The sequence below is a fragment of the Micromonospora inaquosa genome (assembly GCF_003857055.1).
In the GTDB taxonomy this organism is placed as follows: domain Bacteria; phylum Actinomycetota; class Actinomycetes; order Mycobacteriales; family Micromonosporaceae; genus Micromonospora; species Micromonospora inaquosa.
The window spans coordinates 56558-114228 of record NZ_QGSZ01000203.1 but is presented as its reverse complement, the minus strand read 5'-3'; the positions used below and the strand labels follow the sequence as shown (position 1 = coordinate 114228).

Below are 57671 nucleotides of genomic sequence, written 5' to 3'. Positions count from 1 at the left end.
CGCCTCGGAGAGGTGCTTCGGCTCGGAGAGGAGAGCTGAGATGACCGCTACCGCCCAGACTCCACTGGTGCCTGACCTGGCCGTCCTGCAACAGCGGGCAGCGCTTCGCGCCGCCGAGCGGGCCGGCGGGCAGGACCGCCTACGCGGACACATCGTCTGCGACGGCCTGGTGCGTATCTTCAAGACCGAGGGGGTGGAAGTTGTCGCCCTGCAGGGGCTCGATCTGGTCATCGACCGGGGTGAGCTGGTGGCGATCGTCGGTGCCTCCGGTTCGGGCAAGTCCACCCTGCTCAACATCCTCTCCGGCCTGGACACACCGACCGCCGGCATCGCCCGGGTGGCCGACTACGACCTGCTCTCCCTGTCCGCCAAGCGGCGGCTGAGCTACCGGCGGCAGCTGGTCGGGTTCGTCTGGCAGCAGACCGGCCGCAACCTGCTGCCGTACCTCAACGCGCTGGAGAACGTCGAGCTGCCGATGCAGTTGGCCGGCAAGCGCAGCGCCAAGGCCCGCCGGGCGCGGGCCCGGGAACTGCTCGACCTGGTCGGCGTGGGCTACTGCGCCAACCGGCGGCCGGGCCAGCTCAGCGGCGGCGAGCAGCAGCGGGTCGCGGTGGCGGTGGCGGTGGCCAACGACCCGGAGGTGCTCTTCGCCGACGAGCCGACCGGTGAGCTGGACGAGGCGACCGGCGCGGACGTCTTCGCGGCGCTGCGCACCATCAACGCGGAACTGGGTGTGACCATCGTGGTCGTCACCCACGACCACGCCGTGGCCACGCAGGTCCGCCGGACCGTCGCGATCCGTGACGGCCGAACCGCCTCCGAGGTACGCCGGACCGCTCGAATCGACGCGGACGGCAACACCGAGCTGGTCAGCGAGGAGTACGCGGTGCTGGACCGCAACGGTCGGATGCAGCTGCCGGCGGCGTTCGTCGACGCGCTCTCGCTGAAGGAGCGGGTCCGGCTCGACCTGGAGCCGGACCATGTGCAGGTACGGCCCGGCGACCGGGCCTCGGACGAGCGGGGGGCGCGGGCATGAGCGGGCAGAACACGGTGGTGACCGGCGCGACCGGGTTCGGTGGTGCGCCCGCTGCGCACCCCGGCGAGGTGGTCCGGGTCAGTGGGGTCAGCCGGACCTTCGGCCGAGGTGAGCAGGCCGTGCACGCCGTGCGGGACGTGTCCTTCACGGCCCTGCGGGGCGAGTTGGTCGCCATTCGAGGTCGCTCCGGGGCCGGTAAGACCACGCTGCTGAACCTGATCGGCGGGCTGGACCGACCGGACAGCGGTCAGGTGGTGGTGGCCGGGCACGAGGTGACCTCGGCCGGGGAGGCGGAGCTGCTGCGGCTGCGCCGGGGCACCGTCGGCTTCGTGTTCCAGACCTTCGGGCTGGTGCCGATCCTCTCCGCCGCCGAGAACGTGGGCGTGCCGTTGCGGCTGGCGCAGGTGCCGGCCGCGGAGCGGGAAGAGCGCGTCGCGGTGCTGCTGGAGCTGGTCGGCCTGGGCGGGCACGCCGCGCAGCGCCCGTACGAGCTTTCCGGTGGCCAGCAGCAGCGGGTCGCGGTGGCCCGCGCGTTGGCCAACGAGCCGGACCTGCTCATCGCCGACGAGCCCACCGGTCAGCTCGACTCGGAGACCGGACGGTCCATCATGGACCTGCTGCGCGCGGTGGTGCACGCCCGCGGCATGACGGCCCTGGTGGCCACGCACGACCCGGCCCTGATCGACCTCGCCGACCGGGTGCTCACCCTGCGCGACGGCCGCCTGGTAGACGGCTGACCCTGCCGGACAACGGCCCGCGCGCTCGCTGTGGAGCTGATGTTGTAAACGAATCGCCAGAGGCGACTCGTTTGCGACATCAGCTCCACAGCGTCGGTACGGACGAGGCGCGACGTCGGGTCAGAGCGCGAGCTTCATGCCCTCGTGGCTGGCGACGAAGCCGAGGCCCAGGTAGAAGCGGTGCGCGTCCTCGCGGGTCTTGTCGGTGGTGAGCTGTACCAGCGCGCAGCCACGCTCCCGGGCCTGGTCGATCGCCCAGGTCATCAGGTCCCGGCCCAGCCCCTGCCCACGCCGGTCGGAGCGGACCCGGACCGACTCGATCAAGGAACGCTCGCTGCCGTGCCGGCCGAGGCCGGGGATGTAGGTGATCTGCAGGCAGCCGACCAGTTCGCCATTTTGCTCGGCGACGATCAGTTGGTTGCGCGGGTCCGCGTCGATGGCGGCGAACGCCCTCTCGTATGCCTCGTCGACCTCGGTGAAGTCGCGGGCCTTGCCCAGGACGTCGTCGGCGAGCAGGGCGATGACGGCGGGCAGGTCGGCCCGGACCGCCTCCCGGTAGATCATGTCGGTCACCCGGGCAGAATCTCATAGTGACGGGAATGCGAATGGGTCAGTAGGGGCCGCCCAATTTCTGTCGATTCGCCACCCTTCGATCCACCGCATCGCACGCATTTTACCGTTGTGGGGTGGCTTGCGACGCATGCCGGTGGCCATACGGTGAAGCTCATTGAAGGTATTGATCGTTCTGGCCCATGGCGTCGTGGCCGAACCCTCTGTAGCGTGTGCCGCACATTCGTTGATCACTTTGCCTCGCGGGGGTTTGGCAATGCCGTCGACTCGTTCTCCGTGGCTTTTGTCCATTGTGGCCGGTGCCCTGTTGGCGTCCGCGCTTCAGGTGGCCTGGCCGCCCGATCGTGCCGCGGGCGAGCAGGCGAAATCCTGTGCGGCCGGGTTGTCGCAGACGGCCGAGTCGGAGAGCGCCGCTCAAGCGTTGGCAGAGTCGTGTGACACGCCCGTCGAGGTGCTCGCGGCGGCAACGGAGACGACCAGGGTCTTCGCCCAGCCATCCGGTGATTTCACCTTGGAGTCGTGGGCCGAGCCACGTTGGACCAAGCGGAACGGGTCCTGGCGGCAGATTGACACGATGCTGGCGGTGGGGGCCGACGGCCTCGTGCGCCCGGTCGCCTCGACGGCCGACGTGGTGTTCTCGCCCGGCGGGGCGGGCGCGTTCGCTACCATGACCGGTGCCGGCGCCACCTTCTCACTTGGCTGGCCGAGTGCGCTTCCGTTGGGCGTCATCAACCGGGACACGATTACCTACCCCAATGTCCTGCCTGATGTCGATCTGGTGGTCCGGGCCGAGAAGTCGGGGTTCTCTCACCTGCTCGTAGTCAAGACCGCGGCCGCAGCCAGGAACCCGGCAGTCCGCGAGACGCGGTACGTCGTGGGCGGATCCGCTGACGTGGCGGCCGGGAGCGGGGGAGTCGTCATCTCCGGCCCCGGCGGCGTGCTCGCCGGTGCTCCGCCGGCGTTGGCTTGGGACTCGGCGCCGCCGCCCGTGCCGTCGGGGGATCGGCGTTCAGGGCTCCTTCCGTCGAACGGTGATCATGCGCCTGACGCGCGGTCCAGCGTCCGTGGGCCGACGGAGACTGCGGCAATCGCTCCGGTCTCAGTCCGCGTCGCACACGATGCGATGACGGTGGCCGCAGCTCCAGAAGTGCTCGACAGTGATCACTTCCCGATCTTCATCGATCCCACCTACGACAAAAAGTGGAATCTGTGGGCGCCGGTGAACGACTCCAACCCGGACGTGCCGTGGACCTCAGGCACGTCATGGCCCCGTGAGGTGGCCCGGGTGGGGTCGAACTATGACAACCACGGGGACATCTGGCGGTCACACTTCTACTTCGACACTGCGGTACTGGCGGGACGGAGGCTGACGGGCACGACCAGTGTGGACGCCTACCTGGTGCACACAGGGGCGTGCGGGGGCGAGTCGATCGGCATCTGGCAGACGAACTCACTGGCGAGCAACACCGCCACCTGGAACGGCATGAGCGGGAAGTGGCTGCACGGCGGAGCGTTGCAGACCAAGGTTGGCAAGGCCAACTCCAGCTGCGGCGACTCTGCCACCTGGATGAGCTTCAATGGTTCCGGCATCGGTGACCAAGTCCAGCGGCATGCGGACAACAACTACACGTCGATCACCTTCGGGCTCCGAATGGGGAGCGAGAGCGGCGGTCACTGGGCGAAGTTCGACCCCGCCAACGTCAAGTTGAAGGCGACGTACCAGCACAAGCCGACGTCCCCGGTTGCTATCCGTACGGCTCCGGGCGGCAACTGCAGCACGACATCGCCGGGTCCGTGGGTCAACGTCGCCACCCCGACGTTGTACGGGAAGGCCAGCGATGGCGACGGCTCCGTAAAGGTCGTTTTCGACGTGAACGGGCCGACGAGCCCCGCAGAACAACTCTCCGCATGGACCAACTCGGGCCTGGAGCGCGGCTGGACGACCCCCACGCTTGCCGAGGGCAACTACAACTGGCGGGTACGCGGCACGGACGGGACCGACAGCACCGGCTGGACCGGGCTCTGTTACCTCCGCGTGGACCGTACTGGCCCCACGACACCGGTCATCGCGCGTACCTCGGGGACACCGACCGTCGGCCAACCAGTAACGCTCAGCTTCACCTCCTCCGACGCGCGGTCCGGCATGAAGCAGTTCGCCTACGGCATCGGTGTCGACGCCAAGCAGACATTCAAGGCCTCTACGGGCACGACGTCCGTCACGTTCACCCCGGAAACTGGCCGCACCATCGTTTATGTGTGGGCACAGGACAACGCTGGCAACTACTCGGCAAGGGCTGCCTTCAACTTCTTCACGGGCCGGATCACTGAGGCGCAGTCCCAGGGTGCCTGGCGGCTCGATGGAGACGGACTCGATGATTCCGGCCAGGGCGGTGACCTGACGTTCGGTACCGGGATCGGCTACGGACCAGACCGGAAGGGGAACACAAACGCGGCGATGACCTTCAACGGAACCGGCTGCGCAGAGACGTCCCCGGCGGTCCGGACGGATTCCGAGTACACCATCGCAGGCTGGGCGAAGCTCACTGACAAGTCCGGTACGCGGTCCCTTGTCACACAGGCTGGATCGGCTAGACCATCGGTCTACCTTCAGTACCATGGCGGGAACGACCGCTGGGAGTTGGCGCTGACGAGCGGCGACGTTGATACACCTTCCTTTGCGATTGTCCAAGCCTCCGCGTCGACCCCACTCGGTCAATGGCAGCACGTCGCGGGAACTGTGGACCCGGTTGCCAAGGTGATGAGGCTCTACCTCGACGGTCGACTGTCCGCGGAGGGCGCTATCCCCTTCCCGCTCTGGAACGCTCAGCGCAGGCTTCTCGTGGGATGCGCAGGCGGCGCCACCACGTCCTGGTTCCCGTTCCAGGGATCCGTTGACCACGTCGGCATTTGGCAGGGCCTCCTATCGGATAACCAGATTGCACGAGCCGCCACGGAGCTACCCGCCGGTCTGGTGGGTGACTGGAAGATGCGGGGCAGTGGCGTCGAGGCCACCGGCCGCTCGTCAGACATCTCTGTCCCTGAGGACGCCCACTGGGCCGATGACCAGTACGGGCGGGTCGAGTCGGCGATGGAGTTCGATGGCTCCCAGTGCGTCACCACGGCCGGTCCGGTGATCCGGACCGATGAATCTTTCAGCCTTGCAGCCTGGGTGAAGGTGGCAGCTGTCAGCACTAGAAACCAGACCTTTTTGGGGCAGGATGGCAACCGTGTGAGCGGTTGGTACCTGGGTGTACGTCACTCCGCCGGCGTCCCCTACTGGGCCCTGAATGATGAAGGCCGCCGACGACGAGAATTCGACGTCGCAATGGACCGGTAACGGCACGGCGATGACCAACGACGTAGGCCGATGGACGCACCTGACTGCTGTGTACGACGCCGTGGCGAGCCGGATGAGTCTCTACGTCAACGGGAAGCCGGTCTCGTCCATCACGAGGACCGGAACGCCCTGGCAAGCCAACGGGCCGATGACTGTGGGGTGCGCACTGTACGCCGGTGCGCTCGGCGACCACCTCACGGGCTCTGTTTCCGGAATTCGTGTCTGGCGGGGCGCCCTCGCCGCCAGCGAGGTAGCGGCGGTGCACGGCGGTAACCCGGCAGTGAAGCTGGAGGGGATGTGGCCCCTGGACGGTCCGGCCAGCGACACGCCCACCTACCTGACCGACTGGTCCGGCAACGGCCGGGACCTGACCATCACCGGCCCGTACGCGTGGACGCGCGATCGGGGTTTTGGCCGGGACGGAGCGCTCGGGCTCGAACTGTCCGAGGGTTCCTGCGCGGAAACGTCCGGACCGGCGGTTCGCACCGACGCCTCGTTCACGGTTTCGGCATGGGTTGTGCTGGACCAGACGACCGGCCACCACTCGGTGGTCACGCAGATCGCCACCGGCGCTCCCGGCTTCTTCTTCGGATACAACCCAGGGCCCGACCGGTGGCACTTCGGGATGCCCTCCGCGTCCGGTGGGACTCCTACCTGGCACATCGCCGAATCGCAGCAGGCCCCGGAGCTCGGCAAGTGGACCCACCTGGCCGGCGTCTACGACCTGGCGAAGGGCAAGGTCCGCCTGTACGTCGACGGGGTTCTGCAGGACGAACAGGATGGTCCTTCCTCGCCCTGGATGGCGAGCGGCCCGACCCTCGTCGGATGTAACGGAAATGTGGGCGGGACGCGGAACTCCCGGCTGGGCGGCGTCGTCGACGATGTCCGGCTCTGGACCTCCACCGTCGATCCGGACCGGATCGCCGATCTCGCTGCTGGCTGACCGTCTCCGGTGAGGGTGTGGCCGGACGCCGCAGGCCTCGCCGCACCTGCCGACCTCCCTTTCCTCCTCTCGCCCGTCAGGAAGAGGCCATGTCGAGTTCCCCCGCTCTCCTTTCCCGCCCCCGACGGTTGATCGCCCTGAGCAGCATCGCGGTGCTGGTGGCGTCGACTCTCACCGTGCCCCAAGCCGCCCAGGCATCCCAGGTGCCGTCCGGTGACCGTCCCGTCAACGCGACCAAGGCGGAATCCGTCCGCCGGGTGCCGGTCGACCGGACCCCGCTTCCCGACGACGGCGGCAGGTGGGCGGGGCCGAAGCAGGCGGCCTGGCCGAAGGCGGGTGGGGCCACGCTGGCGGTCGCCGAGACGCGGCGGGAGCGGCAGCTCGATGGCGATCGGCAGTCGGCGTCGGCGGTGCGAGGGCTCGCCGGCGGCTTGCCGGTGACGGCCTCGGCCGTCACCGGCAAGCGTGTCCCTAACCAGGCGCGCGTGGAACTCCTGGACGAGCAGCACTCCCGCCGACTCGGGGTCAGCGGTCCGGTGGTCGTGGTGAACGGCGACGCAGGGACGGTCGACGCGGCCTTTGACTACGCCGAGATCCGGCAGCTCTACGGCGCGGGTTGGGGTGAGCGGCTGACCCTCAAACGGCTACCGGCCTGCGCGGCGACGACCCCGCAGCGGTCGGAGTGCCAGGAGACCGACCCCGTCAAAACGACCAACGACCCGGCCACCAGCACGTTGTCGACCAGGGTCGACCTCTCCGGCGCGGCGCCGATGGTCTTCGCCATCACCGCCGACGAGTCCTCCGAGGAGGGCGACTACAAGGCCACCGACCTGAAGGCGTCGGGATCCTGGACTGCGGGAGACAGCTCCGGAGCGTTCTCCTACTCGAACCCGCTGCGCCTGCCGCCGGCAGAGGGTCCGCTGCCGGAGATGTCGCTGGACTACTCGTCACAGGTGGTCGACGGACGGATGGCCGGCGCCAACAATCAGGCGTCGTGGGTCGGCGACGGGTGGGAGTATGCGCCGGGCTTCATCGAGCGTACCTATGCCACCTGCACGGATGACCGCGACGCTGTCGCCGGCACGGATCCGAACAACAAGGACAAGAAGACCAACGACCAGTGCTGGAAGGGTGACTCACCGAACGTCACGGTCTCGCTCAACGGCACCAACACGTCCCTGATCAAGGATGACGCCACGGGCGTCTGGCGGGCCCAGAGCGACAGCAACTGGCGGATCCAGTTGGAGGGCAGTCCGGCGACGTCGGGCAACGCCACGACCGAGCGGTGGACTGTCACCACGCCCGACGGCACCCGCTACTTCTTCGCCGGCGAGGCCGCCGCGACCGACTCGCGGTGGACGATCCCCGTCTTCGGCAACCACTCCGGCGAGAAGTGCCACGCCACCGCCTTCAAGGACTCGTCCTGCAAGCAGGCATGGCGATGGATGCTCGACAAGACCGTGGACGTGCACGGCAACACGGTCCGCTACTACTACCAGGGCGAGACCGGTCACTACGGCGCGGCTGACGACAAGGACAACCGGCAGTCGTTCACCCGGGGCGGATACCTGACGCGGATCGACTACGGGCTGCACGCCAACCATTCGAGCGTCGCGGCCACCGGGCGGGTGGTGTTCAGCGTCGCCGACCGGTGCCTGGCGACCGAGTGCCACAAGGACGGCAAGCCGGTCAAGGCGAACTGGCCGGACGTGCCGTGGGACAAGGAATGCGACGCGGTGCCCTGCACCGACAAGCTGGCGCCGGTGTTCTTCAGCACCAAGCGACTCACGAAGATCACCACCCAGGTACGCGACGGCAGCGCCTTCCCCGACGTCGAGTCGTGGAGCCTGAGCCACGAGTTCAAAGCGCCGAAGGTGGCCGGCTCGGCGTCGCTGTGGCTCAAGGAGATCGTGCACGCCGGGCACGTCGGTGGCACGGTCACCGACCCGCCGGTGCAGTTCACCGGGGTGGAGTTGGCCAACCGCGCCAATGTCCTGGCGGGAGCGCCCCTGTTCTCTCGGTGGCGGATCCAGAACATCCGCACCGAGTCGGGTGCCGACATCCACGTCACCTACTCCGATGCTGACTGTGACCTGAACGACCTGCCGGGCTCACCGGAGACCAACTCGCGGCTCTGTTACCCCGTGTACTGGACTCCGGACGGGTACACCGATCCGAAGCGTGACTGGTTCCACAAGTACGTGGTCACGGAGATCTCCGAGATCGACCGAACCGCCGATCAGCCGGCGATCACGACTCGGTACGAGTACAGCACCGACGGCGGTGGCACGTCGGTGCTGTGGGGCTACGACGATGGTGAGTTCACCAAGAAGAAGCACCGCACGTACGGGCAGTGGCGTGGTTACTCCCAGGTGGTCACCCAGGTCGGCGAGCCGGGACGGGGCGTACCGCTGACCACCCGCAAGCGGTTCTACCGGGGCCTGCACGACCAGCCGCTGCCAGGCGGTGGCCGGCGCAACGTACAGGTGTCCGACTCCGAGACCAACACGTTCTCGGACCAGGCGGCGCTGGCCGGTTCCCCACTCGAGGAGGCGAGCCTCGACGGGTCGACCATCGTCGAGGCGTCCACCACGCAGTACTGGACCCGCCAGACAGCCGCGCGCAGCCACTCCGGGGGCACCGACCGGGCGTACCTCACCGGCCCGTCCGTGGAGAAGACCCGCAAGTTGCTCGCGCCGAACAAGTGGGCGCGGACCGAAACCCGCACCACCTATGACTCGGACGGCCAACCGGAGACGGTGTCCGATCTGGGGGACACCGCCCGTACCGGCGACGAGACCTGCAGCACCACCACGTACGTCAAGAACGGCACCGCGTGGATCCGGGCGGCCGTGTCCCGGGTGGAGACGGTCGCCAAGGCATGTGGCGAGACGGTGACCCGCCCGGCGGACGTCATCTCCGACGTCCGGACCTACCACGACGGCTCGGACACTCACGGCTCCGCTCCCAGCAAGGGCATGGTGACCCGCGAGGACACCCTCGACACCTGGAACGGCGGACCCGTCTACGCCACCACCTCCCGGAGCAGCTACGACGCGCTCGGGCGGATCGAGAGCGCGACGGACGCCCGCGGTGGGGTCACCACCACCACGTACACACCTGCGGGCCCGGGCCCGGTCACCCAGACGGTCACCGTCAACCCACTCCAGCACAAGACGACCACCACCCAACAACCGGCCTGGGCCGAGCCGACCTCGGTGGTGGACGCCAACAACAAGCGCACCGACCTGGCACACGACCCGTTGGGGCGGCTCACCAAGGTGTGGCTGCCGGGCCGGGCCAAGGCGACCAAGACCCCGAACCTGGAGTTCGGCTACCGGGTACGTGCCGACGGACCGCTCGCCGTCACCACCAAGCGACTCGGACCCAACGAGACCTACATCACCGAGATCGGGCTCTTCGACTCGCTGTACCGGCCTGTCCAGACCCAGGAGGCCTCCCTCGGTGGGCAGCGCCTGGTCGAGTCGACCGGTTACAACGACCGGGGCCTGGAGGCGCACCGGGCAGGTCCGGCGTACATCACCGGCGCACCGGCCAACGAGCTGCTGCAACTGAATCCGGGCGAGGACCGCGTACGCACGGTCCTGAGTCACGACGCCCTCGGACGAGTCGTCAACGAGGGGACATGGTCGGGCGACAGCCAGTTGTGGGCCACGGTCACCGGCTACGGCGGCAACCCGGACGGCTGGCAGGTGGCGGTCACCCCGCCGCGGGGCGGCACGGCCACCGCGACCATCAGCGACGTCCACGACCGGACCACCGAGCTCCGGCAGTTCCATGGGCTCACCCCGAGCGGCGGGTACGACGCCACCAAGTACACGTACACCCCGCGCGGAGACCTGGCGACCGTGACCGGCCCGACCGGCAAGGTGTGGCAGTACGGGTACGACCTGCGCGGCCGGGAGGTGCGCACGCTCGACCCGGACAAGGGCGAGACGACCGTCACCTACGACAACAACGACGACGTGACCTCGTCGAAGAACGCACTCGACGACGTGGTCTCCACCGAGTACGACGTCCTCGGACGGCAGAAGAAGCGTCTGGTCAACGGTCAGCTCGCCGCCGAGTGGACGTACGACACTGTGGCGAAGGGGCACCTGTCCAAGCAGGTGTCGACCGTCGACGGACACCAGTTCGTCCGCGAGGTCTTCGCGTACAGCGACGCCTACCAGGTCGCCGACGAGGAGGCGCGCATCCCGGCGATGCCGGGCCTGGGGACGGCGGCCGGGACGTACGTCTCGACGTACACCTTCAAGGCCGACGGATCGCCCGACCGGATGAGCGTTCCCAAGGCCGGTGCCCTGGAGCGGGAGGTGATCGCCCACACATACGACGACCTGGGCAACGTCACCCGGCTCGTGGGCACGTCGTACCCGTCGGGAACGAACACCGTCTACGTCGACGCCGCAACCTACTCGCCCTACGGCGAGGTGCTGAAGCGCACCCTCGGGGTCAACAACAAGCCGCAGGCGTACCAGACCTACGTCTACGACGACCCGACCCGTCGGCTCAAGGAGTTCTATTTCGACCGGGACGCGACAGTCAACAACGTCGCCGCCCTCTCCTACGACTACGACCACGAGGGCAACGTCCTGTCGATGGCGAACACGCCGCTCGACAACGACGACAAGCCTCGACCTGGCGACAGTGACGTCCAGTGCTTCCAGTACGACCAGTTGAGGCGGCTCACCCAGGCGTGGACGCAGGCGACCACTACCTGTGCCGCGGATCCGACCGCGGGCGGCATCGGCGGTAAGTCGCCGTACTGGAAGGCGTACGCCTACCACGCTGACGGCTCCCGCAAGTCCGTCACCGACCGTCGTACCGGTTCCGCCTCCGATTACGGGTACGCCGCAGCCAACGCTGCCCAGCCACACGCGGTTCGGACCGTGACCACCGGCAGCCGGGTGGACCACTACGACTGGGATGCCACGGGCAACCTCACCTACCGCAAGGTCGACGGTGTCACCGAGAACCTGGAGTGGAACCCCCAGGGCAAACTCCAGAAAATCACCGGACCGGGCGGCGCGACCCGGATGGTCTACGACGCCGATGGCAACCGGATCGCCCGAATCGACCCGAACGGTCAGGCCACCGTCTTCGTCGCCGGGCAGGAACTGGTCGTTCAGGGTCAGGACACCACGGCCACCCGGTACTACGAGCACGCCGGCGACATTGTCGCGTCCCGGGCCGCGTCCACCGCGACCGGCCCCAAGGACCTGACCTGGCTCGCCGCCGATCAGCACGACTCGGCGCACTGGGCGGTCAACTCGGTCACCCGGGTGGACACGGTCCGATTCTCGGACCCGTTCGGGAACGCCCGATCGGGCGGCACCGGCGGCACCTGGCCCTCCGGCCAGCGGGGCTTCGTGGGCGGCATCAGCGACCCGACCGGCCTGTCGCTGCTGGGTGCCCGCTTCTACGACGCGGCGCTGGGCGCGTTCATCTCCGTCGATCCGGAGACCGACGAGTACGAGCCGCAGCGGATGCACCCGTTCGCCTACGCGAACAACAACCCGGTCACCTTCGCCGACCCGGACGGCCTCTTCTTCGGAAAGATCAAGAATGCGGCCAGCCGAGCCGCCAACGCGGTGGCCAACACCGCCAAGTCGGCGGTTAAGACTGTGGTCAACAACGCGGGCACCATCTCCGCGGTCGCGGGCGGGATAGCCATGGTGGCGGCGGTGCTGCCGCCCCCGGCCCAGGTGGTGGCGGTTGCCGCCGGTGCCGTTGCGGCGGTCGCCGGCGCGATCGACACGGCGAAGACCTGCGCGGGTGGAAACGCTGCGGGCTGCGCCATGGGTGTCGCATCGATGGTTCCGGGAGTCCGGCAGGCCAAGACGGCTGCTCGTGGTGCCGGCGCGGTCAAGAACGCCGTCAAAAACAAGCCCACCACCTGCAAAACGCCGAATAGTTTCCTGCCGGGGACTGCGGTGCTGATGGCCGACGGCAGCTACAAGGCAATCGAACAGATCGAAGTCGACGATGTTGTCTGGGCGACGGACCCGGAAGCTGGCGAAGAGGGTGCCCGTCCAGTTACTGCTCTGATCACGGGCGACGGAATAAAGCAGCTCGTCGACATCAGCATCGACTCAAATCGTGACGGAGAGACTGACGGTGTCGTTACTGCCACGGACCAGCACCCGTTCTGGGTCGACGGGCAGCGCCAATGGCTCGACGCGCAGCACTTGCGTCCCGGTGATCAACTACTGACTCCGGACGGCGCTCGTGTCGCCGTCCTTGCTGTCCTCGCCTACGGTGCTGTCGCCACAGTCCACAACCTGACTGTCAGTGACATCCACACGTTCTACGTGCGAGCGGGCGGCACCCCGGTACTGGTGCACAACTGTGGCATTGACGACGGCGCCGAAGGGCGGCTTGGTGAGCTCGTTGATGACATAACCGCCGGCGCTGTGAAGAATGAGCGGCCTGGTACGGTCAGTGAGAGTGTAGGTGTTCTGCCATCTGGCTTATTGGTCGCAGTGCATACTACGTCGGCTACCTCGGGTCGGAAGCCTTGGAAGCTTCTCTCGGCCCTCACTGCATGCAGTCATCCTCATGGTGGTTGCAGTGAAGTGCACGGCATAGGCAGGCTGATGAATCTTGGTGCAAAACCGATTTCAGTGACAACGATGGGTATTCTTTCGAAGCGAATCGGAAGGCAGTGGCATAGACGATTGATGGATCCATGCCGTGGCTGTAAGCGCTTGCTTCCTATGTTGAAGATCAGTTCCCGAGGAGCCTCCAAGTCGCCAGCGACGAATACGGTACCGCAGTATGTGCCGGGACGTGTCGGAGGTATCTGATTCGTGCGACCGTATTGGAGGTGCTCTGATGGTTGGCTACGTCGCTGAGGATCCAGGAAGGCTGACCCAGCGCGCCCAGGATTTTCTCCATAGGTGTTCGCGCCGTGAAGACTTTGATCGAGGTCTTGTTGGCGCCGATCTTGACCAAGAGATTCGTGCCGTTTACGTCCAGTCGAACGGTAGGATCGTGTCAATGCTGGAGTTTGTTCAGGAGCGCTATGGAGGCCTCACCTACACGAGTGGCTTTTTCGACTCCGACGTCTTCTTCACGCCGGTCTGCGAGCCGGAGGATCCGACGGAGGAGCTTGAGATCCTGTATGCGGTGCAGACCGGATCACCTGCGGGTGCCTGTCTCTCAGCCGACGGAGTAGTGATCGTTGGCGTGGATTACCACGAGGTGCCAGAGTTTGCATCGCTCGACTCGTTAATTGAATGCGACTCCATGTTCGAACTCGCCGAGCAGCAGCCGGCGACCGGCACTATGCACCTTGCAGGGCTGGACCGTCTTCGAGGCGCTGTCGAGCTGATCGAGGCGAGCCCGTTTCGGCTTCGGCGAGTGCCGGAGGCGGGCGGTGCGCACACGTACTGGTTCAGCGGGCAATCGGCCTATGTGTTCCTGTCTGGGGCCTGGAGCGCCATAGGTTTCATGCCCCCATCCATCCGTGTCTGGGCGGGAAATCAGCAGGAGGTTAATCGGATCCTCGCGACGTTCGCCTGATGATTCCGGTCGGCTGACCGGTCCGCGAATCGCTAACGGGCCGGGCAGCGCTGCCCCTCCGGTGGCACGGTCAGGTCGATCAGGTAGGCGTCGACCGCGTTGGTGATGCAGGAGGTCTGCGGGTAGGCGGTGTGCCCCTCGCCCTCCCAGGTCAGCACCCGGCCGACGCCCAGCATCGACGCGAGGCGGGGAGTCTGCTCGTACGGTGTCGCCGGGTCGCCGGTGGTGCCGACCACCACGATCGGCGGCGCGCCGTTCGCCTTCCCGGTCGGGTACGGGTCGCGCCCGCCCGGCCACTCGACGCAGCTCAGCATGCCGACCGCGAGCGCCGGCCCGAACAGCGGGTACTTCGTGCGCCACTGCGACTGCAACTGGCGGATCTGCTCCCTGCTCGGCTTCTCCGTCTCGTCGGCGCAGTTGATGGCCAGGTTGGCGTCGAACAGGTTCGAGTAGTGCCCGTTGTCCTCCCGGCCGGCGTACGCGTCGGCGAGCCGGAACACGTCCTTCGGGTCGCCCTCGGCCAGTTTGTCGATCGCCTGGGCCAGCTCCTGCCAACCCGACTCGGTGTAGAGCGAGGAGATGACGGCGTAGAACACCCAGCCGGCGGTGGCCTCCCGCCCGTCGACCCCGCGTACCGGTGAGACCTTCGCCTTGTCGATGGCCGAGGTGACAGCCGCGCGGGCGTCCGGAGCGATCGGGCAGCGGCCGGCGTTCGCCGCGCACCAGTTGGTGAAGTTGGTGAAGGCCCGCTCGAAGCCGCGGGCCTGGCTCTCCGAGCCCTCGACCAGCCGCTGCTGCGGATCGACAGCGCCGTCGAGCACCAGCGCGCGCACCCGCTGCGGGTACAGCTGCGCGTACGTGGCACCGAGCAGGGTGCCGTACGAGTAGCCCAGGTAGGTGAGCTTGTCGTCGCCCACGGCGGCGCGTACCGCGTCCATGTCACGGGCGGCCTGCTCGGTGCCGTACAGCGGCAACTGGTCGCCGTAGCGGTCGCCGCAGCCGCGCCCGATCCGCTGGCTCAGGCCGACGAAGCCGTCGAACGCCGACTGGCTCGCCGGGTCCGGGTCGTAACCGAAGCTGGCGTCCAGGTCGGCGTCGGAGATGCACTTCACCGGGCTGGACCGGGAGACCCCACGCGGGTCGAAGCCGACGATGTCGAAGCGCTCGGTTATCGACGCGGGCAGCCCGCCGAACTGGGAGCCGAAGGAGAGGTAGACGGCGGTGTCGACACCGGAGCCGCCCGGACCGCCCGGGTTGACGACCAGTGAGCCGATCCGGTCGCGCTGCTTGGTGGACCGGGCCCTCAGCAGGGCGATCTCGAAGGTCTGCCCGACGCCCGGCCCGGCGGTCGCTCCGGTGCCGTTGCCCCAGTCGCGGGGCACCGCGATCCGGGTGCACTCGTAGCGCATGTTCGGTGCGCCACGCCCGACCAGCTCGTCGGGCACCTCCGGGCAGGGCCGCCAGGTCGGCGTGCTCCCGGTCGGCGCGGCGACACCCTCCGCCTCCGTGCGCGGCGCGAACGCCGGCAGCGTGCAACCGGCGGTGAGCAGCGCGGCCACGACGAAGCCAGCGAGAGTGCGACGGGCCCGACGGCTGCTCGCCATCCGAGGCTGGTCGGCGGTGCGGGTCACGTGGTCCTCCGGGATCGGGTCGACGGCCAGGCTACGCCGAGCCGGTGGCGGCTCGGTCCACGGTGGCCGTCGGGTCGCCGCGCAGCACCTGGTCCACGTCGAAGCGGATCGGCCGGTCGAGCTGGTCGTAGCGGCAGGACCGAGGATCGCGGTCCGGACGCCAACGGACGAACTGGGCGGTGTGCCGGAAGCGTTCGCCCTCCATCGCGTCGTAGCCCACCTCGACCACCAGCTCCGGGCGCACCGGCTCCCACTCCAGGTTTTTCGTGCCGGTCCACCGGCTCACCCCACCCGGGATGCGTTGCCCGCGCTCGTGGTCACCGTGCACCCACGGGTGCTCGCCGCCGATGTCCCGATAGGGCGCCAGCTCGTCGAGCAACTCGGCGCGGCGGGCCATGCTGAACGACGCGCTCACGCCCACGTGGTGCAGGACCCCGGCGTCGTCGTACAGGCCGAGCAGCAGCGAGCCCACCACCGGCCCGGACTTGTGCCAGCGGAAGCCGGCGACCACCGCGTCCGCGGTGCGGGCGTGCTTGACCTTGAACATCAGTCGCTTGCCCGGCGCGTACGGCAGGTCGGCCGGCTTGACGATCAGACCGTCCAGCCCGGCGCCCTCGAAGACGTCGAACCAGCGACGCGCGGTGTCCGGATCGGTGGTGACCTGGGTGACGTGCACGGGCGGGCGCACCCCGGCCAACGCCTGAACCAGCCGCTCACGGCGGCGCGGGTAGGGCTGGTCGAGCAACGCCTCGTCGCCGATGGCCAGCAGGTCGAAGGCGACGAAGTCGGCGGGGGTGGTCTCGGCCAGCATCTTCACCCGGGACGCCGCCGGATGGACGCGCTGGGCCAGCAGCTCGAAATCCAGCCGGGGTTGGCCGCTCGGCCCGTCGCGCCGGATCACGATCAACTCCCCGTCGACCGCGCACCGCTCGGGCAACTGCCGGCGGGCCTGCTCGACCACCTCGGGGAAGTAACGGGTCATCGACTTGCCGCCCCGGCTGGCCAGCTCGACCTCGTCGCCGTCGCGGAACACGATGCACCGGAACCCGTCCCACTTGGGCTCATAGGTCACCCCGGGCGTGGTGGGCAGCTTGGGGACGCTCTTGGCCAGCATCGGCTCGACCGGCGGGTTGATCGGCAGGTCCACGCCGCCCAGTCAATCAGACGGTGCCGACAGTTATGAGGCAGATCACCGTGGGTGCCGGGGTGGCGTGTCCGCGTACGCGCCGCTCGTCCTGACCGGGCGAATCGAATAACCCCAGGTCAGAGCTAATTTCGCGAGGTGTCCGAGTGGGTCTGTGACTGCTGCGGGCGGTGGCGGGTGAGCGTCGAGCTGATCCGGGGCCGCTACCGCTTCCGGCTGACCCGCCGCTATCCGGAGAGGTTCGGCGGCGGCCGGAACGTGCTCGGCGAGGTCGGTTCGGTGCCGGAGCTGGAGGAGCTGCTGCGTCGGCGTACCCCACTCACCCTGGCCGACCTGCACGAGGCCGCCTGACCCGGCGGCCGTCGGCGAACCGGGCGACCCGACCGCGCCGGCCGTACCCTGGCCGGTGTCCGGTCGAGGTCGAGGGGGGACGGTGCCCGAGCTGACGTACCCGGAGGTGGGGTCGACCCGGCACGGGCCGCTGCCCGGCGGGTACCACCACCTGCGCCACCGGTATCCGTTGCCCGCCGGTTGCTTCGAGACCGCCGCCGACGCGGTGTTGACCTGGCGGCTGCACCGCGCCGCTGGGGTCCGGATGCGCACCGACGCGACGCGGGCCACCGACGGTGTGCTGGTGACCGCCGGCCTCGGTGTCGGTCCGGCCCGCCTCTGGGGGCCGTGCCAGGTGGTCTGGAGTGCGAATTCACCCACGCTCGCCGGTTTTGGCTACGGCACCCTGCCGGGGCATCCGGAGCGGGGCGAGGAGGCGTTCGAGGTCGCCCGCGACGACACCGGCGCGGTCTGGTTCGAGGTCCGCGCGTTCAGCCTGCCGGACCGCTGGTTCACCCGCGTGGCAGGCCCGGCGGTCCGGGCGGTGCAGCACACGTACGCCTGGTGGCTCGGCCGCACCCTGCGTCGGCTCTGCGCCGACCGCTGAGCGCCGTACCGCCGAAGCGGGTCAGTAGCGGGCGAACGAGCGGATCGGGGCGCGCGGGCCGTACCTGGGTGCCCGGATGCCGGCGGCCTCCAGCAGCAGACAGACCCGGCCGCGGTGACCTCGGAACGGCTCCAGCAGGGCCATCATCCGGGCGTCGTCGCCCCGCGGTTCGCCGGCGAGCGCCCAGGCCACAGTGTTCGGGATGTGGTAGTCGCCGACGCTGACCGCGTCCGGGTCCCCGTAGGCGATCCGGACCACCTCGGCGGCCGTCCACGGCCCGATGCCGGGGATCGCGGTCAGCCGGCGGGTGGCCTCGGCGGCGTCGGTGCTGCGCTCCAGGCGGTCGGCGAGCGACGCGGCGCGACGTAGCGTCTCGGCCCGGCGCTGCTCCACCCCGAACGGGTGGAACACCCAGTACGGGGTGGCGGCCACGGCGGCGGCCTCGGGCGGTAGGAGCAGCGGTTGCAGGGGGCCGGGAGCCGGTTCCCGGAAGTGCCGCACCGTCGCCGCGTACGCCCGGTAGGCCTCCTTGCCGGTGACCTTCTGCTCGAAGACCGCGCGCAGCAGCCGGGGGAAGACCTGCCCGGTGGCCGGCATCCGTAGCCCTCGGTGCTCCCGGGCCAGCCGGGCGACCAGCGGGTGTGCCGCGGCCAGCTCGGTGAAGCCGGTCAGATCGTCGCGCAGCCCCGCGATCGCGTCGGCGCGGGCGAGGACATGCTCGGCGCCGGGCCCGTAGCCCTCCGCGAGCAACTCCCGGCCGGCCGGTCGCAGCGCGAGCGTGGCCGGGCCGTCCGGGGTGCGGGTGGCCCACCAGAAGGTGCCGGCCGCCACCCGGGCGCACGGGTCGTACGGGCTGAAGGTGAGCGCGCGGACCGAGGCGGCCAGCCGGTAGCCGACCGGTGGCTGTAGCACCCTGGTCGCGGCGGGTTCGGTCTCGGTCACCCCGCTACTCTGCCAGGTCACGGCGGGGGCCGACGACCGCCGTACCGGTCGCGCACGGGGCTGAGGAGCTTCGCGAGGGGCACGGTCGATTGGCCGTCCCGGTGTCATTGGACCACCCGAATGGCCAGGATTATCTTCTCTAATGCCTTCAAAACGCCCTTATGCCAATTTTACCTCTAGGCCAGGTATCGATCATGTGGTTGTTTGATGGCCTGCAGGTAAACGCACTGCCCCGGGCCACCTGCGGCGGCCACTGTCCCTCCCGCGCGCGGGAGAACGCGGTCCGGCCCGGAGATCGGTGTCCGCCGACAGCCGCCACGAGGCGGCGCGCGGTCGACGCCAGATCGCCGCGCGGTGCCAACGGGGATCTGTGGAAAGGCATGCACTGATGGCCGCATGGGTGTGTTTCGAATCATCGCGAGTGGGACGTCGCCCCGCTACCCGTTCGCAGGGATGACTGGTGCCCGCTGATGAGGCGGTCGTAGCGAGCGGACGGCCCAGCGCATGATCGCCCTGAAGATTTATCGACTCCTCCCGTCGCCGGTGCGGCGGCGGCTGCTGGGTCTGCTGCCCGCGCACCGGCGGATGGGCCTGGTGCAGACGCTCTCCCGACCGCGCGGCGGCGACACCGTGCATCCCCTCGGCGCCCGGGTGGCCGTGACCGACGGTGGCGTTCGCACCCGGGCCGAGGTCGTCGCCGCGGCGACCCCCCTGGAGCAGTGGCACCGTAACCTCACCGCCGTCACCACCGCGCTGCACACCGCCGGCATCGAATACCACTGCATTCGAAACGACGACCACCTGCGCAGCACCGTCGCGGTCCTGGACGACCACCGGGCGGCGGTACAACGCCTGATCCGGTCCGCGCCGGCGCTGTCGGGCGCAGACGTCCGGGTGGTGCAGGTCCAGCCCCGTCGGGACCAACCGGACGCCACACCGACCGAGGTGATCCGGGTCTGCTTCCCGGTGACCGACTCCCGCGCCGGTGTGGTCCTCGGCGCCCAGTTCGCGTGCGAGATCGAGTTCTGGAGCCGGCACGGAGACATGGTCCGCGCGCCTCGGCGCAACGGGGTCGTCGACGAGGCGCCCGCGCGGGCCCAGCCGGTCCGGGTGGCAGCGGCGCTGATGAGTCACTTCGTGCCCGAGGCCGACGACCACACCTACGGAACCCGCCGGGACCTGGCCGTCCGAGCGCCGGACCGGGTCGGCTTCCCGATCGACGCCGTCTACACCTGGGTGGACGGCTCCGACCCGCAGTGGCTGAAGCGCAAGTCGCTGGCGCTCGGCGCCCCGGACGGCCCCCTGCACGCGGTCGCCGCGAACTCCTCGCGCTACCACAACCGCGACGAGCTGCGGTATTCGCTGCGGTCGCTGCACGCCTTCGCACCCTGGCTACGGCGGATCTTCCTGATCACCGACAGCCAACTGCCGAGCTGGCTCGACCCGAGCCACCCGATGATCACGCTCGTCTCGCACACCGAACTCTTCGCCGACCTCGGCGGGCGGTCGTCGTACAACTCGCACGCCATCGAATCCCGGCTGCATCGAATCGACGGCCTGTCCGAGCACTTCCTCTACCTCAACGACGACGTGTTCCTCGGCCGGCCACTGCTGCCCAACCACTTCTTCCACGCCAACGGGATCGCGAAGTTCTTCCCCTCGCCGGCCCAGTTCGGCCTGGGGGAGGCGAAGCCGGAGGACCCGCCGGTGAAGGCCGCCGGGAAGAACAACCGTCGGCACATCCAGCGGCAGTTCGGCGTGACCATCACGCAGAAGATGAAGCACACCCCGTTCGCGCTGCGCCGCAGCATCATGCAGCAGATCGAGGGCAAGCTGCCGGCGGAGGTGGAGGCAACCGCGCGGCACCGGTTCCGCCACCACGGCGACCTGTCCATCCCGTCGTCGCTGCACCAGTACTGGGCGTTCCTGACCGCGCAGGCCGTCCCCGGCGACATCGAGTACGAGTACGCCGACCTGGGCCACCCCTCGACGCCCGCCCGGCTGGCCGAGCTGCTGGCCCGCCGGAACCGCGACGTGTTCTGCCTCAACGACACCGACTCCGACCCTCGATCGTTCGCCGAGCAGGAGCGGATGTTGGCCGACTTCCTGCCGCGCTACCTGCCGTTCCCCGCCCCGTTCGAGCTGCCGGACGACGTGGTGGCGGAGCGACGCAACGTGGGTGCCGGTGAGCTGTGGCGGCGGTCGTACCGGCCGGTGCAGGACGCCCGTCGGGGCGCCCCGATCGACGCGCCCACCATGCCCAACAACATGCTCAACACGGTCACCGATTTCAACGCCGAGCTGCTGCGGCGCCAACCGTGAACCCGCAGCAGCCCTGCCAGCCGATGTTTGCCCCGCGTTTCCCGCACCCTTTCCCGTGGAGTCCAGAGTGGTAGACCCCGCCCCGCAGGTCACGATCATCGTTCCGGTCTACAACGTCGAGGACTACCTGCCCGAGACACTCCAGTCGATCGCGGCGCAGACCGTCTTCTCCCAGTGTCACGTCATCCTGGTCGACGACGGCAGCACCGACGGCTCCGACCTGCTGGCCAAGCAGTTCGCGGCGGAACACCCGAACGTGACCGCCCTGCAACAGCGCAACAGCGGACCGGGGGCGGCCCGCAACCTCGCCCTCGACCTGGCCGACACCCCGTACGTGGCGTTCGTCGACTCCGACGACCTGCTGCCGCCGCGAGCCATCGAGGTGCTGCTCACCGCGATCGTCGCCAACAAGGCGAGCATCTCCATCGGCGACATGGACACCTTCCCGAAGCGGACCGCCTTCCTCTGGAAGAAGCCATTCGGCAAGGGCGATCGGCTGCTGGAGAGCGTCGTCGACGCACCGGAGCTGATCTTCGACGCGGGCCCGTGCCACAAGCTGTACGACCTGGCCCAGCTGCGTCAGCACGGCCTGCGGTTCCGCGAGGGCGTCCACTTCGAGGACGCCTTCCTGGCCATCCCGATGCTGCTCAAGGCCGAGCGCATCGCACTGGTGGACAGCGTCGTCTACAACTACCGTCGCCGGGAGTCCGGCAGCTCCATCATGGACAACCTGTTCATCCGGGAGCAGAACTACTGGGATCACCTGGAACTGTGCGAAACACTCGCCAACCTGCGGCCCGAGCTGGACGTGTTCCGCCGGGAGGTGCTGGAACGCTTCCTGGTGCGCAGCTACCAGGGCTTCGCGATGAGGGCGCACACCCTCTTCGACGACGCCGCGCTGTGGCGGATCTTCGAGAAATGCACCCAGATCTACCAGGACATCGACGCGGCCTTCATCGCCCGTTGGACCGCCGACACCCGGCACCGCGTCGCCTACCTCGCCTTCAAGTCGTATGACTTCGACCTGTTCGCGCGTCCGTGGGAGCGGGTGCACGGTGTCGTCGCCTGCGGTGGCGAGCTGCACCTCGACTACCCGGTGACGCCTGCCCTGCTTCCGCTGACCCGGGTGAGCGCTGTCTCCGTACGGCTGGAGCAGGTGCGGCTGACCGAGTCCGGGGAAGCCCTGAAGGTGTCCGGGCACGTGCAGATCAACGGGCTGCCCATGCACCGGCCGATCCGTACTCCGCTGGCGTTGCGGCTGCGGGGCGGCAAGCTGACCGTGCCCGCCACGCTGGAGCGGCGCAGCGATCTGAAGTCCGCCGACGACAGCAGGGAATGGTCCGGTTTTGCGGCCGAGGTGCCCGTCGCGCAGTTGCGCACCGGAAACCACCTGCTGCGGCTGGTCTTCCTGACCGAGACCGGGCAGGCGTCCCGGCAATGTCTGATCAGCGCGGCATACCTGCGCGACGCCCCGATGAAGCGCTCCGGGGACACCCGCATCCTGCCGGGCTTCGCCGGTCGGGAGAACGCCACACTGCTCGTACAGCGCGCCAGCGGCGCCGAAGGTCGCCGCCGCTGGCACCGGATGCTGGTGCGCAAGGACCTGCGACACGTCGTGTCCCGCCGACCCTTCTGGAAGCAACGCCTGCTGCGTCTGCTCACCGAGCCGTTCATGCGCGGGCGCGACGTCTGGCTTGTCGGGGAGCGTAAGGACACCGCACAGGACAACTCCTGGCACCTGTTCCGGCACCTCCGTAAGGTCGAGCGCCGACGGAATGCCTATTACGTGATCGCCAGCGACAGCCCGGACCGGGAGCGGCTGAGTGGGCTCGGCAACGTCGTCAAGTACGACTCGTTCCGGCACAAGTTCCTCATGCTCCATGCCACCAAGTTGATCAACTCGTACGACATCGACTCGTACATGCTGCCGTCCACCTGGGAGCGCGGGCAGTACCTGAAGCACCTCAACTGGCGGATCGGCCCAGCCCGCGTCTTCCTCCAGCACGGCGTCACGGACAAGGACGTCAGCGGCGGGTTGCACCGGGCCAAGACCGGCGTCGACCTCTTCGTCGCGGCAGCCGGTCAGGAGGCCGAGTACGTGTCGAAGCAGTTCGACTACGGCGACGCGGCCCAGCGGCTGGGCTTCCCGCGCTTCGACGCACTGGTTCCGGACCGGGGTGGGCGGCGAATTCTGCTGATGCCCACCTGGCGCAGCTACCTGGTCAGCCCGTCCTACAACCCGTCGCTGCGCCCCCGGTTCCCGTTCGACACCTCCGGGTACGCACTCTTCCTGAGCGAGTTGTTCGGTAGCGAGGAGTTGCGGCTCAGCCTGCGGCGGCACGGCTACACCCTGGAGTTCCTGCCGCACTACGAGATGCGCAGTGTCTCGACGGCGATGGTGCCGGCGGACCCCGCCTTCGCGGTGGTGGACCAGACGCAGCGCAGCGTCCAGGACGCCCTGCGGCAGTGTGACCTGTTCATCACCGACTACTCGTCCACTGCTTTCGATGTCGCGTACCTCGGCACGCCCTTGATCTACGCGCACTTCGACAAGGAGGAGTACTTCTCGATCGGGGGCTACCGTAAGGGCTACTTCGAGCACAAGGAGCACGGGTTCGGCCCGGTGTGTGAGACCGCGGAGGAGACCGTGAAGGCGATCCTGAGCTACCTGGAGAGCGGGTGCGTCCGCGAGGAGGAGTACTCGCGCCGGGCGGCCGACTTCTTCGCAGTCCAGGACCAGAACAACTCGCAGCGGGTGGCGGCGGCCATCGCGGCGCTGCCGGGCCCGCAACAGTGACCGGACCGACGCCCACCCCGGGCGAGCCGCCCCGGGCACTGGCCGAACCCTCCGGGCTGGTGGAGGTGTACCGCCGGGTGTTGAGCCCGCAGACCCGCCGCGCCATCGCGACGAAGGTGAGCCCCCGGGCCCGGCACCAGCTGAAGCAGTGGGTTGCCCGGGCCGCCCGGGACGGCAACCTCTCCGAGCGGCGGGGCGAGCGGCTGGCCCGCCGCCAGCCGGAGTTGCTGGCCGGCGCGGACCGGCTGGTCGTCACCGCCGACCGGGGGCCCCGGGTGGCCCGGACCGGCGCGGCAGTCACGCCCCTGCGGGTCCGGTTGGAGAATCTGCAGACGGTGACGGCGGCGCTCGACGAGGCCGGCGTACCCCATTTCCGGGTGCGGGGGGAGTCCCACCGCTCCTCGGTGGTGGCTGTCGAGGCCACGTACCGCGCGCAGGCGTGTGCCGCGCTCGCCGCGGCCTGCGGTCGGGTCCCCGGCTACGTCTCGGTGCCGGGCAGCACCGGGCAACCGGCTGCCGGGTTCGAGACGAAGACCTGGGATCACCTGGCGAACGCCCCGGTGCTCCGACTGACCTGGTACTGGACCGATCCGCGTCGCCGGCTGGTGCTGGGGCAGGAGTACGGGTGCGACGTCGAGTTCTGGACCCGGGAGGGCGACACCCTCGTCGCGCCTCGGCGCAACCCGGTCGCCGAGGAGGTGACGGTGGCGGCGCCGCTGGTCCTCGTACCGGAATCGCGGTTCACCGGTTTGGCGTCCGCCTCCGCGCCCGCGACCGCCTGGACCCGTCCGGAGTTCGCCGCGCCCCGACCCGACGACGTGCAGTTCCCGGTCGACGTGGTCTACACCTGGGTCGACGGCACCGACCCGGCCTGGCTACGCCGACGGGCCGAGGTGGCCGGGGTGCCGTACCACGCGGAGGCGGCGAGCGCGGCCCGCTTCCTCAGCCGCGACGAGCTGCGCTACTCGCTCCGGTCGCTGCACCTCTTCGCGCCGTGGGTACGCCACGTCTACCTGGTGACCGACGACCAGGTGCCGGCGTGGCTGGACCCGTCCGCCAGCGGGCTGCGGGTGGTCAGCCACCGGGAGATCTTCACCGACCCGACGGTGCTGCCGACGTACAACTCGCACGCCATCGAGAGTCAACTGCACCACATCGACGGGCTCTCCGAACACTTCCTGTACTTCAACGACGACGTCTTCCTCGGCACCGAGGTGCTGCCGCAGGACTTCTTCCTGGCCAACGGCATCTCGCGGTTCTTCCCCTCGCCGGCGCTGGTGCCGCCGGGTCCATCCAGAGCCGGGGACATCCCGTCGTCGGCGGCCGGGAAGAACAACCGGGCGTTGATCGCGGAGCGGTTCGGCACCGTGCTGACCCAGAAGATGAAACACATGCCGCACGCGCTGCGGCGTAGCGTGCTCCAGGAGATCGAGCAGACGTTCCCGCAGCAGTACGGGCGGACCGCGGCCAGTCAGTTCCGCAGCATGGACGACCTGTCGGTCGCCTCGTCGCTGCACCACTACTACGCGTTCCACACCGGTCGGGCGGCACCGGGGGACCTGCGGTACACCATCGCCGAACTGTCCCACCCGGACACACCAGCCCGGTTGGCGCACCTGCTCGCCCGTCGGGATCGGCAGGTGTTCTGCCTGAACGACGCGTTCTCCGTCGAGGAGGACCTCGACGCGCAGATGGCGCTGCTCGTCCCGTTCCTGGAGACGTACTTCCCGGTGCCGAGCCCGTGGGAACGGGCCTGACCCACCCCGGACACGACGGTGGCCGGCCGCGCCCTCCCCGGCGACGACCGACCACCGTGCCCTCGCGGGCGATCGGGCTCAGTACGAGTAGCCCGAACCGCCGGCGTCGTCCGAGCCGCTGTCCGACGGCGGTGCGACCGCCTTCGGGGTGCCCTTGGGCAGGCAGCTCAGGTTCTTCTTGCCGTCCGGCTGGACCACGAACCAGGTGCCACCGACAGCCTGGCCCTTCCACTGGCCGGGCTTCTTGTCACCGATGTAGCGGTAGACCGGCCAGCCGCCGACGGTGAGCTGACGGGTGCCGTCCTGCCGGGTCACGCTGCTGACCTTGTCGTCGGAGACGCCGGTGAGCTCCGGGTTGCCGTCGGTCAGTGCCGGGGGCCACACCTCGGCGCACTTGTCGACACAGTTCGACGACGGCGGGTCGGCGGTGTCCTTGTCGAAGCGGTACAGGATCCAGCCGTCCTGGTCGGTGACCACCTTGCCCATCCGGGCGACACTCTTACCGACCAGCTTCTCGGTCAGGTCGACGTCGGCGGGCGGGGCGTCGGCGGCCGGCGCCTCCGCGGACGCCGAAACCTCAGGCTCAACCGTCGCGGTGGGCTCGGCCGCGGCGACGGCGACCGGCTCGGCCGCGCTCGAGTTCGCCCCGTCGTAACCCGCGGGAGCGCAGGCCGTTAGTGCGACCATCGCGCTCGCGACGATGACGGTCCGCTTCATCTGTGCCACGTGCCCTCCTCATTCTTGACAGTTCACCCATTGGTACGGCCGGCAGGCTGTCAAGGTTGAAGGAGTAACAGTGGTCAATTTCACGTGAACCGATTGAACCGTTTCCGCCCGCGACGCGTACGCCCCGGCGAGAGGACAGTTCACGCAACAACAGATCGGCGCCGGCCATTGTCACAATGACCGACGCCGATGCGGTAGGAGCGCTTACAAAGGTACGGTGACCAGCGTGCTCGCCACCCCGTCGGCATCCACCGACTGCACCTGGAGCTGCTTGATGTCAGCCGGCAGCGCCGACGTCGAGGCACTCAACTCCAGACCCTGCGGTCGGGTGTTGGTGCCATAACCGCCATCCGGCACCGACCAACTGGAGATGACCTCGGTGCTGCCGTTCTTGCGCACCACCACCAGCCGACAGATGCGCGGGCCGGGCAGCTTCCGCAGGCTGAAATTGATCCGGGTGCCGTAGTCCTTGGTCACCAGGAACATGGTGGTCTGCACACCGGTGGTCGGATCGGTCGCCTCGACCTGGTCGCCCTCCACCTCGGTGCCGCCCACACCCGGGCCGCTCGGCGCGGCTGTCGGCACACTCGTCGGCGGGTCGTTGGGCGCGCTCGGCGTCGACTCGGCGAGCACCCCCGGCGGCTGCTCGTTGCCGGTCACGCTGACGAAGCCGTACCCGCTCAAACCGCCGAAGACCACCACCGCGGCGGCCGTCGCGAGCATCTGACGAAACCGGGTACGCCGCCGGTCGGCCCGGACCGCGCCGAGCGTCCGATCCAGCAGGGCCGGGTCCGTCGCCGTCTGCTCCAGCGCCATCATCGTCTCGCCGTCGATGTCGGAGAGCAACCCGACCACCGGCACCATCGTCTCCAACTCGGCCGCGCACGCCCAGCAGGTGGCGAGATGCTCCTCGAACCGCTCAGTGTCCTGCTCGTCGAGCACACCGAGCGCGTACGCCGCGACATCCATGTGGTCCGGCCGGCTCATTCTGTCACCCCCCGCTCCTGCAGAGCCGTGCGCAGCGCGCGCAGCGCGTAGTAGACCCTCGACTTGGCGGTGCCCAGCGGCAGGCCCAACTCCTCCGCGGCCTCCGGCACCGTCCGCCCCCGGAAGTACGTCGAGATCAGAATCTCCCGGTGCGACTGACTCAGCGTACGCAGCGCGTCCGCCACCGTCATGGTGCGCAGCACCCGGTCGGTGCTGTCCGCCTCGGCGAACGCGGTCAGGTCCCGGTCGTACGTCTCCGGCGGCCGGGCCTCCTGGCTGCGGTGCTCGTCGATGGCGATGCGGCGGGCCACCGTGACCAACCACGGCCGCAACGATCCCTGCCCCTGAGTGCCCAGGCGGTGCGCGTTGCGCCAGGCCCGCAGCAGCGTCTCCTGGACGATGTCCTCCGCGCGCTGCCGGTCCCCCCCGGTGAGGCGCATGACGAACATCAGCAACGGACCGGCATGCTCGGCGTAGAGCTGACGGATCAACTGGTCGGAGTGGCTGGCCTCGGTTGACGTCGCCTGATGGCGCCCGGGCGCCGGTCGCGGCGTCACCGGACCATTCTGGCGAGGCGTCGCGCGTGCGTCGACCCCCCGGGCAGACGACGTTGACCGTGACGAGGGTCGAGCCGACAACCAGTCAGCGCGTACCGCGTCGCCATGCCAACCGGCCGCCACCGCGTGCATGCAGACCTCCGGGATCTCCGTGACCAACGCCGGCCCACGAAGCGGGCCGCCCGGTGGTACGCAGCACCAGCCCCAACGGATCAACAAACGGCGAAAAAAACTTCTGCGCCGCCGATCAGTGGACGATCAGCGGCGTACCGAGAACAGTCCCGGCGGTGGCGGATCGGAGCCCGTCGCGTCGGCGTCCCGCACGACCTGCGCGCCACTGGCGAAGCGGTCCAGTTCGTCGCCGGCCACCACCCGGCCGGGAAACCAGTCGCCGGCGGCGCGTCTGGTCAGCTCCGGCACCGGCGGGGTGGACCGCCCCGCGACCAGCACCAAATTTCCGTACCGACGCCCGCGCAACACCGCCGCGTCCCCGACCAGACACGCCTGCGGCAGCACCGACCGGACAGTGGCGACCTGCCCACGGGCGTGCCGCAGCGGCGGGCCGTCGGCCAGGTTCGCCAGGTACCAACCGGCGGGACGCAGCACCCGGGCCACCTCGGCCGCGTATTCCACCGACGTGAGGTGGGCCGGGGTACGCGCACCGGCGAACACGTCGGCGACCACCACGTCGTAACTGGCCTCCCGAGTGGACGCCAGCACCGCCCGGGCGTCCTCCACCCGAACCCGCAACCGAGGGTCGGACGGCCACGGCAATGCCCGACGAACCAACTCCACCAGCGCGCCGTCCACCTCGGACACCCGCTGGGTCGACCCGGGACGGGTGGCGGAGACGTACCGGGGCAGGGTCAGGGCGCCACCACCCAGATGCAGCACCCGCAGCGGCGCACCGGACGGCGCGATCAGATCCACGGCGGCAGCCAGCCGACGCACGTACTCGAACTCCAGGTGAGTGGGGTCGGTCAGGTCGACGTGCGACTGCGGCGCCCCGTCCAACAGCAGCGTCCACGAGCCGGCCCGATCCGGATCCGGCACCAGCTCCGCCAGCCCGGTGTCCACCTGCTCGACCACCCGGTCACCCGCCCGTTTACGCCCCACCGGAACCAGTATCCGCGTTCAACGGGCGGCGCGGGCCGCTGCGGTCAACGCGCGGTGCAGCAGCCGGGAATCACCGAGCAGGGCCCGCAGTCGACGCTCCAGGCCAGCGATCGGGATCAGGTTCTGCGGGGCACGAGGATCCTTGTACGGGGTGGACGCGAAGCGTGGCAGCGTGACCAGCGACAGGTCGGCCAGCTCGATCGCCGCCTCGACCGGCAGATCGGCGGAGCACTCCACCCGCACGATGCCCGCCCACGGCGCACCGATCGCCACCGGCAGCCGCAAATACCACGACCAACCACCCCAGGCGGTGCCGAGCCGGAACACCGGCGACCGCTCACCCGACGCCATCCCGGTCACCACGGCGGTCAACCGGGCATCCAGGTACTGACTGTGCTGCGTCTTGATGTAGCCCAGGGTGCGCGGCAACTGCCGACGACTGCGCAACGGGCCGTCCACCACCAACAGGTCACCGTCGACCCGGGCCGAGTCGGACACCGCCACCTCCAACGCGGTCAGCGGACCCTGCACGGCGGCCGGCAGCTTCGCCAACTCACCGGTGCCACCCACCCGGTGCACCGGGTAACGGATCGCGCCCGCCACCACATCCTGCGCCGACGGGCTCGCCGTGAACAGACCCCGACCGACCCGGGTGCCCGCCAGCTGCGCCGCACCCCGGCCCAGGTCACAGCGGACCACCCCGGCCGCGTACGAGGCGGCCAACCCGGGGAACGATCCGCCGTCGGTCTCGGCCGTCCAGATGCTCGCGTCGATCCGGCGAACCCCGTCGACCAGCAACACCACGTCCGGTGCCCGCACCCCGGCGCGTACCCCGATCGCCCGCCAGTCCACGGCGGGCAACTCCACATCCGCGTCGACCTGGGCGCTGCTCGGCGCGGCCGGCCCGGAGGCGGACGCCTCGAACGACGCCCCGTACGCCGGATCCCACGAATCCACGAAGAACGCGGCGTCACTCACCGAGCTGGCCCTTCGTTCGCGACTGCGGGGCTCCGCTGCGCTGCACTCCTCGCGTTCACCGGCCCGTCCGCTCCACGCGCGCGGAGCGGGCGTCCTTGCGCACCTCGAAGCGGACCGGGATCCGCTCGGCCAACGCCGGCACGTGGGTGACCACGCCGACCATCCGATCGCCCCGGGCCGCCAGGTTTTCCAGGGTCGCCGCCACCGTGTCCAGGGTGGCGGCGTCGAGCGTGCCGAAACCCTCGTCCAGGACGATCGACTCCAGGCTCGCCGCCGTGGTGGACATCCCGGCCAACTGCTCGGAGAGCGCCAACGCCAGCGCCAGCGACGCCTGGAACGTCTCACCGCCGGAAAGGGTGCGCACACCCCGACGCAGCCCCGCGTCGTGATGGTCGACCACGACGAACTCGCCCTTGTCGTGCACCAACTCGTACTGCCCGGAGGACAACTCCCGCAGAATCCCCGACGCACCGTCGACAAGCAGATCCAACGCCTCGGCCAGCAACCACCGCTCGAAGTTGTTGGCCCGCAGGTGCCCGGCGAGCGCGCGCGCCACCTGCGCCTCCCGCTCGTGCCCCGCCCGCTGCTCGCGCAACGCACCGGCCTGCTCGCGACGCTCGTGCAGCCGCCGCCGGTCGGCTTCGGCCCGCTCCACCGCCACCGTCGCCGCGTGCACCGGGTCGTCCCCGACCGGCACGTCGGCGGCGGCGAAGATGGCCGCGATGGCCCGCTGCACCCCGTCGGCCACCGACTCGGCCGCCGCCACGGCGGCGGCCCGACCGGCCCGGTCGGCGCGGCGGCGGTCCGCCTCGCTGGTCGCCCAGTCGGTCAGCGTCGCCCACGCGGCGGCCACATCATCCCGGTCGGTAGCCGGCGGGCCGAACCGGGCCAACCCGTCCCGAGCGGAGTCGAAGGCCCGCCACGCCGCCCGCAGCCGCTCCTCGGCGGCATCCACCCCGGCCCGGGCCTGGCGAGCGGTCTCGCGGCCGGCCCGGACCGCCGTCGCCGCCTCCTCCAGCGCGCGCCGCAACCGGGCGTGCTCAGCCAACTCCCGGCGCAGCGCGGCCGGCTCGGCCTCCCCGGAGAGCTGCCCGTCCAGCTCGGCCAGCCGGGCCTCCAACTGCTCCTGCCGGGCCCGCGCCTGCACCAGCAGCCGCTCCAGCTCACGCGCCGCCGCGTCCCGCTGCTGCACCGTCGCCTGCGCGGCCTTGGTCGCGGCCCGCGCCGCCTTGCCGGCCGCCGTCGCGGCCGCCACCGCCGAATCGGCCGGCACCGCCGGCACCTCGGCCACCGGCTGCTCACACACCGGGCACGCCGCGCCGGCGTGCAGATGCACCCGCAGGCTCACCGCCAGGTCGGTGGCCTTCGCCTCCTCGTGCGCCCGGAAGGCCGCCTCCAACTCGGCCTCGGCCCGTTCGGCGACCCCGCGGGCGGCAGCCAGGGCCGCCACCGCGGCCGCGTGCTCATCGTTCGCCGTGCGCACCGCCGCGCGGACCGTGTCGGCCTCGTCGGAGAGCCGATCCCGATCGTCGTACGCCCGCAGCAGCAGTCGCAGCGCGCTCTCGTCACCGGCGCCGGCCAGCTCGCCGCGCAGCTTCTCCTCCCGCTCCTCGGCCAGCGACACCCCGGTCACCGCCGACTCGGCCTCCGCCCGCGCCGCGGTGACCGCGCGCGCGACAGCGGTCACCCCACCCGGCGCCCGCACTCCGGTCAGCACCGTCAGCTCGTCGTCCAGGGCGGTCAGCGCCGCCGCCGCCTCCCGTGCGGTGACCCGGGCCGCCGCCAACTCCGGCACCGCCTCGGCCACCGCGGCCGCCAGCTCGGCCATCCGGTCGACCCGGGCGTCAACCTCGGCCAACGCCTCGTCGTCCACCCCGGTCAACCCGGCGAGCACCTGGTCGACCGCCTCCAGCCGGGCCTCCGCCTGCGCGGCACGCGCCGTCGCCTTCTTCTGCACGTCCTCGTAGACGCCGAGGCCCAACAGGTTGACCAGGATCTGTTGCCGGGTCGCCGGCTTGGCGTGCAGGAAATCGGCGAACTGCCCCTGCGGCAGCACCACACAGCTGGTGAACTGCTCGTACGGCAGCCCAACCGCCTCCAGCACCGCCTGCTCCATCTCGGCGGGGGTGCCGGCCACCACCTCGCCGAGATCGTCCGGGCTCAGACCGGTGTCCAGTTTGGTCACGTCGAAGCCGGCCGGCATCAGCTGCAACCCGGCGTTCGCGGTCTTCACGTTGCCCCGGCCGTCCCGGCGGACCACCCGGGTCGCCACGTACCGGGCACCGCCGGACTCGAAGACCAACCGCACCCGCGCCTCGGTCGCCGACGGCGCGAGCGCGTTCGCCAGCCCCCGGGCCCCACCCCAGCGGGGCACCATGCCATACAGGGCGAAGCAGATCGCGTCCAGCACCGTGGACTTACCCGAACCGGTCGGGCCGATCAACGCGAAGAAGTCGGCGTCGGTGAAGTCGACTGTGGTCTCGTCCCGGAAGACAGTGAACCCGGCCATGTCCAACCGCATCGGGCGCATCAGTGATCGACCTCCTCGAAAAGCTCGTCGAAGAGCTCCCGGACACCCTCGTCGGCGTGGCCCCGGCTGTCCAGGTAGTCGGCGAACAACTCCCGGGGCGACCGCCCCGAACGCTGGGCGATGCGCGCGCCACTGCCCGGCGCGGCCAACAGCTCCGGGTCGATCCGGATCTCCAGGGCCCGGGGGAGCAGCTCCTGAACCTCCTCGCGCAGGCCGGCGCGGGGCTGCTCCCGCACATACACCCGCAGCCACGCGTCCGGTGCCTCGATTTCGGCGAGCTGGGCCAGGGTGCCCCGCACCGTCCGCAGCGCGCTCGCCGCCGTCACCGGCACCTCCCGCACCCGGGCGGCGGTGCTGGCCGTCACCTCGACCATCGTCACCGAGGGGATGTTCTCCTGCTCACCGAAGTCGACAGCGAGCGGGCTGCCGCTGTACCGCACCGGACAGGGGCCGGCGACCCGCTGCGCCCGGTGCAGGTGACCAAGCGCCACGTAGTGCGCGGTGGCCGGGAAGACGGTGGCCGGCACGGCGTAACCCAACACGGTGTGCGCGTCGCGCTCGCCGCCACCGGTGGCCGCGCCGGTCACCGTCAGGTGCGCGGTGACCAGGTGCACCCGGTCCGGTTCGGTGAACCCCTCGGTCAGTCGCCCCAGCACCCGGCCCAGGTGGTCGGCGTACGTCTGGTTGGTCTCCGCGGCGGTCAGCTCGTACATCTCCAACGCGCGCACCGCGTACCGCTGGGACAGGAACGGCAACGCGGCCAGCCGCCACCGCTCGCCACCGGCGGTGGTGCCGTCGATGATGTGCTCGTCCGGATTTTCCCGCACCCCGCCGCGCAGCGTGATGCCGGCGGCATCGGCCCACGGGCGCAGCGCGTCCAACGCCGGCCCGTTGTCGTGGTTGCCACCGATCGCCACCACGTCCGCGCCGGTCCGCCGAAGCGCCGTCAACGCCCGGGTGACCAGGCGGGTCGCCTCCGAGCTGGGCGCGGCGGTGTCGTACAGGTCACCGGCGACGATCACCAGATCCGGCTGCTCGGCACGGGCGATCTCGATCACCCCGGCCAGCACGGCCTTGTGCTCGTCGGACCGGGACTGCCCCTTGAGCACCTTTCCCACGTGCCAGTCGGAGGTGTGCAGGATCTTCATGGCTGTGCTGGCCCTTAGCTAGAACGGGATGTCGTCGTCGGTGCTGCCGCCGCCGGAGCCCACCACGGCGAACGGGTCGGCGGACTGGGTGATCGAGCGCAGCGTCTCCGATGGTGCCCGGCCCGCCTCGGAGACCCGGGTGGCCCAGGCCGGGAACGGGAACTCCAGGCAGAGCGGCACCGGGATGTCCGGCTGGTTGACGAACATGGTGCCCGGCTTGGCCAGCAACGCCCGCTGTCGCTGCGCGGGCGGCAGGAAACCGTACTCCGGACGGGACGCCTCGGCCGGATCGAGCCGCCCGACCACCCGGATCGCCGAGTTGGTGACGATCCGCCGCTCCACCTCGCTCGCCGTCTGCTGCGCGCCGATCAGGATCACCCCGAGCGAGCGGCCCCGCTCGGCGATGTCGAGCAGCACCTCCTTGATGGGGGAGGAGCCCTCCCTGGGGGCGTACTTGTTGAGCTCGTCGAGGACGACGAAGAGCAGTGGCTTGGCGGTGCCGGACTTCTCCTTGCGCTCGAACTCGCTCTTCAGCGTCACACCGACCACGAACCGCTGCGCGCGATCGGGAAGGTTGTGCAGGTCGACCACTGTCACCTGCGCCGACTCGCTGGTGTTGATCGAGTGGGGGCGGCGGGTGGCCAGGTCGCCACGGATCAGCCGGGCCAGGTCCTTCTTGCTGCCGATCAACCGGCGGGCGAACGCGTTGACGGTGCCCAGACCCACCGCGCTGCCCGCCCAGTCGGAGCGGGTCTCGTCGTCGTTGAGCTGGTCGACGATGTGGTCGACCAGGTCGCCGTAGGAGCCGAGCCGCACGCCGTCGATGCTCACCCCACCGTCGGCCGGCTGGGCGTAGCGGGCCAGGTGCGCGGCCACCGAGTGGACCACCATCGTGTACTGCTGACGCTCGTCGTCAGCGTCGGCGAACACGTACGGCAGCAGGCGGTCGGAGCAGAACTCGCTCAGCGTCCAGTAGAAGCTGTCGACGCCGGTGAGCCGGCTGCTCACGTCCGGCGTGCCGGCCGCGTCGCCGACCCGGGGCGGGGCGTACACCCGCACGTCGGGGAACGCGCCGGCACTCAACCCGAGCTTCGCGTACGCCGCACGGGTGGGCTCGTCCAGGCGGGTGTTCGGGTGGTCGAGGAAGAGCAGGTCCTCGCCCTTGACGTTGAAGATCAGCGCCTTGGCGTTCACCGCGTCGCCGCCGAGCACTCCGGAGCGGAAGACCGAGTAGAGCAGGAACGTCGCGAAGCTGGTCTTGGTGGCCACTCCGGAGATGCCGGAGATGGAGACGTGCGCGCCCCGGCTGCCGTCGAGGAAGTCGGCGTTGAGATAGACCGGGACGCCGTCGCGACCCATCCCCATCGGGATGCGCCGCTCCATCCGGTCGAAGTGCAGCGCCCGCGCCCGGGCGTCGCCCTCGGCCCGGTGCACCACCGCGCCCGGGGTCGGCGGCACGTACAACTCCGGATCGACCCGGGTGGTGGTGACCTCGGCCGCCTCCTGCACCATCGCGGGCAGTGTGCCGTCGGCGATGGCGAACACGTCGGAGTCGAACTGGGCGCCCTCGTGCCGGGCGCGGACCTGGGTGACCACGCCGGCGATCGTCACCGGCTCCCGGTCGGGCAGCTCGCGCCGGGTGACCACCACGTCGTCGAGCTGGAGATAACTGCCGGGCGCCACTGCCGTCCAGAACTGCAACGGGGTGGCGTCGGCGGTGCCCAACACCCGCCCAACCGCCTCGCCAGGACTGTCGAGGTCGGCGTCGGTCATCGGGCGACCCCTGTCGCTCGGGCATCACGGTCAGCGCGCATGACGTGCATCCTGCCCGAGGAGTACGACAGGTCGCCACGCGACGCGGCGGACGACACCATGCGCCGTCACACTGACGACGGTGGGTATGTGGCCGGACGACGGCGGGTTACTGGCGGGCGTGGCGGAGCAGGAGGACGCCGTCGTCGGCGGCGAGCACGTGGCGCAACGGCAGGTGTCGGTGCGGCGCGGTGTCGCCGGCGGTGATCCGGCCGGGGCCGGGGCCGGCGAGCAGCGGTGCGATGGTCAGGCACAGCTCGTCGACCAGGTCGGCGGCGGTGAGCGCGCCGAACAGGTGCGGGCCGCCCTCGCAGAGCAGTTGGGTGAGCCCGCGTCGGTGCAGTTCGGCGAGGCCGGCGGCCAGGTCGACCCGGTCGGTGCCGCAGCGCAGCAGGTCGGCCACGTCGGTCAGGCCGGGTGGCGGCTCGGCGGCGGCGTGGGTGAGCACGAGCGGTCGGGTCGGCGCGTCGGCGAAGGCGGCCTGCGCCGGGTCCAGGTCGAGCGAACCGGAGACGACCACCAGCGTGGGGTACTCGGCCAGTCCGTTGGCGCGGCGCCAGGCGCGGCGGCGTTCGTCGAGGCGGACCGCCCGGTACCCCTCGTGACGCAGCGTGCCGGCGGCCACCACCAGGGCGTCGCAGGCCATCCGCAGCAGGCCGAACACCCGTTTGTCCGGCTCGCCGGAGAGCCCGGCGGAGTAGCCGTCCACGCTGACCGCGCCGTCCAGGCTGGTCACGAAGTTCACCCGCAGTCGGGGCTGGTCGGCGCGGCCGTAGAGGGCAGTCAGCTCGGTGTCGTCGAGGGGCTGCGTCGACGGTTCGGGCCAGAGCCGTCGGATCGGAATTCCGACGGTCATTCGCCGGCCGGACCGGTGACCGGAGGGGTGGGTTCGGCGGTACGGTGCTGGCAGTCGCACCAGTTCCGGCCCGGGCAGTCGTCGTGTCGCCGGGCCCGGCACGCTCGGCAGATCATGCTCGCAGCCTAAGCCGCGGGAGGACAGGACAGCATGCCGCGTCAGATCTTCCAGCTGAAGATGTCCCTCGCCGGGACCCGCCCGCCGGTGTGGCGCCGGGTGCTCGTGCCGGCCGGCTACACGCTGGACCGGCTGCACCGGGTGGTGCAGCACGCGATGGGTTGGCGGGACTGCCACCTGCACTCGTTCGAGATCGACGCGATGCAGTACGGCGAGCCCGACCCGGACGGCGAGTTGGCGCTGCGCGACGAGTTGGACGTGCGGCTCGACGCGGTGCTCGGCAAGGGCAGCCGGTTCTCCTACACATACGACTTCGGCGACTGGTGGGAGCATGACCTGGTCGTGGAGGACGCGCTGACCGCCGACCCCGACGAGCGGTACCCGGTCTGTCTGGCCGGCGAGCGGGCCTGCCCGCCGGAGGGTATCGGCGGGCCGTTGGGCTACCAGGCGCTACTGGAGGCCCTGGACGACGAGACCGGCGCGGGGGACCTGGTCAACCCTCGTCACGCGATGCTGCGCGACTGGGCGGGTTCCGCCTTCGATCCGTCCGGCTTCGACCCGGACCGGGCGACCACCCTCCTACGCCGCTTCTGCTGAGCAGCGCTCCCGTTCTGCTGAGCCGCCCTGCCGGACGGTGCCGCTGGGGCGCCTGTTGCCCGAGTGATCAGCGGTAACGATCTGGGAACGCTCCCATCGCCCTATTGACACTCCCGTTACCCGGCGGCAATCTCATGGGAGCGCTCCCGGAGGTGGCGTGGCTCACTCACGGACCCCGGCCTGGCGCGACGGGCACCCCCCACCACACCCATCCAGCCTCACCACCGGAAATGAGGGGTCAGCGCATGAGTGTCACCACGCGGCGTACCCGCCTAGCGGCCGCTGCCCTGGCCGCGATCACCGCAATCGGCGGTCTCGCGGCCTGCGGCAAAGACGACGAGAAGCCGGCAGCCGGCGAGAAGCCGGCCAAGCTGGTCGTCGACACCTTCGGCGAGATGGGCTACGACGAGCTCGTCAAGCAGTACGAGAAGGACACCGGCATCAAGGTCGAGCTGCGCAAGACCGCGCAGCTCGGTGAGTACCGGCCGAAGCTGGTCCGCTACCTGGCCACCGGCAAGGGCGCGGCGGACGTCACCGCCCTGGAAGAGGGCATCCTCAACGAGTTCAAGCCCAACCCGCGCAACTGGGCCGACCTCAGCCCGCTGGTCGCGGACCACTCGAAGGAATACCTGCCCTGGAAGTGGGAGCTGGGCAAGGCACAGGACGGCCGGTTGATCGGCCTGCCGACCGACGTCGGCAGCCTCGCCGTCTGCTACCGCAAGGACCTGTTCCAGGCGGCCGGCCTGCCCACCGAGCGCGACCAGGTGTCGGCGCTCTGGCCGGACTGGAAGGGCTTCCACGACGCCGGTCTGAAGTACAAGCAGGGCAGCGGCGGCAAGGCGTTCATCGACTCGATCACCGCCGTCTCCAACGGTGTGCTCTTCCAGGGCAACGGTGACCTGTTCTACGACAAGGAAGACAACATCATCGCGGACACCAGCCCCGCGGTGAAGAACGCCTGGGAGACTGCCACGTCGATGGCGGACATCTCCGCCAAGGCGTCGACCTGGTCGCCGGAGTGGTCGGGTGGCTTCAAGCAGGGCACCTTCGCGGCCACCTTCTGCCCGTCGTGGATGCTCGGCATCGTGGCGGACAACTCCGGTCCCGCCAACAAGGGCAAGTGGGATGTCGCGGCCGTGCCGGGTGGCGGCGGTAACTGGGGCGGTTCGTGGCTCGCGGTTCCGGCGCAGAGCAAGTACCCGACGGAGGCGGCGAAGCTCGCCGAGTACCTGACCAACGCCAAGAGCCAGGTGGAGGCCTTCAAGCTCAAGGGCCCGCTGCCCACCAACCTGGAGGCGCTGAAGAACGAGGCCTTCCTCGGCTACACCAACGAGTACTTCAGCAACGCGCCGACCGGCAAGATCTTCGGGGAGAGCGTCGCCAAGATCCAGCCGATCTACCTGGGTCCGAAGCACCAGGCGGTGAAGGAGAACGCGCTCGAGCCGGCCCTGCGGGCGTTCGAGAACGGGCAGGCCGACAAGAACAAGGCCTGGGAGCAGTTCACGAAGGACGCAAAGACTCAGGGTGCCTTCTGAGTGATTCCCTGCCGGTGGCGTTCGGGGCTTCCCGGACGCCACCGGCCGGTCCCCTCCGCGTAGCGCCCTGCGCGAGGGCCCCCGGGCCTCGCCGGAAAAGGAAATTCGCATGAGCCTGTCGGCCACGACGGCACGGCCGTCGCCAGCAGCACCGCCTTCGCCCGACGTCTCTCGGCGACGTCGACGGGGAAGGTTACTCAACCGCCTCGATGTCAAGTACTCGCCGTACCTCTACATCGCACCGTTCTTCCTGATCTTCGGCGTATTCGGGCTGTACCCGATGCTGCGCACCGCCTGGATGTCGCTGCACGACTGGGACATGATCGGCGAGCACTCGTTCATCGGTTTCGACAACTACACCCGGCTGGTGTCGGACGAGTACTTCTGGAACGCGCTGGTCAACACGTTCGGCATCTTCGCCCTGTCGACCATCCCGCAGTTGTTGCTCGCCCTCTTCCTGGCGAACCTGCTCAACCGGTCCTTGCTGCGCGCCAAGACCTTCTTCCGGATGGCCATCTTCATGCCGAACGTGGTGTCGGTGGCCGCGGTCGCGATCGTCTTCGGGATGCTGTTCCAGCGGGAGTTCGGCCTGTTCAACTGGCTGCTCAGCTTCGTCGGTGTCGACCCGGTGGACTGGGACGGGCACCGGTGGAGTTCCTGGACGGCCATCTCCTCCATGGTCAACTGGCGGTGGACCGGGTACAACACCCTGATCCTGCTCGCCGGAATGCAGGCGATCCCGAAGGACCTCTACGAGGCCGCGGAGATCGACGGTGCCGGTCCGTGGCGACAGTTCTGGCAGATCACCCTGCCCATGCTCAAGCCCACCTTCATCTTCGTGGTCATCCTGTCCACGATCGGCGGCATGCAGCTCTTCACCGAGCCGCTGCTCTTCGGTAACGGCAACATCATCGGCGGCAACCAGCGGGAGTTCCAGACGCTGGCCATGTACATGTACGAGATGGGCATCGTGAACCTGAACACCGCCGGCTACGGAGCTGCGATCGCCTGGGCGATCTTCATGATCATCATCGTGGTGTCGCTGTTCAACTTCCTACTCGTCCGCCGCTCGGCGAAGTGAGGAGAGATCGATGATCTCGGCTTCCCAGCGCCTGTGGCGCACCAGCCCGCTGACGTACCTGGCACTCCTCCTGGCGGCACTGCTGTCGATCTACCCGTTCTACTACATGCTGGTGATCGGCACCCGCAGCCTGGACAACATCAACGACGTGCCGCCGCCGCTGACCCCCGGTGGCGCGTTCGGTGACAACTTCGGGCGGGTGCTCGACAACGACGCCGCCAACTTCCTCACCGGCATGATGAACTCGATCATCGTCTCCTCGGTGGTGACCGTCTCGGTGGTGCTCACCGGTTCGCTGGCCGGGTTCGCCTTCGCCAAGCTGAAGTTCCGCGGCAGCAACGCCCTCCTGCTGGCGATCATCGTCACCATGATGATCCCGACCCAGATGGGGCTCATCCCGCTCTGGGGCATGATGCAGGACCTCGGGTGGTACGACACCCTCTACGCGGTCACCGTGCCGTTCCTGGTCACCGCCTTCGGCGTGTTCATGATGCGGCAGTACGCCAGCCAGGCGATCTCCGACGAGCTGATCGAGGCCGGCCGGGTCGACGGCGCCAGCACGTTCCGGATCTACTGGAGCATCGTGCTGCCCGCACTGCGTCCCGCCGCCGGCGTCCTCGGTCTGCTGACCTTCATGGAGACCTGGAACTCGTTCCTCTGGCCGTACGCCATCCTCACCCCGGAGAACCCGACCCTGCAGGTCTCGCTCTCCTTCCTCTCGTACGCCTACTACACCGACTACTCCCAGGTGTTCGCCGCCACGGCGATCGGCACCATCCCCCTGGTGATCGTTTTCCTCGTGTTCGGCCGCCAGATCATTGGCGGGATCATGGAAGGTGCCGTCAAGTCGTGAGCAACCCCGCCAGCCCACCCGCCGTCGACGTCCTCGACGAGCGCTCCGGGCTGACCTTTCCACCCGGCTTCCTCTGGGGGGCCGCGACGGCGGCGTACCAGATCGAGGGGGCGGCGGCCGAGGACGGCCGCGCCCCGTCGATCTGGGACACCTTCAGCCACACCGAGGGCCGGGTCGTCGCCGGGCACACCGGGGATGTGGCGTGCGACCACTACCACCGCCTCGGCGAGGACGTCGCGCTGATGGCCGAGCTGGGCCTGAAGTCGTACCGTTTCTCGGTCTCCTGGTCCCGGGTGCAGCCCGGCGGCAGAGGTGCGGTCAACCCGCAGGGGTTGGACTTCTACCGCCGGCTGGTCGACGAGTTGCTGGCCAACGGCATCGAGCCGTGGCTGACCCTCTACCACTGGGATCTGCCGCAGCCGCTGGAAGACGCCGGCGGTTGGCCGGTCCGGGACACCGCGGCCCGGTTCGCCGACTACACGACAGTGATGGCCGACGCGCTCGGTGACCGGGTGCGTTACTGGACCACGCTGAACGAGCCGTGGTGCTCAGCGTTCCTCGGCTACGGCTCCGGTGTGCACGCGCCCGGCCGCACCAACGGAGCGGACGCGGTACGCGCCGGCCATCACCTGATGCTCGGGCACGGCCTGGCCGTGCAGGCGTTGCGGGCCGCCCGGCCGGGCGCCGAGGTGGGCGTGACCGTCAACCTCTATCCGGTCGACCCGGCCAGCGACACCTCCGCCGACGTCGACGCGGCCCGGCGGATCGACGGGTTGGCCAACCGGTTTTTCCTGGACCCGCTGCTGCGCGGGTCGTACCCGGAGGACCTGGTGGCCGACCTCAGCACGGTGACCGACTTCGACCACGTGCGCGACGGCGACCTGGCGACCATCTCCACGCCGCTGGACCTGGTCGGGGTCAACTACTACAGCCGGCACGTGGTCGCCGCACCGGTCGAGGGCGTCGAGGCCGACCCGGCCCCGTCGTGCTGGCCGGGCAGCGAGGACGTCCGGTTCGTCACCCGCGGCGTTCCGGTCACCGACATGGGCTGGGAGATCGACGCCCCGGGCCTGACCGAGACGCTGCGTCGGGTGCACGGCTACACCGACCTGCCCTTGTACGTCACCGAAAACGGTTCCGCGTTCGTCGACTCGGTGGTCGACGGGCAGGTCGACGACGTCGATCGGCTGGCCTACTTCGACGCACACCTGCGCGCCGCCCACGAGGCGATCGACGCCGGGGTGCCCCTGCGGGGATACTTTGCCTGGTCGTTGTTGGATAATTTCGAGTGGGCCTGGGGTTACACCAAGCGATTCGGCATGATCCACGTCGACTATGACAGCCAGGTCCGCACTCCCAAGTCCAGCGCCAAGTGGTACGCCTCGGTGATCCGGCGCAACGGTCTGGCCGCACAATAGGCTCGGGCCAGCCATCAGGACGGCCCCGGCGTCCACCTCTCGCAGGTGGCGCCGGGTCCGCCCGCCGTCGGAGGAGCAGACGATGACAACGCAGCGCACCCGGTCGCTCGGGCGCCCGACCCTCGACGCGGTCGCGGCGCGTGCCGGCGTCGGTCGGGGCACGGTCTCCCGCGTGGTCAACGGCTCGCCCCAGGTCAGCCCGGAGGCCCGGGCCGCGGTCCAACAGGCCATCGCCGAGCTGGGGTACGTGCCGAACCGGGCCGCCCGTGCGCTCGTCACCCAGCGGACCGACTCGGTCGCGCTGGTGGTGTCCGAATCCGGCGAGCGGGTCTTCACCGAGCCGTTCTTCGCCTCGATCGTGCGGGGGATCAGCTCCGGGCTGCTGGAGACGCCCATGCAGCTCTGGCTGGCCATGGCGCAGTCGCCGGTGGAACGGGAGCGGGTCGAGCACCACCTCACCAACCAGCACGTCGACGGCGTCCTGCTGTTGTCGTTGCACGACTCCGACCCGCTGCCGACGTTGCTGGAGGAGCGCGGCCTGCCCGCCGTGCTCGGCGGTCGGCCCGCCCGCATGCTGCAACCCGGAGCCCAACCGGCCTGGTTTGTCGACGTGGACAACGTTGGCGGGGCCCGGCAGGCGGTGGAGTATCTGACGGGGCAGGGGCGGCGACGCGTCGCCACCATCGCCGGTCCGCAGGACATGGGCGCCGGTCTGGCCCGGTTGGCCGGCTACACCGAGGCGGTCAAGGCCACCGGGGCCAGCGTCAACCCCGACCTGATCGCGTACGGCGACTTCAGCGAGGGCAGCGGCGCGGCCGGCATGCGTCGGCTGCTGGACGTCTGCCCGGACCTGGACGCGGTGTTCGTCGCCTCCGACCTGATGGCGTTCGGCGCGCTGCGTACCCTGCGCGAGGCCGGCCGGCGGGTGCCGCGCGACGTCGCGGTGATCGGGTTCGACGACGCGACGATCGCCCGACAGGCGGAGCCGCCGCTGACCACGGTCTTCCAGCCGGTGGAGGAGATGGGCCGGCAGATGGCACGCCTGCTGGTGGCCCGGATCCGTGGCGAGGAGCTACCCGCCTCCCACATCCTCCTGGACACCCAACTGGTCCACCGGGCCTCCGCCTGACCCCCACCCCCTGGGGGGTTACCGGGCCCAGCGGCGGAGTTCCCGCTTGGCCAGGGAGTTGCGGTGCACCTCGTCGGGGCCGTCGGCGAGGCGCAGGGTGCGGGTCTGCGCCCAGAGGGCGGCCAGCGGCGTGTCCTGGCTGACGCCGGCGCCGCCGTGCCCCTGGATGGCCTTGTCGATCACCCACTCCGCCATCGCCGGCGTGCCGATTTTGATGGCTTGGATCTCGGTGTGCGCGCCCTTGTTGCCGACGGTGTCCATCAGCCAGGCCGTCTTGAGCACCAGCAGCCGGGCCTGCTCGATGCGGACCCGGGACTCGGCGATCCACTCCCGGACCACGCCCTGCTCGGCCAGCGATCGGCCGAACGCGATCCGTTCGTTGGCCCGGCGGCAGAGCAGCTCCAATGCCCGCTCAGCCATTCCGATTAATCGCATGCAGTGGTGGATGCGACCCGGGCCGAGCCGGGCCTGGGCGATGGCGAAGCCGGTGCCCTCGGCGCCGATCAGATTCTCCGCCGGCACCCGGACGTCGGTGAAGTCGATCTCGGCGTGCCCGCCGTGGGAACCGTCGGTGTAGCCGAAGACGGTCATGCCCCGGCGCACCGTCACCCCCGGGGTGTCCCGGGGGACCAGCACCATGCTCTGCTGGCGGTGCCGGTCGGCGGTGGGGTCGGTCTTGCCCATCACGATGAAGATCTCGCAGCGCGGGTCCATCGCTCCGGACGACCACCACTTTCGCCCGTTGATCACGTACTCGTCGCCGTCGCGGGTGATCCGGGTGGCGATGTTGGTGGCGTCGGAGGAGGCGACGTCCGGCTCGGTCATGCAGAACGCGGAGCGAATCTCACCCTCCAGCAGCGGCATGAGCCAGCGCTCCCGCTGCGCGTCCGAGCCGAACTCGGCCAGCAACTCCATGTTGCCGGTGTCCGGTGCCGCGCAGTTGACCGCCTCCGGGGCGAGGTGCGGGCTGCGCCCGGTCAGCTCGGCCAGGGGAGCGTACTGAAGGTTGGTCAGGCCGGCGCCGTAGCGCGGGTCGGGCAGGAAGAGGTTCCACAGGCCGCGCTTGCGGGCCTCCGCCTTCAGTTCGGTCAGCACCGGGGTACGCGACCACGGGTCTCCGGCGGCCACCTGCTCGGCGTGCACGGCCTCGGCCGGGTAGACGTGTTCGGTCAGGAACCGGGTCAGCTCGTCGCGCAGCTCCTCGGTCCGGGTGTCGTATGAGAAGTCCATCACCGCTCCCTGGCGGCGGTCAGCCCGTGCGTGACCAGCGGTGCCACCATCTCGCCGATCCGGTCGAAGCCCTCGCCGAGCGTCTGCCCGAGCGTGTGGCGGTAGTGGATGCCCTCGCAGATGACAGCGAGTTTGAAACAGCCCAGCGCCACGTGCCAGTGCAGTGGCCCGACGTCGACGTCGCTGCGCCCGGCGTACCTGTCGATCAGTTCGCTGCCGGTGGGGAAGCCGGCGCGGGGGCCGAGCCCGTCGGCGACGGGGTTGCCCGCGGCGGTGTCGCTGCCGCCGAGCACGTCCCAGTACGTCAGCAGCAGCCCCAGGTCGGCGAGGGGGTCACCGAGGGTGGCCATCTCCCAGTCGAGCACCGCGTGCACGGCGACCGGGTCGGCCGAGGCGAGGAGGTTGTCCAGCCGGTAGTCGCCGTGCACGATCCGGCCGGCGTTGGCGCCTTCCGGGGCGGTCGCCGCGAGCAGGTCACGCAGCTCGTCGATGCCGGGCAGTGGGCGGCTGCGGGAGCGGTCGAGCTGCCCGGCCCAGCGGCGCACCTGCCGGGCGAGGTAGCCCTCGGGGCGGCCGAAGTCAGCCAACCCGACGGTGGACGGCTCAACGGTGTGCAGCGCGGCGAGCGTGTCCATCATCGCCATGGCGAGGGCCCGGCGGCGCTCGTCGCCCAGCGGGTCGGTCTGCGCGCGGGTGCGGAACACCTCGCCGGGCATCCGTTCCATCAGGTAGAACGGGGCACCGAGGACGTCGGGGTCGGTGCAGAGCAGCAGCGCGCCGGGCACCGGCACCTCGGTCGGGGCCAGCGCCGAGATGACCCGGAACTCGCGGGCCATGTCGTGCGCTGTCGCCAGCACGTGCCCCAGCGGGGGGCGGCGCAGCACGACCTCACGGTCGCCGAGGCGCAGCAGGTAGGTGAGGTTGGATTTGCCGCCGGCGATCAGCTGGGCGTGCAACGGCCCGGTGGCCAACTCGGGTCGGTGCCGGGCCAGATAGTCGGCGAGCCGGTCCAGGGCCAGACCCGCTGGTGAGACGGGAACGGCCTCCGGCCGCGACGCATCGACGGCCGGATCACTCATCCGACCAGTTGATGGCAGCTCGTTCACGTTGTCAAGGTCAGATTCACTGGACGCGTCGTCGGGAGGGGTTCGACCGCTCGGACGTAGCGCCGCCGTCGACTGAGCCGCCATGGCGGATAATCCCCATCTTTCCGGCAACTGCCTAGATATCGTCTGGGTGGCGGATCGCGGAGGCGGTCTCCGGAGCGGCGGGGGTCAATCGTGGCGAAGGCGAGCAGGGGCACGACGACGGTCGGCGAGCTGTTGCTCAGCCGGCTTCACGACCTCGGGGTGCGCCATGTCTTCGGGTTGCCGGGGGACTACAACATGGACTTCCTCGACCAGATCGAGGCGTTCGACGGGATCGAGTGGGTCGGTAGTTGCAACGAGCTCAACGCCGGCTTCAGCGCCGACGGATACGCCCGCCTCACCGGCGTGGCCGCGATCCTCACGACGTTCGGTCCCGGTGAGCTGTCGGCGGTCAACGCGCTGGCCGGGGCCATGGCGGAGTCGGTACCCATCGTCTCGATCGTCGGCGGTCCGACCGAGGAGATCATGCGGCAGCACACCTCCATGCACCACTCGCTCGCCGACGGCGACTTCGACCACTGGGTACGGGTGGCACGCGAGGTGACAGTCGCCCAGACCTCGCTGACCTCCCAGAACGCTCTGGGGGAGGTCGACCGGGTGCTCACCGAGTGCTGGTCGCAGCAGCGTCCGGTCTACATCCGGATACCCGGCGACGTGGCCCATGCGGAGGTTGCCGTGCCGGGGCAACGGTTCAGCCGCCCCGAGCCGGTCGTGGCGCCCGGGCAGCTCGACGCCTTCGCCGCCGCCGCCCGGCGACTGCTCGCCGGTGCCGAGCGGCCGGCCATGCTGGTGGGAAACCTGCCGATCCGCTTCAACCTCGGCGCTGCCGTCACCGCCATGGCCGCCGAACGGAACTGGCCGGTCGCCGCGCAGTCGCTGGGACGGGGACTGGTCGATGAGTCCGACCCCCACTACGTGGGCATCTACAACGGCGGCGACAGCCCCGACGAGGTCGGTGAGGTCGTAGAGGGCGCGGACGCACTGGTCTGCGTGGGCACCACGTTCTTCGACTGGGACGGCCTGTTCACCGCCGACCTGAAGGTGGACCGGGTCATCAGCCTGCACCGGGACGCCGCCGTCGTCGCCGGCACCCGCTTCGCCCCGGTCGCGTTACCGGCGGCGCTGCGGTGCCTACACGAGATCGCCCCGAACCGTACGGCTGACTGGTCGCGCGCGCCGCTGCTGGCGGGTGACCCGCCCGTACTCGATCCGTCGAGCAACCAACCGATCCAGCAGGCACGGCTCTGGCCGGCGATCCAGAGCATGCTGCGCGAGGGAGACATCTTCGTCCCGGAAACCGGCACCCCGTCCTTCGGCGCGGCGACGATGCGGCTGCCCGCCGGGGTCACCGTCGTGGAGCCGCCCATCTGGGGCTCGATCGGCTACGCCACCCCGGCCGCCTTCGGCGCGGCGGTGGCGGCACCGGATCGACGGACGGTGCTGGTCACCGGCGACGGATCTCTTCAACTGACGGTGCAGGAGATCAGCCGGATGCTCGCCACGAACCAACGCCCGATCATCATCGTCGTCAACAACGGTGGCTACACCGTCGAGCGGGCAATCGATGGACGGCATCAGCCTTACAACGACGTCGACAACTGGCGGTACACGGAACTGCCAGCGGTGTTCGCACGGGACAGGGCCTTCACCGCCCACCTCGCCCGTACCGAGGGCGAGCTGGCCGCCATCCTGGCCGGCATCGACGGACCCCCGGCCCAGTTGACACTCATCGAGGTGGAAACCGACCGGCTGGACCTGCCCGCCGGAATGCCCCAGTGGGGTCGCGAGACGTCCGCCGCCGATTACCACGCACAGCTCGCCACGACACCGATCCTGCCCCTGGGCGGGCTGCCCTGAGCGTCGGCGTCCGCCCCACCTTCCGAAACCAGCCGGTTGCCGGTGAGCGAATTTCCGCTCGGGACATGCCCCTGCAACAGGGACGAAATGGTCAACGACCAGGCTGGGTTCAGCCTGCCGGCCGTCCTTTCGCCGGCCCGCCGAGCGGAGGGACAGACATGTTGCTGCGAGTTCGGGTCACCCTGCCGGACCGTCCGGGCACCCTCGGTCAGGTCGCCCGCACGTTGGGCGTCTCCGGGGCGGACATCGTCCAGGTGGTGGTCCTCGAACGGCTCGGCGGGCGCGCGGTGGACGACTTCACGGTCGTCTGGCCGGGCGCGGCCCGGGTGGAGCGGCTGCTGGCCGGCCTCGCGGCGATACCGGGGGTGCGGGTGGACGGTGTGTGGCGGGCGATCGGCGCGCCCACCACCACCGGCCAGGACGCAGAGCTGCTGGCTCAGGTCGCGGCCAACCCGGCCGACGGGTTGGCCACCCTGGTCGACGCGGTGCCCGGGCTGCTGGCCGCCGACTGGGCCGTGGCCGCGGTGGTGCCGGTCGACTGGGCCTCGCGCACCGGCGGTGGCGGGGCGACGGTGGGGCACGCGAGCTGGCGTACTCCCGTACCCCTGCGGTTGCCGGAGGTGACTCCGCTGCGCGGTCGGTCGATGACCACACCTGAGGGCACCCACCACGCGATCGCGCCGTTCGGCCGGGCGGGCCTGGTGCTGGTGACGGCCCGCGAGCGCAGCGAGACCCTCTCCGCCGCGGCGTTCCACAGCACCGAGGTGGATCGGCTGACCCAGCTCGTCCGTGCCTGCGCGGTGATCCTCGGTGACCGCCTCGATCTCGTCGGCGCGCCGCCGGTGGTCGCCGGCCCCTGACCGTCCCGAGGAGTTCCCGGGCCGACACCGCCGGGCAACCGGGCGGCAACAGGCGGGGGTGAGGCTCTTGTCGGGGAAGGGAGCCAACCATGACGTTGTGGCGGATCCGGGCGACGGTGGACGACCGACCGGGTTACCTGTCGGTGCTCACGGCGAGTCTCGCGCTGCGCGGGGTCAACATCCTCACCGTGCAGGTGCAACCCACCGAGCAGGGCGCGGTGGACGACTTCCTGGTCGACGCGCCGGACGCGCTCGACGAGGCCGAGCTGATCGCCGCCGTTGAGCGGGGTCGGGGCCGGGACTGCTGGGTGGCGCGCAGCGAGGCGCGTGGTCTGGCCGACCAGCCCACCCGGGTGCTCGGGCTGGCCAACCGGCTGGTGCGTGACCCGGACGCGACGGGCGAGGCGTTGCGGGCCCTGCTCAGTGCCGACGTCGTCAGCTGGCGGCCAGCGTCGGTCGGCGCCGAACGGGGGATCACCGGGGCCGGCATGTTGCTGGCCGACCCGGCGGGCGGTTCGTTCGCGCTGCGTCGGGTCGCGCCGGACTTCACCCCGGCGGAGTACGCGCGGGCGCAGGCCCTGGTCGAGCTGGCCGCCACCGTGGCGCGCCGGGCCGCCGAACAGGTCACCCTGGTGCTGCCGCACGGCGCGGAGGTGGCCGTCCGGCCGGCCAGCGCCCACGATCTGTCCGGTGTCGTGGAGCTGCACGAGGCGTGCTCACCGCGCAGCCGGCAGCGGCGTTACCTGGGCGGGGCGGCGCTGCCGCAGCCGGCCCGCCTGCGTCGGCTGTTGGAGCCGAGCCGAGGGCTGACACTGATCGCCACCACCACCGGTTCCGAGGGCGCGGCCGAGTCGGTGGTCGCCATGGCGAACCTGCTCGGCGAGGGCGACGAGGCCGAGGTGGCGCTGCTGGTGCGCGACGACTGGCAGCGGCGCGGGCTCGGCTCGGCGTTGCTGCGCCGGTTGGCTCAGCACGCCGACCGGTCCGGGTACGCGGCGCTGGTGCTGCACGTCGAGGCCACGAACGATCCGATGCTGCGTACGCTGCGCCGGCTGGACCGGCCCGGCGATGTGGAACGCGACGGCGGGTTGCTCACCGTGACGGTCCCGCTCGCCGTCGCCGCCCTGGCGGACCGGAGGGGCACCTCGGTGTGAGACGCCGGTGCCCCTCCTGCCGCCGACGCTCAGGTGGCGGGGTAGCTGCTGTAGTCGGGGAAGTTGCCGTAGAGCCGGCTGTCGCCGCCGACGGTGACGGCCTGCACCAGCAGGTCGCCGCCGACGAACGCGCCCTTCCAGGAGGCGCCCCGGCCGCCGAACGGTTCGTCCCGGTCACCGCGTGAGCGCGGCTTGTTGATGCCCACCTTGAACGCCTGCAGGTCCACCGCGAGTTTGCCGGCCTCCTCGGTGTCGTCGCAGGCCAGCGAGGCCACCAGCGCCCCGTTGGAGGCGTTCATCGCGGCTAGCAGTTCGTCGGTGGTGTCCACCACGACGATCGTGTCGACCGGCCCGAACGGCTCGGCGTGCATCAGCCGGGACCGTCCGGGTGGGGCGAGCAGCACCGACGGCGCCACGTACGCGGACGTGTCCTGCCCGGGTAGGAACGGCGCGGCGGTGAGCTTGCCCCGGTGCAGGGGGATCGCGCCGCCGCGGACCGCCTCGTCGACGGTGCGGCGTAGCTCGTCGGCCTTGGCGGCGCTGATCAGCGGCCCGAAGTCCAGTTCGGGCAGCGGGTCACCGGCGGCCCAGTCGTCGCCGACGGCGAGCGGGTGACCGAAGCGGACCGAGCGGACGACCGGCAGGTACATGTCGAGGAACTCGTCGACCAGGTCACGTTGCACCACGAACCGGGGGTACGCGGTGCAGCGCTGCTTGCCGTACTCGAAGCCCTTCCTCAGGTGCGTGGCGAGCAGGTCCCACTGGGAGAAGTTCCAGATGCCCCAGGCGTTGAGGCCCTCCTGTTCGATGAAGTGCCGCTTGTCGCTGTCGAGGAGCGCGGCGGCCACCTTGCCACCGTTGGACCGGCCGCCGACGAACGCCACCGCGCCGATCTCGGGTGCCCGCACCAGCACCTCGGACAGCTCGGCGCCGCTGCCGGAGACGAGGGTGGCGGGTAGCCCGGCCCGGCGCATCAGCGCGTGCGCGACGGTCAGGCACACCGCGCCACCCTGGGACGGGGTCTTGGCGATGACCGCGTTGCCGGCCAGGAGCTGCACCAGCTCGGCGTGCACCAGGACGCTCATCGGGTAGTTCCACGAGGCGATGTTGCTGACCGGGCCGGGCAGCGGATCGCGGCCGTCGGCGAGCATCCGGTCGATCTCGCCCGCGTACCAGCGGACGCCGTCGAGTGCCCGGTCCACGTCGGCGCAGGCCAGCCGCCACGGCTTGCCGATCTCCCAGACGAGTAGCAGGGCGAGCAGGTCGCGGTGGGCGGTGAGTGAGTCGAGGGCGTCGGCGACCCGTGCTTTGCGGTCGGCCAGCGGGGTCTGCGCCCAGGCCCGGTGTGCGGTGGCGGCGTGTGCGACCGCGGCGCGGGCGGTGTCGGCGTCGAGGCGGGGCAGGTTGATGAGGACGGTGTTGTCCACCGGGGTGCGGACCGGGGCGGGCTGGCCGACCGCCCGCCATTCGCCCTCGACCAGGTTGTGCAGGGTGGTGATCCCGTCGTCCTCGGGGCCGAACGCCTCCGGGGTGGCGGCGACCGCGCGGGCCAGGATGTCGGTCCAGGCGGTGCCGTCGGCGAGTCGTAGTGCCATCGCTTCTCCTCAGGGTTGACCGGGGAGCGGCGGCGTCGACGGCACCGCTGATGAGCGGTACTGTCTCGCGCCCGGTAGCGGGTCAGCAACAGTACGTTTGTCTGGCTGGCCGTGGACGCGTCCGAACGGCGCGAGGATCTTTCCAGGAACGCATGCTGTGAGCTGCGGAAACCTCTGACATCGATTGATGCATATCGATGGTGTGAGATGGTCCGCAGTGGTTACTCGCGAGTACGGAGTCGGCCCCGCGCGACTCGGCCCCGGCCGGCAGGCTTCCCAACCGCCAACCCGACCATTACATTGTCGAATATCCATGGGAGCGCTTCCACGGCCCATGGTCACACCGCCACCCCCGCTGTCGCCGGTGGCCGTGCCGCCCGTACGCCGTCCCGCGTCGGTGCGACCGCCGGCGACGCCTCCGACAGGAGCCCGCCATGCGCCACCTGACCCGGCCGTTCAGCGGCCAGCCCGGCCGGTCACCGGCCGCCGACCAGCCCTGGCCCCGGCGGCTGCTGACCATCGGCGTCGCGCTGCTCACCGGCGCGTCCCTCGCGGTGACCGCACCGCCGTCCGGGCCCGCCTCCGCCGCGCCGGCGGCGACCTACAACTACGCCGAGGCGTTGCAGAAGTCGCTGCTCTTCTACGAGGCACAGCAGTCCGGTCGACTGCCCGACTGGAACCGCGTCTCCTGGCGCGGCGACAGCGCGCTCACCGACGGCGCCAGCGCTGGTGTGGACCTCACCGGCGGCTGGTACGACGCCGGCGACCACGTGAAGTTCGGCTTCCCGATGGCGTTCAGCGCCACCATGCTCGCCTGGGGCGCTGTCGAATACCGCAGCGGATACACCGCGTCCGGGCAACTGCCGCACCTGCTCAACAACCTGCGCTTCGTCAACGACTACTTCATCAAGGCGCACCCGTCCGCCAACGTCCTCTACGGACAGGTCGGCAAGGGCGACGACGACCACAAGTGGTGGGGCCCGGCCGAGGTGATGCCGATGGCGCGGCCCGCGTACAAGATCGATGCGAGCTGTGGCGGCGCGGACCTGGCGGGGGAGACGGCCGCCGCGATGGCCGCCTCGTCGATGGTGTTCCGGCCCACCGACGCGACCTACGCCGACCGGCTGCTCACCCACGCCCGGCAGCTCTACACCTTCGCCGACACGGTGCGGAAGTCCTACCACGAGTGCATCACCGACGCCACGAGCTTCTACCGCTCGTGGAGCGGCTGGCAGGACGAGCTGGTCTGGGGCGCCATCTGGCTGTACCGGGCCACCGGCGACGCCACCTACCTGGCCAAGGCCGAGAGTGAGTACGACAAGCTCGGCACCGAGAACCAGTCCACCACCCGCTCCTACAAGTGGACCATCGCCTGGGACAACAAGCAGTTCGGCGCGTACGTGCTGCTGGCCAACCTGACCGGCAAGCAGAAGTACGTCGACGACGCCAACCGCTGGCTGGACTACTGGACCGTCGGGGTGAACGGGCAGCGGGTGCCGTACTCACCCGGCGGGATGGCGGTGCTCGACTCCTGGGGCGCGCTGCGCTATGCCGCGAACACCTCCTTCGCCGCGCTGGTCTACAGCGACAAGACCACCGACACCACCCGCAAGGCGCGCTACCACGACTTCGCCGTCCGGCAGATCAACTACGCGCTCGGCGACAACCCCCGCAACTCCAGCTACGTCATCGGGTTCGGCGCCAACTCGCCGCGCAACCCGCACCACCGCACCGCGCACGGTTCCTGGTGGGACAGCCAGACCGTGCCCGTCGAGACCCGGCACACCCTCTTCGGTGCGCTGGTCGGCGGCCCGTCCTCGCCCAACGACGCGTACAGCGACAGCCGGTCGGACTACGTGATGAACGAGGTGGCCACCGACTACAACGCCGGCTTCACGTCCGCGCTGGTCCGGCTGACCTCCGAGTACGGCGGCACGCCACTGGCGAACTTCCCGGTCGCTGAGACACCGGACATCGACGAGCTGACAGTGGAGACCACTGTGACGCAGGCCGAACCCCGGGCCACCGGGCTCAAGGTGATGGTCTACAACAAGTCCGCGTTCCCGGCCCGTGCCCTGACCGACGGGAAGTTCCGGTACTACTTCCGGCCCGACGGCACCGGCGCAGTGCAGGTCACCGCCGGCTACACCCAGGGCTGCCCGTCGCCGACCACGGCCAAGCAGTTCAGCGGGGACATCTGGTACGTCGAGGTGGACTGCACCGGTTACACCATCGCCCCGGCGGGTCAGTCGCAGCACCGGATGGAGGTCCAGTTCAAGGTCGGCGTGCCGGAGGGCGGCACCTGGGACCCGACCAACGACCCGTCGTACCAGGCCACCGCCGGGCCCAACCGGAAGGTGCCGCTCTACTCCGGCACCACCCGGGTCTGGGGCGAGGAGCCGGGCCCGGCCGTACCGGACACCACCGCGCCGACCGTCCCCGGCACACCTGCCGCGTCCGCCGTCACATCGAACGGGATCACGTTGACCTGGGCGGCGTCCACCGACACGGGCGGCAGCGGCCTGGCCGGCTACGAGATCACCCAGTCCCAGACGGGCAGCGACGCGCTGGTGCTGCGGACCGCCACCACCAACACGCTCGCGGTGACCGGGCTGCTGCCGGAGCGGACGTACCAGTTCACCGTGCGGGCCCTCGACGGCGCCGGCAACCGGTCGGCGTCGTCGGCTGCCGTCAGTGTCACCACGCCGGCCGGACCGGCACCGGACACCACCGCACCGACCGCGCCCGGCACCCCCGTCGCCTCGGCGGTCACCGCCACCGGACTCACCCTGAGCTGGGCGGCGTCCACCGACAACGTGGGCGTCACCGGGTACCGCGTCTACCGCGAGGCAGGCGCCACCGACGCGCTCGTCGGCTCACCCAACGGCACCACCGTCGCGGTGACCGGGTTGACCGCCTCGACCGTGTACCAGTTCTACGTGGTGGCCGTGGACGCGGCGGGCAACACCTCCGCGGCGTCCACGCCGGTCGCGGTGACCACCGCGCCCCCGCCGGTCGGCGGCACCTGCACGGTGGGGTACGCCACCACCGACTGGAGCACCGGCTTCACCGCCAATGTGTCGATCACCAACACCGGCACCACCGCGATCAACGGCTGGACCCTGCGGTTCAGCTTCCCCGGCGGGCAGACCGTCAGCCAGGGCTGGTCGGCGACGGTCAGCCAGACCGGCGCGGCGGTCACCGCCACCAACCTGTCCTACAACGGCACGCTCGCGCCGGGGGCGTCGGTGAGCTTCGGCTTCAACGGCAACCACAACGGCAGCAACCCGAAGCCGACGGCCTTCACCGTCAACAACACCACCTGCACCATCGCCTGACCCGGATCACGAGATCTTGGACAGTTGCCGTTCTCGCTCGCCGCGGAACGGCGACTGTCCAAGATCCGCTCCCGTCGCCACGACCCCGGTTCGGCCCGCCGCGCCACCCTGGCGTCCCGGCGTCCCGGCAAGATCTCGTCCCACGACCGGGGATAACTTGCCGTGATTCGGGGCAAGGTGGCCTGGTGGCTCAGTTGCTGACCGTCGGGCACGGCGCAGCCGACCGGGTGCGGCTGGGGGAGTTGCTGGCCGGGGCCGGGGTGGCACTGGTGGTGGACGTGCGGCGCTATCCCGCCAGCCGCGCCAACCCCGACGTCTGGCGGGAGGAGCTTGAGCGGTGGCTGCCCGAGTACGGGATCGACTACCGCTGGGAGCCGCGCCTGGGCGGACGCCGACACATCCCGGCCGGCGAGCCCGAACCGGACAGCTGGTGGAGGGTCCCCGCGTTCCGGGCGTACGCCGCGTACACCCGCACGCCCGAGTTCGACGCGGCGCTGACCGAGGTGCTGGCTGACGCGGCCCAACGGATCACCGCGGTGATGTGCAGCGAGAGCGTCTGGTGGCGTTGTCACCGCCGGCTGATCGCCGACGTCGCGGCGCTCGGTCGCGGGACGACGGTGGCGCATCTTCTGCCTGACGGGCGGCTCAGCCCCCACTCACCCGCCGAGGGCGCCCGGAAACTTCCCGACGGGCACCTGTGCTGGGACGGTTGAGGCTTCCGCTCACTCCACGAGGTCGTCGGCGAGCAGGTCCATCAACAGGCCGTCGTGCCAGCGGCCGTCCGCGCCGCGCTCGTATCGGCGCAGCACCCCCACCGGCCGAAAACCAACCTTCGCGTACGCCCGGATCGCGGCGCTGTTCGCCGCCGCCGGGTCGATGGTGAAGCGGTGGTGACCGTACTCGTCGATCAGGTGCCGGGCCAGGGTGCGGATGGCGTCACCGCCGAGGCCGGCGCCGCGATCCGCTGGATCGAGGAAGACGTCCAGGCTGGCGTGCCGGTAGTCCGGGTCCGACTCGGCGTACCACTGGATCGCACCGATCACCCGGCCGTCGTGTTCGATCGCGTACACGTGCAGGTCGTCGTCGGCGAGGTCGGCGCGGACGGATTCGGTCAGGTCGTCGCCGCCCCGCCACCACCGGCGTACCTCCGGGTTGGCCCGGATCGCCGCGAGGGCCGGCACGTCAGCGACCGTCGCCGGTCGTAGGGTCACCGCCCGCCCTCGCAGCACCGGCTCAGCCCCGGATCTCGCCGTGCTCGACGCAGACCGCCGACCAGCCCACCGGCAACACCTGCACCTTCATCCGGCGTCGGCAGTCGGGGCAGAACCGGGGCGGCTCCAACTGGCGGGCCGAGGCGCAGGCCGGGTGGGCGGCGGCCGTCGCCGCCTCACCACACCGGTCACACCACAGCGGGGTCGTCGTCATGGTCGTCACAGCGTGGCGGAGAGAGCCTTGACCGGCATCTTCAACTCGTTCAGCAGCTCCAGGTCGGCGTTGGCCGGTCGACCCAGCGTGGTCAGGTAGTTGCCGACGATCACCGCGTTGATGCCGCCGAGCAGACCATCGCGGGTGCCGAGGTCGCCGAGGGTGATCTCGCGACCGCCGGCGTACCGCAGGATGGTGCGCGGCATGGCCAGCCGGAACGCGGCGATGGCCCGCAGCGCGTCCTTGCCCTCCACCACCGGACGGTCACCCAGTGGGGTGCCGGGGCGCGGGTTGAGGAAGTTGAGCGGCACCTCGTGCGGGTTCAACTCGGCGAGCTGCGCGGCGAACTCGGCCCGCTGCTCGACGGTCTCGCCGAGGCCGAGGATGCCACCGCAGCACACCTCCATGCCGGAGTCGCGAACCATCCGCAGCGTCTCCCAGCGCTCCTCCCACGAGTGCGTGGTGACCACGTTGGGGAAGTACGACCGGCAGGTCTCCAGATTGTGGTTGTAACGGTGCACACCCATGTCGACCAGGTCGTCGACCTGCTCCTTGGTGAGCATGCCCAGCGACGCGGCGACCTGGATGTCGACCGCCGCCTTGATGGCGGCCACACCCTCGCGCATCTGCTTCATCAGCCGGGCGTCCGGACCGCGTACCGCGGCGACGATGCAGAACTCGGTCGCACCGGTCGCGGCGGTCTGCTTCGCGGCCTCGACCAGCGACGGGATGTCCAGCCAGACCGAGCGCACCGGCGAGGTGAACAGGCCCGACTGCGAGCAGAAGTGGCAGTCTTCCGGGCAGCCGCCGGTCTTGAGCGAGACGATGCCCTCGACCTCGACCTCCGGGCCGCACCAGCGCATCCGCACGTCGTGAGCGAGCTGGAGGGCGGCGGGCAGGTGCTCGTCGGGCAGGTTCAACACGGCGAGGACGCCGGCCTGATCGAGGCCGACACCGTCACCCAGGACCTGGGTCCGGGCCTGGTCGAGGATCTCTGGCATGGCTCGTACCCTACTAGGCCTGCGTTGAAGTCCCAGGCCGGCCAGGCGCGTCGAAACCAGCCTCGGGCCGCCCCATCAGCCGCGACGGCCTGGCGGCCCGTCGGCCCCCGCACCGAGTGGATTCGTCGGGCCGGTGGTGGCGGGTGGTAATTTCGCCCGGCGGGTGTCGGGCTGACCGGCACGCAAGCGGGGAGGGTGACGGTGGCGGACTGGCTGGCGGCGCTCGACCGCCGCGCCGAGCTGCGGGCGAAGGCCGGGCTCACCCGGCGACTGCATCCGCGTCCGGCCGAGGACGGGATGACCGATCTGGCCGGCAACGACTACCTCGGCCTGGCCACCCACCCGGAGGTCGCCGCCGCGGCTGTGGCGGCCCTCTCGGCGTACGGGCTGGGGGCGACCGGGTCGCGCCTGGTGCGGGGCTCCACCGACGCGCACCGGGCACTGGAGGAGGACCTGGCCCGATGGCTGGGCACCGACGGCGCCCTGGTCTTCTCCTCCGGCTACCTGGCCAATCTCGGCGCGCTGCGGGCGCTCGTCCAACCTCGGACGCTGCTCGTCTCCGACGCGCACAACCACGCGTCGCTGATCGACGGCTGCCGCCTCTCCGGCGCGGAGACGGTGGTCACCCCGCACGCCGACGTCGACGCGGTCGCCGCCGCTCTCGCGGCCGCTCCCGGTCGCCCGGCGGTGGTGGTGACCGAGTCGGTCTTCTCGGTCGACGGTGACCTTGCCCCACTGGCTCGGCTGCACGCCGTGGCCCGCCGCCACGGCGCGCTGTTGCTGGTCGACGACGCGCACGCGCTCGGCCTGACCGGCCCGGCCGGCGCGGGCGCGGTGGCGGCCACCGGGCTGGCCGGCGAGCCGGACGTGGTGGTCACCGCGACCCTGTCCAAGGCGCTCGGTGGCGCGGGTGGCGTGGTGGCCG

General features: G+C 70.3%; 43 protein-coding genes (2 of these 43 running past the window's edge). 24 read left to right on the top strand and 19 right to left on the bottom strand.

Translation table 11 applies throughout. The features are described 5' to 3' along the window. The 3 genes in view from DLJ59_RS14970 to DLJ59_RS14960 are tightly spaced (at most 1 nt apart) and all read left to right on the top strand, a layout consistent with a single transcriptional unit that may run on beyond the window. On the top strand, positions 1-39 hold the final stretch of the coding sequence (locus tag DLJ59_RS14970; protein ID WP_124773111.1) for an FtsX-like permease family protein. Its footprint begins 2670 nt before the window's first position; the window shows 39 of its 2709 coding nt (coding positions 2671-2709); its start codon lies off the left edge, out of view; the stop codon is at positions 37-39. Position 40: 1 nt separating this feature from the next. After that, positions 41-1036: an ABC transporter ATP-binding protein gene (locus DLJ59_RS14965; protein ID WP_124773110.1), complete on the top strand. Its 996-nt coding sequence runs from the start codon at positions 41-43 to the stop codon at positions 1034-1036. Beyond that, a complete protein-coding gene (locus DLJ59_RS14960) occupies positions 1033-1773 on the top strand; it encodes an ABC transporter ATP-binding protein (RefSeq protein ID WP_244236027.1) in 741 nt (246 codons plus the stop codon). The genes DLJ59_RS14965 and DLJ59_RS14960 overlap by 4 nt, the downstream gene beginning before the upstream one ends. Positions 1774-1893: 120 nt before the next feature. Here DLJ59_RS14960 and DLJ59_RS14955 read toward each other — a convergent pair whose 3' ends face one another. Further along, positions 1894-2346: a GNAT family N-acetyltransferase gene (locus tag DLJ59_RS14955; protein ID WP_124773109.1), complete on the bottom strand. Its 453-nt coding sequence runs from the start codon at positions 2344-2346 to the stop codon at positions 1894-1896. 154 nt (positions 2347-2500) lie between these two features. On the opposite strand from DLJ59_RS14955, the gene DLJ59_RS14950 reads away from it, so the two are divergent. From DLJ59_RS14950 to DLJ59_RS14935, 4 genes are all read left to right on the top strand, one after another. Further along, positions 2501-5680: a LamG domain-containing protein gene (locus DLJ59_RS14950; protein ID WP_124773108.1), complete on the top strand. Its 3180-nt coding sequence runs from the start codon at positions 2501-2503 to the stop codon at positions 5678-5680. Between the two features lie 10 nt (positions 5681-5690). Next, a complete protein-coding gene (locus DLJ59_RS14945) occupies positions 5691-6623 on the top strand; it encodes a LamG-like jellyroll fold domain-containing protein (protein WP_158630836.1) in 933 nt (310 codons plus the stop codon). Positions 6624-6712: 89 nt separating this feature from the next. Further along, positions 6713-13450, top strand: coding sequence for a polymorphic toxin-type HINT domain-containing protein (locus tag DLJ59_RS14940; protein WP_124773106.1), 6738 nt, complete (start codon positions 6713-6715; stop codon positions 13448-13450). 28 nt (positions 13451-13478) lie between these two features. Beyond that, entirely contained in the window at positions 13479-14168 is a 690-nt protein-coding gene (locus DLJ59_RS14935) for a hypothetical protein (RefSeq protein WP_124773105.1), read from the top strand. Between the two features lie 32 nt (positions 14169-14200). Here the strand turns inward: DLJ59_RS14935 and DLJ59_RS14930 are convergent, their stop codons facing one another. After that, a complete protein-coding gene (locus DLJ59_RS14930) occupies positions 14201-15772 on the bottom strand; it encodes an alpha/beta hydrolase (protein WP_124773135.1) in 1572 nt (523 codons plus the stop codon). Between the two features lie 58 nt (positions 15773-15830). After that, positions 15831-16946 (bottom strand): ATP-dependent DNA ligase, encoded by a 1116-nt coding sequence (locus DLJ59_RS14925; protein WP_124773104.1) that lies wholly within the window; start codon positions 16944-16946, stop codon positions 15831-15833. A gap of 135 nt (positions 16947-17081) precedes the next feature. Here DLJ59_RS14925 and DLJ59_RS14920 point away from each other — a divergent pair, with 135 nt between their 5' ends. Continuing rightward, positions 17082-17294 carry a hypothetical protein gene (locus tag DLJ59_RS14920; RefSeq protein WP_030336201.1) on the top strand — a complete coding sequence of 71 codons (213 nt, stop codon included), beginning with the start codon at positions 17082-17084 and terminating at the stop codon, positions 17292-17294. Positions 17295-17376: 82 nt separating this feature from the next. Continuing rightward, on the top strand, positions 17377-17880 hold the full coding sequence (locus tag DLJ59_RS14915) for a DUF1990 family protein (protein WP_124773103.1): 504 nt from the start codon (positions 17377-17379) through the stop codon (positions 17878-17880). A gap of 21 nt (positions 17881-17901) precedes the next feature. On the opposite strand, the gene DLJ59_RS14910 is transcribed toward DLJ59_RS14915, so the two are convergent. Beyond that, the gene (locus DLJ59_RS14910; RefSeq protein ID WP_124773102.1) at positions 17902-18822 is read right to left on the bottom strand and encodes a DNA-3-methyladenine glycosylase family protein; all 921 of its coding nucleotides are present in this window, start codon (positions 18820-18822) and stop codon (positions 17902-17904) included. 504 nt (positions 18823-19326) lie between these two features. Here DLJ59_RS14910 and DLJ59_RS14905 point away from each other — a divergent pair. From DLJ59_RS14905 to DLJ59_RS14895, 3 genes are all read left to right on the top strand, one after another. Then, positions 19327-21144: a stealth family protein gene (locus DLJ59_RS14905; RefSeq protein ID WP_124773101.1), complete on the top strand. Its 1818-nt coding sequence runs from the start codon at positions 19327-19329 to the stop codon at positions 21142-21144. Between the two features lie 67 nt (positions 21145-21211). Next, the gene (locus tag DLJ59_RS14900; RefSeq protein WP_158630835.1) at positions 21212-23941 is read left to right on the top strand and encodes a bifunctional glycosyltransferase/CDP-glycerol:glycerophosphate glycerophosphotransferase; all 2730 of its coding nucleotides are present in this window, start codon (positions 21212-21214) and stop codon (positions 23939-23941) included. Beyond that, entirely contained in the window at positions 23938-25698 is a 1761-nt protein-coding gene (locus tag DLJ59_RS14895; protein ID WP_208648697.1) for a stealth family protein, read from the top strand. The genes DLJ59_RS14900 and DLJ59_RS14895 overlap by 4 nt, the downstream gene beginning before the upstream one ends. Before the next feature lie 78 nt (positions 25699-25776). On the opposite strand, the gene DLJ59_RS14890 is transcribed toward DLJ59_RS14895, so the two are convergent. The 9 genes from DLJ59_RS14890 to DLJ59_RS14850 all read right to left on the bottom strand — a co-directional run bounded on the left by DLJ59_RS14890 (position 25777) and on the right by DLJ59_RS14850 (position 36408). Continuing rightward, positions 25777-26424, bottom strand: a complete 648-nt coding sequence (locus DLJ59_RS14890; protein WP_124773098.1) for a hypothetical protein — start codon at positions 26422-26424, stop codon at positions 25777-25779. A gap of 204 nt (positions 26425-26628) precedes the next feature. Next, complete coding sequence (locus DLJ59_RS14885) at positions 26629-27411, bottom strand: anti-sigma factor family protein (protein WP_124773097.1); 783 nt, start codon at positions 27409-27411, stop codon at positions 26629-26631. Continuing rightward, the gene (locus DLJ59_RS14880) at positions 27408-28100 is read right to left on the bottom strand and encodes a sigma-70 family RNA polymerase sigma factor (protein WP_124773096.1); all 693 of its coding nucleotides are present in this window, start codon (positions 28098-28100) and stop codon (positions 27408-27410) included. Before DLJ59_RS14880 ends, DLJ59_RS14885 begins: the two co-directional genes overlap by 4 nt. A gap of 126 nt (positions 28101-28226) precedes the next feature. Beyond that, positions 28227-29084 (bottom strand): spermidine synthase, encoded by an 858-nt coding sequence (locus DLJ59_RS14875; RefSeq protein WP_124773095.1) that lies wholly within the window; start codon positions 29082-29084, stop codon positions 28227-28229. Between the two features lie 18 nt (positions 29085-29102). Next, positions 29103-30062, bottom strand: a complete 960-nt coding sequence (locus DLJ59_RS14870) for a hypothetical protein (RefSeq protein ID WP_124773094.1) — start codon at positions 30060-30062, stop codon at positions 29103-29105. A gap of 55 nt (positions 30063-30117) precedes the next feature. Then, positions 30118-32592, bottom strand: a complete 2475-nt coding sequence (locus DLJ59_RS14865) for an AAA family ATPase (protein WP_124773093.1) — start codon at positions 32590-32592, stop codon at positions 30118-30120. Further along, positions 32592-33740: an exonuclease SbcCD subunit D gene (locus DLJ59_RS14860; protein ID WP_124773092.1), complete on the bottom strand. Its 1149-nt coding sequence runs from the start codon at positions 33738-33740 to the stop codon at positions 32592-32594. The genes DLJ59_RS14865 and DLJ59_RS14860 overlap by 1 nt, the downstream gene beginning before the upstream one ends. An 18-nt stretch (positions 33741-33758) precedes the next feature. Beyond that, positions 33759-35513 (bottom strand): ATP-binding protein, encoded by a 1755-nt coding sequence (locus DLJ59_RS14855; protein WP_124773091.1) that lies wholly within the window; start codon positions 35511-35513, stop codon positions 33759-33761. 148 nt (positions 35514-35661) lie between these two features. After that, complete coding sequence (locus DLJ59_RS14850) at positions 35662-36408, bottom strand: pyrimidine reductase family protein (RefSeq protein ID WP_124773090.1); 747 nt, start codon at positions 36406-36408, stop codon at positions 35662-35664. 150 nt (positions 36409-36558) lie between these two features. Between DLJ59_RS14850 and DLJ59_RS14845 the strand changes: the two genes are divergently transcribed. From DLJ59_RS14845 to DLJ59_RS14820, 6 genes are all read left to right on the top strand, one after another. Continuing rightward, positions 36559-37122, top strand: coding sequence for a plasmid pRiA4b ORF-3 family protein (locus DLJ59_RS14845; protein WP_124773089.1), 564 nt, complete (start codon positions 36559-36561; stop codon positions 37120-37122). 245 nt (positions 37123-37367) lie between these two features. Next, complete coding sequence (locus tag DLJ59_RS14840; protein WP_124773088.1) at positions 37368-38657, top strand: ABC transporter substrate-binding protein; 1290 nt, start codon at positions 37368-37370, stop codon at positions 38655-38657. Between the two features lie 109 nt (positions 38658-38766). Then, entirely contained in the window at positions 38767-39738 is a 972-nt protein-coding gene (locus DLJ59_RS14835; protein WP_124773087.1) for a carbohydrate ABC transporter permease, read from the top strand. A 10-nt stretch (positions 39739-39748) separates the two neighbouring features. Continuing rightward, complete coding sequence (locus DLJ59_RS14830) at positions 39749-40591, top strand: carbohydrate ABC transporter permease (protein WP_124773086.1); 843 nt, start codon at positions 39749-39751, stop codon at positions 40589-40591. Further along, positions 40588-42009 carry a GH1 family beta-glucosidase gene (locus DLJ59_RS14825; RefSeq protein WP_124773085.1) on the top strand — a complete coding sequence of 474 codons (1422 nt, stop codon included), beginning with the start codon at positions 40588-40590 and terminating at the stop codon, positions 42007-42009. The genes DLJ59_RS14830 and DLJ59_RS14825 overlap by 4 nt, the downstream gene beginning before the upstream one ends. Before the next feature lie 82 nt (positions 42010-42091). Further along, positions 42092-43138, top strand: coding sequence for a LacI family DNA-binding transcriptional regulator (locus DLJ59_RS14820; RefSeq protein ID WP_030336160.1), 1047 nt, complete (start codon positions 42092-42094; stop codon positions 43136-43138). 18 nt (positions 43139-43156) lie between these two features. Here DLJ59_RS14820 and DLJ59_RS14815 read toward each other — a convergent pair whose 3' ends face one another. Both DLJ59_RS14815 and DLJ59_RS14810 read right to left on the bottom strand, forming a co-directional pair. Then, positions 43157-44368: an acyl-CoA dehydrogenase family protein gene (locus DLJ59_RS14815; RefSeq protein WP_124773084.1), complete on the bottom strand. Its 1212-nt coding sequence runs from the start codon at positions 44366-44368 to the stop codon at positions 43157-43159. Continuing rightward, positions 44368-45447: a phosphotransferase family protein gene (locus DLJ59_RS14810; RefSeq protein WP_124773083.1), complete on the bottom strand. Its 1080-nt coding sequence runs from the start codon at positions 45445-45447 to the stop codon at positions 44368-44370. The genes DLJ59_RS14815 and DLJ59_RS14810 overlap by 1 nt, the downstream gene beginning before the upstream one ends. A gap of 201 nt (positions 45448-45648) precedes the next feature. Between DLJ59_RS14810 and DLJ59_RS14805 the strand changes: the two genes are divergently transcribed. From DLJ59_RS14805 to DLJ59_RS14795, 3 genes are all read left to right on the top strand, one after another. Further along, positions 45649-47373, top strand: coding sequence for an alpha-keto acid decarboxylase family protein (locus DLJ59_RS14805; protein ID WP_244236026.1), 1725 nt, complete (start codon positions 45649-45651; stop codon positions 47371-47373). 158 nt (positions 47374-47531) lie between these two features. Continuing rightward, positions 47532-48233, top strand: coding sequence for an ACT domain-containing protein (locus DLJ59_RS14800; protein WP_124773081.1), 702 nt, complete (start codon positions 47532-47534; stop codon positions 48231-48233). 89 nt (positions 48234-48322) lie between these two features. Further along, positions 48323-49387, top strand: coding sequence for a GNAT family N-acetyltransferase (locus tag DLJ59_RS14795; RefSeq protein ID WP_124773080.1), 1065 nt, complete (start codon positions 48323-48325; stop codon positions 49385-49387). A gap of 29 nt (positions 49388-49416) precedes the next feature. Here DLJ59_RS14795 and DLJ59_RS14790 read toward each other — a convergent pair whose 3' ends face one another. Beyond that, positions 49417-50982 (bottom strand): aldehyde dehydrogenase family protein, encoded by a 1566-nt coding sequence (locus DLJ59_RS14790; RefSeq protein WP_124773079.1) that lies wholly within the window; start codon positions 50980-50982, stop codon positions 49417-49419. A 434-nt stretch (positions 50983-51416) separates the two neighbouring features. Between DLJ59_RS14790 and DLJ59_RS14785 the strand changes: the two genes are divergently transcribed. Both DLJ59_RS14785 and DLJ59_RS14780 read left to right on the top strand, forming a co-directional pair. Continuing rightward, entirely contained in the window at positions 51417-54320 is a 2904-nt protein-coding gene (locus tag DLJ59_RS14785) for a glycoside hydrolase family 9 protein (protein WP_124773078.1), read from the top strand. Between the two features lie 185 nt (positions 54321-54505). Beyond that, positions 54506-55033: a DUF488 domain-containing protein gene (locus DLJ59_RS14780; protein WP_208648696.1), complete on the top strand. Its 528-nt coding sequence runs from the start codon at positions 54506-54508 to the stop codon at positions 55031-55033. Positions 55034-55042: 9 nt separating this feature from the next. Here the strand turns inward: DLJ59_RS14780 and DLJ59_RS14775 are convergent, their stop codons facing one another. The 3 genes from DLJ59_RS14775 to bioB are packed head-to-tail and all read right to left on the bottom strand — an operon-like array spanning position 55043 to position 56746. Beyond that, the gene (locus tag DLJ59_RS14775) at positions 55043-55549 is read right to left on the bottom strand and encodes a GNAT family N-acetyltransferase (protein WP_124773076.1); all 507 of its coding nucleotides are present in this window, start codon (positions 55547-55549) and stop codon (positions 55043-55045) included. 4 nt (positions 55550-55553) lie between these two features. Beyond that, complete coding sequence (gene bsaP, locus DLJ59_RS14770; protein WP_124773075.1) at positions 55554-55745, bottom strand: biotin synthase auxiliary protein BsaP; 192 nt, start codon at positions 55743-55745, stop codon at positions 55554-55556. A 5-nt stretch (positions 55746-55750) separates the two neighbouring features. Next, positions 55751-56746: a biotin synthase BioB gene (gene bioB, locus DLJ59_RS14765; protein ID WP_124773074.1), complete on the bottom strand. Its 996-nt coding sequence runs from the start codon at positions 56744-56746 to the stop codon at positions 55751-55753. Between the two features lie 201 nt (positions 56747-56947). On the opposite strand from bioB, the gene DLJ59_RS14760 reads away from it, so the two are divergent. Then, positions 56948-57671 carry the 5' portion of an 8-amino-7-oxononanoate synthase gene (locus DLJ59_RS14760; protein ID WP_124773073.1) on the top strand. 413 nt of this gene lie beyond the right edge of the window, so the window shows 724 of its 1137 coding nt (coding positions 1-724); the start codon lies at positions 56948-56950; the stop codon falls past the right edge of the window.

What these genes read in the sequence shown, in the direction of transcription:
- bioB (WP_124773074.1), bottom strand. Translation starts at nt 56,746, where the DNA reads ATGCCAGAGATCCTCGACCAGGCCCGGACCCAGGTCCTGGGTGACGGT.
- DLJ59_RS14940 (WP_124773106.1), top strand. Translation starts at nt 6,713, where the DNA reads ATGTCGAGTTCCCCCGCTCTCCTTTCCCGCCCCCGACGGTTGATCGCC.
- DLJ59_RS14800 (WP_124773081.1), top strand. Translation starts at nt 47,532, where the DNA reads ATGTTGCTGCGAGTTCGGGTCACCCTGCCGGACCGTCCGGGCACCCTC.
- DLJ59_RS14930 (WP_124773135.1), bottom strand. Translation starts at nt 15,772, where the DNA reads ATGGCGAGCAGCCGTCGGGCCCGTCGCACTCTCGCTGGCTTCGTCGTG.
- DLJ59_RS14815 (WP_124773084.1), bottom strand. Translation starts at nt 44,368, where the DNA reads ATGGACTTCTCATACGACACCCGGACCGAGGAGCTGCGCGACGAGCTG.
- DLJ59_RS14810 (WP_124773083.1), bottom strand. Translation starts at nt 45,447, where the DNA reads ATGAGTGATCCGGCCGTCGATGCGTCGCGGCCGGAGGCCGTTCCCGTC.
- DLJ59_RS14830 (WP_124773086.1), top strand. Translation starts at nt 39,749, where the DNA reads ATGATCTCGGCTTCCCAGCGCCTGTGGCGCACCAGCCCGCTGACGTAC.
- DLJ59_RS14790 (WP_124773079.1), bottom strand. Translation starts at nt 50,982, where the DNA reads ATGGCACTACGACTCGCCGACGGCACCGCCTGGACCGACATCCTGGCC.
- DLJ59_RS14965 (WP_124773110.1), top strand. Translation starts at nt 41, where the DNA reads ATGACCGCTACCGCCCAGACTCCACTGGTGCCTGACCTGGCCGTCCTG.
- DLJ59_RS14835 (WP_124773087.1), top strand. Translation starts at nt 38,767, where the DNA reads ATGAGCCTGTCGGCCACGACGGCACGGCCGTCGCCAGCAGCACCGCCT.
- DLJ59_RS14905 (WP_124773101.1), top strand. Translation starts at nt 19,327, where the DNA reads ATGATCGCCCTGAAGATTTATCGACTCCTCCCGTCGCCGGTGCGGCGG.
- DLJ59_RS14820 (WP_030336160.1), top strand. Translation starts at nt 42,092, where the DNA reads ATGACAACGCAGCGCACCCGGTCGCTCGGGCGCCCGACCCTCGACGCG.
- DLJ59_RS14845 (WP_124773089.1), top strand. Translation starts at nt 36,559, where the DNA reads ATGCCGCGTCAGATCTTCCAGCTGAAGATGTCCCTCGCCGGGACCCGC.
- DLJ59_RS14840 (WP_124773088.1), top strand. Translation starts at nt 37,368, where the DNA reads ATGAGTGTCACCACGCGGCGTACCCGCCTAGCGGCCGCTGCCCTGGCC.
- DLJ59_RS14860 (WP_124773092.1), bottom strand. Translation starts at nt 33,740, where the DNA reads ATGAAGATCCTGCACACCTCCGACTGGCACGTGGGAAAGGTGCTCAAG.
- DLJ59_RS14855 (WP_124773091.1), bottom strand. Translation starts at nt 35,513, where the DNA reads ATGACCGACGCCGACCTCGACAGTCCTGGCGAGGCGGTTGGGCGGGTG.
- bsaP (WP_124773075.1), bottom strand. Translation starts at nt 55,745, where the DNA reads ATGACGACGACCCCGCTGTGGTGTGACCGGTGTGGTGAGGCGGCGACG.
- DLJ59_RS14945 (WP_158630836.1), top strand. Translation starts at nt 5,691, where the DNA reads ATGACCAACGACGTAGGCCGATGGACGCACCTGACTGCTGTGTACGAC.
- DLJ59_RS14785 (WP_124773078.1), top strand. Translation starts at nt 51,417, where the DNA reads ATGCGCCACCTGACCCGGCCGTTCAGCGGCCAGCCCGGCCGGTCACCG.
- DLJ59_RS14795 (WP_124773080.1), top strand. Translation starts at nt 48,323, where the DNA reads ATGACGTTGTGGCGGATCCGGGCGACGGTGGACGACCGACCGGGTTAC.
- DLJ59_RS14935 (WP_124773105.1), top strand. Translation starts at nt 13,479, where the DNA reads ATGGTTGGCTACGTCGCTGAGGATCCAGGAAGGCTGACCCAGCGCGCC.
- DLJ59_RS14865 (WP_124773093.1), bottom strand. Translation starts at nt 32,592, where the DNA reads ATGCGCCCGATGCGGTTGGACATGGCCGGGTTCACTGTCTTCCGGGAC.
- DLJ59_RS14880 (WP_124773096.1), bottom strand. Translation starts at nt 28,100, where the DNA reads ATGCACGCGGTGGCGGCCGGTTGGCATGGCGACGCGGTACGCGCTGAC.
- DLJ59_RS14960 (WP_244236027.1), top strand. Translation starts at nt 1,033, where the DNA reads ATGAGCGGGCAGAACACGGTGGTGACCGGCGCGACCGGGTTCGGTGGT.
- DLJ59_RS14850 (WP_124773090.1), bottom strand. Translation starts at nt 36,408, where the DNA reads ATGACCGTCGGAATTCCGATCCGACGGCTCTGGCCCGAACCGTCGACG.
- DLJ59_RS14885 (WP_124773097.1), bottom strand. Translation starts at nt 27,411, where the DNA reads ATGAGCCGGCCGGACCACATGGATGTCGCGGCGTACGCGCTCGGTGTG.